Below are 57671 nucleotides of genomic sequence, written 5' to 3' on the forward strand. Positions count from 1 at the left end.
ACGCGCAAGACGTCGCCCGACTTCCTGATGGTGGTGAACCTCGTCTCGCCCGACAACTCGCTCGATCGCGGCTATATCTCCAACTACGCGCTGACGCAGGTCCGCGATCGCCTCAGCCGCATCGATGGCGTCGGCGACGTGCAGCTGTTCGGCGCACGCGATTATTCGATGCGCGTCTGGATCGATCCCGGCCGCGCCGCCGCGCTAGACCTCACCGCCGGCGAGATCGTCGCGGCGTTGCGTGCACAGAACGTCCAGGTCGCCGCCGGCACGCTCGGCCAGCCGCCCTATGACAAGGGCAACAGCGCGTTCCAGCTCAACGTCGAGACACAGGGTCGCCTGACCGATCCCAAGCAGTTCGCCGACGTAGTGATCCGCACCGACGCGCAAGGCCGTCAGGTCCGCGTTTCGGACGTCGCGCGCGTCGAGCTCGGCGCACAGGATTACGGCGCCAACACCTATCTCAGCGGCAAGCCCACGGTCATCGCCGCGGTCTTCCAGCGTCCCGGGTCGAACGCGCTTGGCGCGGCACAGGCCGTCACCGCCGAGATGGAGAGCATGTCGAAGCGCTTCCCCAAGGGCCTCGAATACAAGGTCATCTACAACCCGACCGAGTTCATCGCGCAATCGATCGACGCGGTGAAGCACACGCTCTTCGAGGCAATGGTTCTCGTCGTACTGGTGATCCTCGTCTTCCTGCAGAAGTGGCGCGCGGCGATCATCCCGATCGTGGCGATCCCGGTCTCGCTGATCGGTACCTTCGCGGTGCTCGCCGCCGCCGGGTACAGCCTCAACAATTTGTCGCTGTTCGGCCTCGTCCTCGCGATCGGCATCGTCGTCGATGACGCGATCGTCGTGGTCGAGAATGTCGAGCGCAACCTCGAGCACGGGCTCTCCCCACTCGAAGCGGCGCGCACGTCGATGGACGAAGTGTCGGGCGCACTCGTGGCGATCGTGCTCGTGCTGTGCGCGGTGTTCATCCCGACCGTGTTCCTCACCGGGCTGTCGGGTGCGTTCTACCGCCAGTTCGCGGTGACGATCTCGACCGCGACGATCATCTCGCTGCTCATCTCGCTGACACTGTCGCCAGCACTCGCCGCAATGCTCCTCAAGCCGACTGCCCCCGCCGACTCCGGCAACCGCCTGACCCGTACGGTGCGGCGTGCCGGCGATGCCTTCAACCGCGGGTTCGAGCGGATGAGCGAGAGCTATGCCCGCCTCACCGCGCGCCTAGTCACCGCGCCGCGCCGGATGATGATCGCCTATGCCGCGCTGATCGCGGTCACGGTCGGCGTGTTCACGATCACGCCGTCGGGCTTCGTCCCCGCGCAGGACCAGGGCTACTTCCTGACCGTCATCCAGCTTCCGCCCGGCTCGTCGGTCGAGCGCACCGACGCCGTCATGCAGAAGGTCGCGAAACGCATCCTGCCGCTCGCCGGCGTCAAGGGCGCGGTCATGCTCGCGGGCTTCGACGGCCCCTCGCAGACGCTCGCCCCCAACTCGGCCGCCGCCTACATCCCGCTGAAAAGCTTCGAGGAGCGCAAGAAGCTCGGCGTCACGCTCGCCAGCATCATGGCGGAATCGCAGAAGGCGACCGGCGACATCACCGAAGCGCGTCTGCTGATCGTCCCGCCACCGCTGATCCAGGGCATCGGCTCGGCCGGCGGCTATCGCCTGATGGTGCAGGACCAGGGCGGCCACGGTTACGCCGACCTCGGCAAGACGAGTTACGCGCTGATCGGCCAGGCGAACCAGACCAAGGGTCTCGCCCAGATCTACACGTTCTTCGATACCGCCACCCCGCGCATCTTCGCCGACGTCGACCGCGCCAAGGCCAACCTCTTGGGCGTCCCCCCGGAGCGCGTGTTCGAGGCGTTGCAGGTCTATCTCGGCTCGGCGTTCGTCAACGACTTCAACCTGTTGGGCCGCACCTACCGAGTCACAGCCCAAGCCGACGCACCGTTCCGCAACACCACCGCGGACATCGCCAACCTCAAGACGCGCTCCAACTCGGGCCAGATGGTCCCGGTCGGCTCGGTCTCGACGTTCAGGGACAAGACCGGCCCGTACCGCGTGGTCCGCTACAACCTCTTCCCCGCGGTCGAGGTCGATGGGGATACCGCCAAGGGCTATTCGTCCGGCCAGTCGCTGGTCGCGATGGAGAAGCTCGCCGATGCGTCGCTCCCGGCAGGCTACGCGCATGAATGGACCGGCATCGCCTACCAGCAAAAGGCCGCCGGCAGCACCGCCGCGCTCGTCTTCGGCATGGCGGTGGTGTTCGTCTTCCTCGTGCTCGCCGCCCAGTACGAGAGCCTGACGTTGCCGCTCGCGATCATCCTGATCGTGCCGATGTGCCTGTTGGCCGCGATGACCGGCGTGAACCTGCGAGGTATGGACAACAACGTCCTCACGCAGATCGGCCTGGTCGTGCTGATTGCGCTCGCCGCGAAGAACGCGATCCTGGTCGTGGAGTTCGCCAAACAGGCCGAGGAACAGGACGGCCTCACCCCCGTCGAGGCGGCGGTACGCGCGGCCAAGGACCGGTTGCGGCCGATCCTGATGACGAGCTTCGCCTTCATCCTCGGCGCGGTGCCGCTGGTGATCGCGACCGGTGCCGGTGCGGAACTCCGCCAGGCGCTCGGGACCGCGGTGTTCTTCGGGATGATCGGCGTGACCGGGTTCGGCCTGCTCTTCACCCCCACCTTCTATGTCGTCGCACGGGCGCTGGCGCTGCGGTTCGAACGCCGCAAGCCAACCGCTGCCGCCCCGACGCTCCAGCCAGCCGAATAGGACCAGCATCATGAAGTCCGCCCTCCTTGCGAGCCTCTCGGCGCTGACGCTCGCCGCCTGCGCCGCCGGCCCCGACTATGTCGCGCCGATCACCCCACCCAAGGCGGCGGCATCGTTCGTCACCGCGAATGCCGCCACCGTCACGACTGCGCCGGATAACGACTGGTGGCGGATGTACCGCGACCCGGTCCTCGACGGCCTCGTCGCGGATGCATTGGCGGCGAACACCGATCTCCGCGTCGCCGTCGCGCGGCTCGACAGCGCCCGGGCGTCCCTGCGCGGCGCCAAGACCGACCGCGAGCCACAAGTGAACGCCGGCGCGAGCGGCAATTACGCCCGCACCTCGCAACTCCAGAACCTCCCCGGTCTCGACCGCGAGCGCGCCACCTACGACGTAGGTCTCGACGTCAGCTACGAGGTCGATCTCGCCGGCCGGGTCCGCCGCAACGTCGAAGCCGCCCGCGGCGACGTCGGCGCGGCGCAGTCCGATGCGGACGCCGTCCGGGTCTCGATCGTCGCGGCAACAACCCGCGCCTATGTCGACGCAGCCTCATCCGCCGAACGCCTCGCGGTCGCGCGGCGCATCGTCGACCTGCTCGACAAGTCGAACACGCTGACCGGCAAGCGCGTCGACGCCGGTCGCGCAGCCCGCCTCGACCAAGTCCGGATCGCAGCCTTGCGCGATCAGCGCGCCGCCAACATCCCGCAGATCGAAGCCGAGCGCCAAGCCGCGCTCTTCCGCCTCGCCACGCTCACCGGCCGCACCCCGCAGGACCTGCCCGCAACCGCCGGCGCCCGCGTGACTACGCCGCGCCTCGACCAGCCGATCCCGATCGGCGACGGTGCCGCGTTGCTAGCCCGCCGCCCCGACGTCCACGCCGCCGAACGCAGGCTCGCTGCCGCCACCGCACGGATCGGCGTCCAGACCTCCCAGCTCTATCCGCAGATCTCGCTTGGCGGTTCGATCGGCTCGACCGCACTCAGCGTCGGCGACATCTTCACCGGCGGCCCGATCCGCTGGCTGCTCGGCCCGCTGCTGAACTGGTCGCTCAACCAGTCGGCGGCGCGCGCGCGGATCGCCGGCGCCGAGGCGGACTCGCGTGGCGCACTCGCCAATTTCGACGGCAGCGTCCTCACCGCACTCGAGGAAACCGAGACCGCGCTGTCGAACTACGCCCGCGAACTCGATCGTCGCACGCAGCTACAGTCCGCGCACGACAACGCCGCCACCGCCGCCCGCATCACCCGTGCCCGTCAACGCGAAGGCCAGATCGACTTCCTCGATGTCCTCGACGCCGAGCGGACTTTGGCGGATACGGACACGGACCTTGCGGCAGCCGACGCGCGGATCGCCGGGGCGCAGGTCGACCTGTTCCGCGCGCTGGGCGGCGGCTGGCAGGCACCGGCCCCGCGCCCCGTCTGATGCGCGTCGCACCGTGCCGCATTAAACCGGCGCGTTAACACTCTATAAAGCAACCGACAGCAAACCCGCGGTCGAAGCGGAGACATTATGACCGACGATCACGCGGCGACGCGCACGCAGGCATGGCAGGCGCAGGTTGCCTATCATCGCAGCCGTGCGGAGCAGGAACAGCGGCTGGCTAGCCGGTCGCGTACGGATGCCGGACGTGCGGCGCATCAGGCGCTCAGCGAGCGTCATCTGCAACTGGCGGCGTCCGCCGAGCTGGTAACGGATATGCCCGACCCGGAAATGCCGCGCAGCACGTCGCTGCACGATACCGGCAGGCTTATTCGCGAGAGTTACAGCGAGGCGGGCTAGGCGCCTCGGACGATGGCGGCGGCGATAGTGGTGGTGCGGCCCTCAAGCGATGTCGTCGATAGCGTCGATGTCGATCTTGCCGAGATTGATGCCGTCGTACAGCGCGAGCAGCGCGGTGACTTCCTCGACGACGGTTTCCTGTTCGGCGCGCCAGCGTGCGGTCGCGTCGTTCTGCGGCACGCCGTCCATCCCGTCGTGCAGCGTGAACCCCTGATCGATCAGCCAGATCGCATCCGACGCACGCGATCGCTGCCGTCGCAGGTGATACACCCATTGCTCGATGATCCCCGAAGGAACCAGTCTGTCCAGATCGCCCATCGGCTGGCGGTAGGACAACGCTATCAGCAATACCAGCCTGCCACGACACGGAATATCGCGCATTTCGGGGCGTTAACCGTCTTGGGACATTGGCCGGAAACATCGCGGGTGCAGCAGGGCGGCAATGGATCTTCTCCCGCATCCCTCGATCATCGAACGCCGCATGGACGACCAATCCGTCCTCGCCCGCCGCGCACCGAACACGCTGATCGCAGAGATGCACCGCGATCTTGCGAGGCTGTACCGCGAGCAGCTGGTTGCTCTGCTGACGATCTGATCCGCGCGGGCCGCGCGACGATCCGAAGCGACCCCACGGCAAAACCGCGATAGACGCTCGCCATGACCTTCGCTGAAGCTCGGCCCGAACCCTCTTCCACTGCCGCCTCCATATCGGGGCAGCTGTGGATCGGAACCTATGCGGGCGGCGGCGGCGCGGGCCTCTATCCGCTTTCGATCGAAGCCGATCGCCTCGTGATCGGTGCCGCGGATGCCGTAGCGCGCAACGCATCGTTCGGCGTCTATTCGTCGCGGTTCGATGCGCAGTATCTCGTCGACGAGCAGGACGACGGCGCGCTCGGGGTCTATCGCCGAGCATCCGACGGATGGAGCATGCTGGCCTCGTCGAGCAGCGGCGGCGCAGCACCGTGCCACGTCGCGCTCGACCGGACGCAATCCTGTATCGCCATCGCCAATTACGGCAGCGGCACCACGGCGCTGTACCGTCTCGACGCAGCAGGGCTACCGATCCTCCCGGCCGATATCCATAAAGCTGTCGGACACGGCCCGGATCGCGAACGCCAGACTTCGCCGCACGCGCATTGGGTCGGCTTCGGTCTCGACAACCGGTGTCTGTATGTCGCCGATCTCGGCGCGGACGTCGTGCGCGCGTTCGCCGTCGACGTTGAGCTGGGAAGGCTCGGACCACCGCACATCGCCTTAGTCGCGCCGCCCGGGTCAGGGCCGCGGCACATGCTGTTCACCGCTGCGCATCCGGGAACCGCGTATCTGATCTGCGAGCTGTCGAGCACGCTGATGATCCTCGATGTCGACGGAGCAGATCTGCACAATCGCACGACACTGTCGACGCTGCCCGCAGGCTGGCAGGGCGCGAACATCGTTGCGCATATCGACACGAATGCCGCGGGCGATCGCCTCTACGTGTCCAACCGCGGCCATGACAGCATCGCGGTCTTCGCGCTCGATCCGAACGGCGACGCATCACTCATCCAGCATGTCGCGAGCGGCGGCGCCTCACCGCGGTTCTTCACGATGATCGACGAGGGCCGGCGGATGGTCGTCGCGCACGAACGCGATCACCGCGTCACGATCCTCGACGTGCGGCCGGACGGGACCCTCGCCCCGACCGACCTCGCCGTCACCGTTCCCGGCGCGGCGTTCGCCTTTATCAGCTGACGCCTTTGTTAGCTGACGCTGGCGATCAGCATCGTCAGTTCGTTGCGGACCGGATCGATCCCGACCGCTGGCGTAGGCTTCGCGATCCGGCGCTTGCCGGGATAGGAAGCCTGCACCGCGTCGCACAGGTCGCGGACCGAGACGCGGACGCAGGCGCCCTCGTCGCAGACCAGTCGCGGCTTGCTCACGGTCGTCAGGCACACGCGCTCGCCGGCCAAAGCCGGTGCGCCGGTAAACAGCAGGCACGCAACAGCGAGCCGCGAAGCGGTTGATTTCATCGTCATTTGGTCTGGCCCCCCACAGGCGTTTCAGAAGTCGTGACTGTCTTATAGAACACACTCGTTTCGATTGTGTTTCGATCATGCTTAATATCGGTCGTCAGTCCGCCGCGATCGGCCCTTCCTGCGGGGTCGGACGGCGCGTGAACCAGACGATCGCGATCAGCGCCACGCACAGCCATGCCGAAACGCGGAAGATGTCGGTGGACGCCAGCAGATACGCCTGCCCGACCATCTGCCGGGTGATCGCCCCCGCCGCCTGGACATCGGTCAGCCCCATCCGCGTGAGTGCACCCCGCGCCAGCTGATAGGGCGATCCCGACCCGACCGCTTCGGACAAGTGCGCCTGGTGCAGCGTCTCGCGGCGGTCCCATGCGGTCGTGATCAGCGACGCGGCGAAGCTGCCCGCGGTAATCCGCGCGAAGTTCGAGATGCCGGTCGCCGACGGCAGCCGCTCGGCCGGGATCCGGTCGAACGAGATCGTCAGCATCGCGAGGAAGAACGTGCTCATCGCGATCCCCTGCACTAGCATCGGCAGCATCAGATCGTAGAAGCTCGCATAGGTCGTGTAGCCCGAGCGCAGGTAATAGGAATAGCCGAACGACGCGAACGCGACCGTCGCCAGGATGCGCGCGTCGATCTTGCCGCTGAGCCGCGCGACGAACGGCGTCAGGATCACCGCGACCGCCCCCGACGGTGCCGCCACCAGCCCCGCCCAGGTCGCGGTATAGCCGAGCTGCGTCTGCAACCAGAGCGGCAGCAGCAGCGTGTTGGCGAAGAATACCGCATAACCGAGGCAGAACGCGATCGTCCCGATCGCGAAATTGCGGCTCTTGAACAGCGTCAGGTTCACCGCCGGATTGGCGTCGGTCAGCTCCCAGATCAGCCAGCCGACGAACCCGATCGCGGCGACGAGCGCGGCGATCACGATGCGCTCAGAGGCGAACCAGTCGTCGTTCTTGCCGAGATCGAGCACGATCTGCAACGCGCCGACCCATACCACCAATATGATCAGCCCGACCTGGTCGATCGGCAGTTTCCGCGTCGGCGTGTCGCGTTTGCCGAGCTTGTTCCAGCAGACGAACGCGCAGAACATCCCGAACGGCACGTTGATCAGGAAAATCCAGCTCCAGTGATAATTGTCGGAGATATAGCCACCGAGGATCGGCCCCATGATCGGCGCGACCAGCGTCGTCATCGACCAGATGCCGAGCGCGGTGGATCGCTTGTGCGCGGGGAAGATCGCGATCAGCAGCGCCTGGCTACCGGGGATCATCGGCCCGGACACCGCGCCCTGAAGGATGCGGAAGCCGATCAGCGACGGCAGGTCCCATGCGATCCCGCACAGGAACGACGCGATCGTGAACAGGAACACCGAGACGCAGAACGTCCGCACCACGCCGAACCGGCCCATCAGCCACCCGGTCAGCGGCACCGCGACGCCGTTGGCGACCGCAAACGCGGTGACGATCCAGGTCGAATTGTCGCTGCTGACGCCGAGGTTGCCGGCGATCGTCGGCAGCGACACGTTGGCGATCGTGGTGTCGAGCACCTGCATGAACGTGCCGAGCGCGAGCGCGAACGCGGTGAGGGCGAGCGAACCACCGACTAGAGGGGCGGGACCGGGTCCGGAGGGGGCGGCCATCAGGTAGCGCTCCGGTGAGCAGAATACATCCCAACTAGGCCACCACCCCGGCGAAGGCCGGGGCCTAATTGGGGAACGCTCATGAAAGGGGACGGTGTTCGGTTACAGCCACCTTTCCAATTGGACCCCGGCCTCCGCCGGGGTGGTGCCCCCAACAAAGCGAACCGCCCGCTTCTTGTTCTCCCGCGAAGGCGGGAGCCCAGACTGGACTCTCGCCTTCGCGGGAGAACAAGAAGACGCGAGCTCATCTCGCAGTCCGAGGATAGAAGCCGCCCCAACATCACCGGTTAGCCGCAATGATCTGCCGGATCTTCGCCTCGACCGCGGGGTCGCCGCCGCCCGTCGCCAGCCCCTTGTAGGCCGCCGCCGCCGGCCGCCCGACCATCGTCCCCGACTTGTCCGCGGTCGATACGGTCGCGTTCACCGACAGCCCCACCCGTAGCGGATTGCGGCGCAGCTCGCCCTTGTCGAGCGCGATGCGGACCGGCACGCGCTGGGTGATCTTGATCCAGTTGCCGCTGGCATTCTGCGGCGGCAACAACGCGAACGCGTTGCCGCTGCCCGCGCCCAGCCCGACGACGTGCCCGTGATAGACCAGATCGTCGCCGTACATATCCGCCGTCACGGTCGCCGGCTGGCCGATCCGCAGATCGCGCAACTGCGTCTCGCGGAAGTTCGCGTCGACCCACACCCGGTCGAGCGGCACCACCGCCATCAGCGGCATCCCTGCCGACACCTGCTGCCCGAGCTGCACGGTCCGCTGCGCGACGACGCCGTCGATCGGCGCGACGACGTGCATGTGGCTGCGCGTGATCGCCGCCCGCCGATACGCCGCGATCGACGCCATCACGGCGGGGTTGGTCGACACGGTGGTGCCCGCAACACCGCTGCGCGATTGCACCTGCTGGCTGCGCGCGAGTTGCAGCGTCGCCGCCGCCACCTTCACCTGATCGGCGGCATGGCTCAATTCCTCACCCGAGATCGCGCCTTCCGCGGCGGCACCCCGACGCCGCACCAAGTCGTTCCGCGCGCGCGCCAGTTCGGCCTCAGCCTGGACCACCGCTGCGCCGGTTTCGTTGACCTTCGAGAAATCCGACCGGGTCGCACGCACCGCCCGCGCGAGCTCCGCTTCGGCGGATGCCAGCCCGACATCGGCGGTCGCCGCATCGAGGTCGATCAGCGGCTGCCCGGCCTTCACCATCTGCGTGTTGTCGGCGTGGATCGCGGTCACCTGCCCCGGATCGCGTGCGGTGATAGAGACGACATCGCCCGCGACATACGCATCGTCGGTTTCCTGCTCGGGCGCCGCGAGCAGGAAGTGGAACACCGCCCACACGATCACGCCGACCAGCACGATGATGCCGAGGATCGTCAGCCCGAGCTTGCGCCCCCGTGGATTGCCGGCAGGCGCAGTCGCGTGCGTTTCGGTATCGGTCATCGTGTCACTTCCTGAAAATCGAAACCGCCGCCCAAGGCCAGCACGAGTTGCACACGCTGTTGCGCCGAATTCGCGGCGAGGTCGGCATCGGCCTGTTCCGCGGCGAGCAAGCGCACATCGTTGTCAACGAGGTCGAGCCGATTATCGAGACCGCTGGAGACGCGGATCGCGTTCAGCCGCCCGGTCTCGGCATAGCCGCGCACCACCTCGCGTTGGCGCGCACGGTCGGCCTCCAGCGCGCCGATCCGCGCGACCGCATCGGCCGCTTCGCGCACCGCCCCGATCACGCGATCGTTATAGTCCGCAGTCGCCAGATCGAGCGCCGCGGTCGCCCCCGCCAGCCCCGCCTTCAGCCGACCATTGTCGAAGATCGGCAGATGGATCGCAGGACCGGCGCCCACCGTCCCGGCACCGAACGACACCAGATTGCCGAGCCCGACCGCCTGGAACCCCGCCATCGCGGCCAGGTTCACGTTCGGATAAAAAGCCCGCCGCGCAACCTGACGCCCCGCCGCCGCGGCGTCGATCCGCGCCTGAGCGGCAGCGATGTCGGCGCGCCGTGCGAGCAAATCCGCCGGCACCGTTTTCGGCAACGGCAGGACCGCATCGAGCTTCAATGCCGTCGCGCCGATCGTCGCGGGGTAATCGACACCGCGCCCGGCCAGCGCCGCCAGCGCGTTCTTGGCGAGAACCTGCGCCGCCTGCGCACGCAGCAACGCCTGCTGCGCCTGCGCCAGCAACGTCGTCGCCGCCTGCGCATCGAGCTTGCTGCCGAGCTTGTTGCGGATCCGCACATTGACCAGCCGCAGCGTATTCTGCCGCGTCGCGATCGTCCGCTGCGCGATCGCCGCCTGCGCTTCGGCGCGCTCGAGATCGACATACGTCTGCACCACCGCCCCCGACAGCGCCAACCGCGCCGCCGCGACGTCGAGCGCGGCGGCGCGTACCGACGCACGCGCGCCCGCGATCGCCGCCTTCTGACGCCCGAACAGATCGAGGTTCCAGCTGAGGTTCGCCGCGACCGTCCCGACGAACTGGGTCGTTCCCGCATACGGCGGCGGAATGGTGTAGCGGCCGCTCAGCCGCGCATATTGCTCCTGCGCGTCGAACGTCACCTCGGGGCCGTTGTCCGCGCGGTTGGTCGACAGTACCGCCTGCGCCTGCGTGACCCGCGCCAGCGCGGCGTCGAGCGTCGGATTGCCCGCCACCGCATCGTGCACCAGGCGATCGAGTTGCGGATCGCCGAATCCGCGCCACCAGTCCGCCGCGACGACCGGCGCCGGCTCGGCGGACAGACCAAGCGTCGAGGGTGCGATCGGCGCCACGACGGTCTCGGATGCAGGCACCGCGCATCCCGCGAGCATCCCCGTCAGCAGCGTGGTCGCAAAAATCCGGTTTCGAGCAGTCATGGTCGACGACCTTCCGTAAGAGCATCGTCCAGCGTCGTGCGGAGTTTCTGCAGGAGGCCGATCAAGGTGTCGATCTCGTCCGCTGCCCATCCCTGGGCGAGCAGGACGTTCCAATAGGCGACGATCCGGTCGCGACACCGGATCGCGATCGCTTCGCCGTCGGGGGTCAGTTCGAGATTGAGCACCCGCCGGTCGTCGTTCGCGCGCGACCGTGTCACCCATCCGCGCTGCTCCATCGTATCGACGAGCCGGGTGCTGGCGCCCTTGTCGTAGGACAGGTCGCGCGCAAGATCCGCGCAGGTCGACGACCGTCCGGCCAAAAGCGACATGAGCGCAGACCACTGCGTTCCGGACACGCCTTCGTCGACGAAGATCGGTTCGATCAAACTCTGTCCGATCTGGTGGACGCGCCGCGACAGATAGCCGAGCGAGCATTCCGGGCCGAATTCCGCGGGTGTGAAAAAGTCCATATGGCTGCCATGACAACCATTGCCTCGGCAGTCAATTGCGGACTGCAATCGAGGACGTCGGGCCGCCGACGGACCGCGGACTTACGCCGCGAGCGTGGCGATCCGTTCCTCTGCGCACAGCAGGCAATCGTCCAGCTTCGCGCCGAGCATGAATTCCTGCTCCGAGTCGGCGATGTCGCGCGACTCATTGATAAGGCGGCTGATAGCCGTCAGGCGTTCGATAGCTTGATCTGCGCTTCGCATCGGACTTCCCCCTATTCGCTTGCCTATGTCAGGAGTGCCGGACCGACACCCTTCGCTCGTTTAGCCGCCACGTCCCCTCGCAGGACTTGCTCAGCATCGCCACGTGCCGATCGGCAATGCCGAGGACGGTCGATCACGACATTATAGGACGCGAGTTAATGAAGCGGACGGGCCAAACCTTATCTTTGTCATAGTAATTGATCAAGATCTCAAAACAAGCCTGATAATTCCAAGACATCGACCAAGTATAATTGGGATTTTAGGCAGCCCAGCAACGGCTATCCCGCGAATAAACCATAATATTTGTTAGTTCTGAAAGAACTATCCAATATCAATATCATCCTTTCATCAGGCAACAATACGCCGCCGCATCGATGGTCGGACGAAAGATGCCGAACGTCTCGCTCGAGTCGGAATGCCACTTCGGGATCGGAACGCACAACGAAAAGGGCCATCCGCTACAGCGGACGGCCCTTTCCGGATCGGCGCCTATCGCCAAATCGAGGTGCCCTGTCAGAAGCGGATGCTGATCGATCCCTTGTAGGTCTGGTTCGACACGTCGCTGCGCTCGATCGTGGTATCGGCGCCGATCGAGACGTCGACTCGGTCACCGACCAGCGTCAGTCCGCCGCTGACTTCGCCCCAGTTCTTGTCCTGACCCGCGAGCGCGAACAGTGCGTTCGGACCGATCCCGCCGACGAAGTTCGCGCCAAACACACCCGGCGTCGAGTTGAAGTCGTGGACATAGTTGGCCGCGACATAGGGCTTGAGCGACGCGCCACCACTCAGGAACAGCCCGGCACGCCCCTGCACGCTGTCGAAGCTGTCGCGGTCGACGAACATCGCCGGGCCGCTCCCGTTCTGGCCGCCAGTCTCGATCGACTTGCCGAAGCCGATATGGCTGGCGCGGATCGACACGCGCGGGCCGACCTTCAGCATCGACAGGTCGAACGCCTTGCCGAGGCCGACCTCGCCGACCAGCGTCAGCGCGTTGTCGGTGCTGCGCAACCGGTAGCTGGTGCCGACGAAGCCGACGCTGCGATCGGTCTTGGCGACGAACGCACCCGCGCTGAGTTGCGTGTCGAGGATGATCCCCGACGCGGTCTCCAGCTTGCCGTAGACCGTCCCCTGGTACAGCGCGCCCTTCGCCCGCTGCGCGATCCCGCCGGTGGTGCCGTCGGTGTCGGTGTACGAGACCGACAGGCCGACCACCGCGCCCTCGCCGGCCTGCTTCTCCAGACCGCCAGCGATGAAATAGCCGTCGAACTTGTCGTGGCCGCCGAACGGGATCGCGGTCGGCATCGAGCGGCTGCGGCCGTCGATATAGCCGCCGGCGATGAAGCCACCCATGTCGTCGGGAAGCTTGCCCGACTGGACGACCGGACCGCCGGTGTCGCTCATCATGTCCTGCCCGCCCGGCAGGTCGCTCGCCATCAGCGAGGCCACCTGGAACGGCTTGCCGATCAGCGCGAGCGTACCCCCGAGCCCGTGGCGCGTATCGATCTGCGCGATGCGATCGCGGTAGAACCGCGACATCGTGTCGACCGACGCCACGCCGAGGCTAGATTTCAGCGTTTCCGCGCGGGGCGCGAGCCCCTCCAGCGTCGAGCGGATCGTCGCTGCGGTCTGCAGGTCGAGCGTGCCGTACAGCCCGCTCAGCGCCGCATAGTTTGACCGGTTGCGATCAAGCAGTCCGGCATACGCTGTCTGGATCGGCGTCGCGGCGACGACATTGCTGTATTGCCCCGCAGCAATTCGCACCTGCACCGCATTGGCGCTGTAAACATAATTCGGCGTCAGGATCGCGCTGAGCGGCGTCGCCGCATTGAACGCCCCGCTGACCCCACCCTGCGCGGTCACGATCGTGTAGATATCGTTCGATCGGATGGTCTGCCCCGCGACGGGCGCGAACCCGACGCTGCCGCCGAGATTGACGATCCCGTTGGTCGCCGCGCCACTGGCATTGAACGTGGTCGCCACGAAGGCAAGCTTGTCCGACGTGCCGTTGGCGCCGAGATCAACGAGCAGGTTGGTACCCGAGGCCAGGATGCCGTTGCCGGCAACGGTCAGCGTCCCGATCGTCCCCATCGTGCCCGGCGCGATCATGCCCGAGACGCTGGTGAAGAACGGCGTGTTGATCCGCCCCGATCCGGTCAGCAGGCCGGCGAGCATGAAATAATCGCCCGGAGTCGAGATCGTGCCGTCATTCTGCACCGTGCCGGTCACCTGGTTGATCGTCATCAGGCTGGTCAGCGACCCGGCCGACGTCACCGCCAGCTTGGCCGTGCTGCCCGCGACGGTGAACTTGTCGACCGTCACCGACGATGCGAGCGTCGTGGTGCCCGCCGCTGCCAGCGTGACATCGTAATAGCGCGCGCTACGCTGCGTAGCGCGATCGGGATCGATGTTGTTGGGGACGAAGTTGGTCGCGCCCGGCAGGCCGTTGGCGAGCGTCGGTGACAGCACCGCCAGCGCCGTCACGTCCTTACCGGCCTGCGCGACGTTCTCCGCGCTGGCCAGCAGCGACGCGTCGGCCTTGCCGCCCTGCGCCACGGTTTCCAGCATCATGCCGGCTGCGGCGACACCGCCCGTCGCGACCTTGGTCACGACTGCCGGCGAGGCGGCGGTCGTCGTCACCGGAACGCCGTCGACCGTCTGGACGCCCGTCTTCACGTCGACGCAATCGGTCTGGAAGCACACCTGGCCGAACTTGTTGCCATCGCCGGCAATACCAGCGCCGGTGCTGGTCGGGACGCCGTTGACCAGCTTGCCGTCGACGATGATCTGGTAGTTCGGGTCGAGCGCGGTCACCCAGTGCGATGCGTCGGTCCACTGACCGTCGCCCGCCTTGGTCTGCGCATAGCGATACGGATTGTTCGCGGTGATATAATCCGAGAACAGATAGAGCGGCTGATAGAAGCTGGCCGTACCATAGGCACCGAACGGCTGCGCGCCGTAGAACCGGTTACCGCCCGACAGGACGCCGATCACGACCTGCTTGGCGAAGGTGCGATCGAGGATCAGCGGACCGCCCGAATCGCCCCCCGCGGTCGTACCCTCGTTGGGCAGCGCGTCGTCCTTGAACAGATTGAAATCGTAGGGGCTGGCGGCGGCGGTACCGCGGCGGGGATCGTCGAAATCGAGCTGGTACAGGTTCTGCGGCAGCCCACTGGTCGATCCGAACAGGAACGCGTCGCGATCGTCGAACGAGCCGAGGATGCCGATCGTGTTCTCGGCGATGCGGCGGCGATAATCGATGCCGTTGGTATCGCCGACCAGCGTGCCGCCCTGCCCGCTGCGGCCGTAGCCGGTGATCGTCACGTGATAGCCGGTGCCCGTGGTCGCGCCGATCGTCGCGGGTGCCGGCAGCGCGGAGAGCAGCAGCGCCCAGGTCGGCACGTTGGCGGCGGGCGTATCGAGCGTCGCGATCGCGACATCGCCCTGGATGAAGTTCTGCGACAGACCGAGCTTCAGCGAGTCGGCATTATAGACGACCTGATTGACGTTATACAGGAAGTTGGCGGTGTTGGTCTTGTACTGCTGAGCATTGACCGCGCCGGTCGCGGTGGTCGGCAGGAACCAGTCGATTACCGCAGGGCGGTTGTTCTGTGCGAACCCGAACGCGATCGGGATGCCACCGCCCTTCGATCCATATTGCCACGGGTCCTGCGCACCGGTGCCGGCGCCGTTCTCGTTGACGCAATGCGCGGCGAAGATGACCGTGCGCGGGTTGATCAGCGACCCGGTGCAGATCCCGAGGCCTCCACCGCCCGCATCGATCGTCATCTGGCCGACACCGTTCACGCCACCCGCGACGTCCTGTGCGGTGGTCGGCGTACCCGGAGCGCTGATGACGATGCTCGGCTGGGTAACCAGATCGGCGGGGTTGAGCGTGCTGCCATACGCCATCACGTCGACGCTCGTCGGGCGCTCCTGCGCCGACGCCAGCGTTGGAACGGCGGCCGCGATCAGGATCGCAGTGGACGCGAGCAGGTTCAGCCGTGACCGACGCGTGAGACAGTTCGTTGCGCCCGCAGAAACGATCGTCATCTGTATAACCCCCTGTTCGTGCCGTCCATTTTCGGAAACGTGCACCATGAAGGGAAGCTATGCAGACCATTTTGCGAACGCAATCGATGATCCGTCGACTTTCACACCTTTGTAATTATTCGTAACAAACGCGTTAAATATGACACAGGCCGATCGACCGCCCTTACGGTGCTCTCGGGCTGATCCGACAGACCGCGGAGACCAAAATTTCTACGCGCGACCGCGAACGACCGGTAGCGCTACCGCGCATACCGCGATGACCGAATACCTTGCAGCGCGGCAACCCCACCCTTCCCCGATGCGCTCCCCCTTGCTAAGGCCCCTCCGGTAACAGCATTTTTCGCTCGGTCCCCGACGCGCCCGCGTGGCCTATACGGCTGCTTTCCCCTCGGCGCCCGGCGGCCCGACGCCCACGGGAAGGACCCCTATGACTGCCATCGGCCAGGACACCCTCAAGACCCGCACCAGCCTCTCCACCGGCGGCAAGTCGTACGACTATTACAGCCTCGCCAAGGCGTCGGAACAGCTCGGCGACATCAGCCGCCTGCCCTTCTCGATGAAGGTCCTTCTCGAGAACCTGCTCCGCTTCGAGGACGGCGTGACCGTCACGCGCGAGGATATCCAGGCGATCGTCGACTGGCAGAAGGAGCGTCGCAGCGACCGCGAGATCCAGTATCGCCCCGCCCGCGTGCTGATGCAGGACTTCACCGGCGTGCCCTGCGTGGTCGACCTCGCCGCAATGCGCGACGCGATGACCAAGCTCGGCGGCAACCCCGAGAAGATCAACCCGCAGGTCCCCGTCCACCTCGTCATCGATCACTCGGTGATGGTCGACGAGTTCGGCACCCCGCAGGCGTTCCACGACAACGTCGACCTCGAATACGAGCGCAACATCGAGCGCTACGAGTTCCTGAAGTGGGGCAGCAAGGCACTCGACAATTTCCAGGTCGTTCCCCCCGGCACCGGCATCTGCCATCAGGTGAACCTTGAATATATCGGCCAGGCCGTCTGGTCGTCGGCGTCGTCGGGTGACCACGGCGACGGCACGATGATCGCGTATCCGGACACGCTGGTCGGCACCGACAGCCACACCACGATGATCAACGGTCTCGGCGTGCTCGGCTGGGGCGTCGGCGGGATCGAGGCCGAGGCCGCGATGCTCGGCCAGCCCGTCTCGATGCTGATTCCCGAAGTCGTCGGCTTCAAGCTGCTCGGCAAGCTGAACGAAGGCATCACTGCCACCGATCTCGTGCTCACCGTCACGCAGATGCTGCGCGCCAAGGGCGTGGTCGGCCGCTTCGTCGAGTTCTTCGGCCCCGGCCTGTCGTCGATGACGCTCGCCGATCGCGCGACGATCGCCAACATGGCGCCCGAATATGGCGCGACCTGCGGCTTCTTCCCGATCGACGACAAGACGCTCGATTACATGCGCCTCACGGCTCGGTCCGATGAAAATGTCGAGCTGGTCGAGGCCTATGCCAAGGCCAACGGCTTCTGGCGCGACGAGAACGCCGAGGATCCCGTCTTCACCGACACGCTCGAGCTCGACATGGGCACCGTCGTCGCGTCGCTTGCCGGCCCGAAGCGCCCGCAGGACCGCGTCAGCCTCAACAAGGTCGACGAGGTGTTCAACAGCGACCTCCACAAGCTGTACCACAAGGAGCAGCCCGCGCGCGTCGCGGTCGAGGGTCGCGAGCATGACATCGGCGACGGCGACGTCGTCATCGCCGCGATCACCAGCTGCACCAACACCTCGAACCCGTCGGTGCTGGTCGCCGCCGGTCTCGTCGCGCGCAAGGCCAACGCACTTGGCCTCAAGTCGAAGCCTTGGGTTAAGACCTCGCTCGCCCCCGGTTCGCAGGTCGTCACCGACTATCTCGACAAGGCCGGGCTCACCGCCGACCTGAACGCGCTCGGCTTCAACCTCGTCGGTTACGGCTGCACCACCTGCATCGGTAACTCGGGGCCGCTGGCCCCTGCGATCTCGGCCGCGATCAACGAGAACGACCTCGTCGCCGCGTCGGTGCTCTCGGGCAACCGCAACTTCGAGGGCCGCGTCTCGCCCGACGTCCGCGCCAACTTCCTCGCCTCGCCGCCGCTGGTCGTTGCCTATGCGATCAAGGGCACCGTCACGACCGACATGATCGAGACGCCGCTGGGTCAGGGTTCGGATGGCCAGGACGTGTATCTGCGCGATATCTGGCCGACCAACGAGGAAGTCCGCACGACGATGGACGCCAACATCGACGCCGGCATGTTCGGTGCGCGCTACGGCGACGTCTATGCGGGCGACGCCAAGTGGCGCGAGATCGACGTCACGGGCTCGGACACCTACGCATGGCGCGCAGGGTCGACCTATGTCGCCAACCCACCGTACTTCGAGGGCCTCAGCATGACGCCGTCGCCGGTGCAGGACATCATCGACGCCAAGCCGCTTGCGATCCTCGGCGATTCGATCACCACCGATCACATCTCGCCGGCCGGTTCGATCAAGGCCGACAGCCCCGCTGGTCGCTTCCTGCAGGAGCATCAGGTCAGCAAGGCGGACTTCAACAGCTATGGCGCACGCCGCGGCAACCACGACGTGATGATGCGCGGCACCTTCGCCAACATCCGCATCAAGAACGAGATGGTCCCCGGCATCGAGGGCGGCATGTCGAAGTACGACGGCGAAGTCATGGCGATCTACGACGCCGCGATGCGCTTCAAGCAGGACGGCACGCCACTCGTGATCGTCGCCGGCAAGGAATACGGCACCGGCTCGTCGCGCGACTGGGCGGCGAAGGGCACCAACCTGCTCGGCGTCCGCGCCGTGATCACCGAGAGCTTCGAGCGCATCCACCGCTCGAACCTGGTCGGCATGGGCGTGCTGCCGTTGCAGTTCGCCGAAGGCACCGATCGCAAGACGCTCGGCCTCGACGGCTCGGAGACGTTCACGATCCTCGACGTCGCGAGCATCCGCCCGCGCCAGGACGTCACGGTCAAGATGACCCGCGCCGACGGCAGCAGCGAAACGTTCCAGACCAAGTGCCGGATCGATACCGTCAACGAGCTGGAATATTTCCTCAACGGCGGCATCCTCCACTACGTCCTGCGCAAGCTGGCCGCGTAAGACTGCCCTACGATCCTCCCCCGCAAGGGGGAGGTGGCGCCGTAGGCGACGGAGGGGGAGGACGTCGGAACAGAGGTTTCCCTTACCTCCCCCTCCGTCAGGCAAGCGCCTGCCACCTCCCCCTGGCGGGGAAGGATCGATAGAGTCCCAAAATCTCAGGTTATTGCCGGGCGTCTAGCGCCGAGATCCCGCGTGTTCCCGAACACAAAAAGGCGGGGCGACCGTGAAGGTCGCCCCGTAGTTCAGGGAGAAGACCGGGACAGGGGGGACCCGGTCAAAGTCGCCGTCCACAGGGGGAGAGGGAGCGGCGACGCTCTCCCTTTCGCGCCGATATGTTGCAGGGATATGTCGGTCGCGTGTTCGAGCGACATTTTTACAATTAATACGCGCTTCGGCATGAATTTCATGCCCGCCTACCCTGGGCGCCGCCTCAGCCGATCATCATCAGGCTTGCATTGCCCCCTGCGGCAGTCGTGTTGATCGAGGTCGATACCTCCTCCAGCAGCCAGTCGGGCGTGTAGGCGAGCGGCGCGCCAAGCTTGGCCGCATGGACGAGGACGATCGGCCCGGGCATCGCCGCCACCCGTTCGACCATCTGCGTCACCACCGCCGCATCGCCCTCGACCAGCACCGCGGCGAACGGCGCATCGCCGTCCTCTGCAAACACCGAAGCGACCGCAGCAGGGATCCCCTCGGGTAACGCCATGCCCTCGACCTGCGCACGATTGCCCGTCGCCAGCACGACCGCCATCTGCTCCAGCAACCCCGCTGGCGTGGCGGGCTTCAACAGCACACGCCCGCGCGGATGCAGCGCATAGACGTTGCGCTCGCCGACCGGGCCCGGCAGCAGCGTCTCGACACCCAGCGCCGACTCGTCGCGATAAAGACGCGCGGCGGTGGCGGTTGCGCGATGGCCACGTTGCCCCAGCCACGCGATGAACGAGTCGAGCAGCGGCATCGCCGTGCCGGACCCGATCTGCGCGTTCGCGGCCTCGGTCACGAGCCGCCCGAGATACAGCGGACCGCCCGCCTTGGGACCAGTCCCCGACAGCCCACGCCCGCCGAACGGCTGCACGCCAACGATCGCGCCGATGACGTTGCGATTGACGTAGATGTTGCCCGCCTTCACCCCCGCGGTGATGTCCGCGACGGTCCCGTCGAGCCGCGTGTGCAGCCCGAAGGTCAGCCCATACCCGGTCGCATTGATCGCATCGATCAGCGCGTCGAGCTTATCGCGCTTGAACCGGATGACGTGGAGCACCGGCCCGAACACCTCGCGCTCGACGTCGCCGATGTGACCGATCTCGATGATCGTCGGCGCGACGAACGTGCCGTGCGCGCATTCGGCCGGCAGGTCCTGCTGGTCGACCCGGTGCCCCGCCGCGCGCATCCGCGCGACATGCCAATCGATCCCCGCCTTCGCCTCGGCGGTGATGACCGGACCGATATCGATCGCGAGCCGGTCGGTACGGCCGATCCGCAACTCCTGCAGCGCACCCTTTAGCATCGCCAGCGTGCGATCGGCGACCTCCTCCTGCAGGCACAGGATGCGCAGCGCAGAGCACCGCTGTCCCGCACTATCGAACGCCGACGCCAACACGTCCGCGACGACCTGTTCCGCCAGCGCCGAGGAATCGACGATCATCGCGTTCTGCCCCCCGGTCTCGGCGATCAGCGGGATCGGCGCGCCGGTGGCGGACAGCCGCGTCGCCAACTGGCGCTGGATCAGCCGAGCTACGTCGGTCGACCCCGTGAACATCACCGCGGCCGTCTCGGGCGCACCGACCAGCGCCGCACCGATCGCGCCGTCGCCGGGAACGAGATGCAACGCATCTGCCGGGATCCCCGCCTCATGCAGCAACCGCACCGCTTCGGCGGCGATCAACGGGGTTTCCTCGGCAGGCTTGGCGAGCACCGGATTGCCCGCGACCAGCGCGGCGGCCACCTGCCCCGCAAAGATCGCGAGCGGGAAATTCCACGGGCTGATGCACACCACCGGCCCGAGCGCGATCTGCGCTGGCCCCATCGTCGTCCGCGCCTGCTGTGCATAATAGCGCAGGAAGTCGATCGCCTCGCGGACCTCACCGATCGCGTTGGCCGCCGACTTGCCCGCCTCGCGGATCACGAGACCGATCAGGATCGGCATCCGCGCCTGCATCGCGTCCGCCGCACGATCGAGCGCGGCCGCGCGATCGGCCGCCGGCGTCGCGGACCAGGTGCTCGCAGCCGCCAGCGCCACGGCAGCGCGCGCCTCCTCGACGGAGACCTCGGCAACGTGACCGACGACGTCGCGGTGATCGGCAGGATTAAGCACCGGACGCGTCTCACTGACGTCCTTAGAACCGGCATACCACGCGATCGCCGCGCTTTCTCGCAGAGCGTCGCCCAACGCCGCCAGCGCAGTCTCGTCGCTGAGATCGATGCCGTCCGAGTTGCGGCGATCGGGGAACAACCCGCCCGGCAGCGCGATCTCGTCATGGCGCGCGCCGGGGTTCGGCATCGCCGACACGATATCGACGGGGTCGGCGATCATCGCGTCGATCGAAATTGCGGGATCGGCGATCCGGTTGACGAACGACGAGTTCGCGCCATTCTCGAGCAGCCGCCGAACGAGATACGCGAGCAGCGTCTCGTGCGTGCCGACCGGCGCGTAGATCCGGCACGGCCGGTCGAGCTTATCCTTGCCGACCACCTGTTGATACAGCGGCTCGCCCATCCCGTGCAGACACTGGAACTCGTATTGGCCGATCGCGAAATCGGGTCCGGCAAGCTGATAGATCGTCGCCAGTGTCTGCGCATTATGCGTCGCGAACTGCGGGAACACCGCGGCGGGCGCGGCCAGCAGTTTCCGCGCGCACGCAATGTAGGCGATGTCGGTATGGAGCTTGCGCGTATAGACCGGGAAGTCGGCAAGGCCATCGACCTGCGCGCGCTTGATCTCGGCATCCCAATACGCGCCCTTGACCAGCCGGACCATGATCCGCCGCTCCGATCGCCGCGCGAGATCGACGATCCAGTCGATCACGAACGGACACCGCTTGCCATAGCCCTGGACGACGAACCCGAGCCCGTTCCAGCCGGCCAGATCGGGATCGAGCGCCAGACTCTCGAGCAGGTCGAGCGACAGTTCGAGCCGGTCGGCCTCCTCCGCGTCGATGTTGAAGCCGATGTCGTAGCGCTTCGACAGCACGGCGAGACGCGCCACCATCGGCAGCAATTCGTCCATCACGCGCGCCGCCTGCCCGCGGACGTAGCGCGGGTGCAGGGCCGACAGCTTGATCGAAATGCCCGGCCCCGCATACACGCCGCGCCCCGCCGACGCCTTGCCGATCGCGTGGATCGCGGTCTCGTAATCGGCATAATAGCGCGCGGCGTCGGCGGCGGTCGTCGCCGCCTCGCCGAGCATGTCGTAACTGTAGCCGAAGCCCTTGGCCTCAAGCTCGCGTGCGCGCTTCAGCGCCTGCTTGATCGTCTCGCCGGTGACGAATTGTTCGCCCATCATCCGCATCGCCAGATCGACGCCGCGGCGGATGACCGGCTCGCCGACCCGCGCGACCAGCCGCGACAACGCCGCGCCGAGCCCGCGATCGTCGACGCTGCCGACCAGCTTGCCGGTCACCACCAGCCCCCAGGTCGCGGCGTTGACGAACAGCGACTTGCCACCGCCGAGATGCGCGGTCCAGTCGCCGCCGGCGATCTTGTCGCGGATCAACGCATCGCGCGTCGCATCGTCGGGGATCCGCAGCAGCGCCTCGGCGAGACACATCAGCGCGATGCCCTCCTGGCTCGACAACGAATATTCCTGCACCAGCCCCTCGACGCCGGTACCGCGATGTTCGGCGCGCATCCGCGTCACCAGATCGCGCGCCGTCTCGCGCACCGCGGCGTGCGTTTCGGGGTCGAGCGTCGCGGACTTGATCAACGGTGCGAGCGCCTCGGCCTCGTCCAGCCGGTAGGCGGCGGTAATCGCCGATCGCAACGGGGAAGCCTCACGGATAGCGGGGGCGAAGGCGGCGAAGGGCTGACTGGTCATGCCACCGCCATAGATCGCTTCCAAAAGTCGATCCGACTTATGTATCGGCATCGGGCGGGCTATATCGCTTTTGTACGCGCCATCCACAGATCGATCGGAGTGATTTGATGCCCGCAACAGTCGAAATGGATGGCTTCGACCACAAGCTCGTCGCTGCGCTGCTCGAGGACGGCCGGATGTCGGTCACCGATCTCGCGGCCGCTGTCGGGCTTTCGAAGACGCCCTGCCAAGTTCGCTTGCGCAAACTGATCGCAAGCGGCGTGATCCGCGGCTTTTGCGCGATCGTCGATGCCGAGAAGATGGGTCTCGATCACGTCGCGTTCGCCGAGGTGAAGCTCGACGACACGCGCGAGCAGGCGCTGAAGGCGTTCAACGCCGCGGTCCGTCGCATTCCCGAAGTCGAGGAATGCCACATGATCGCGAGCAGCTTCGATTATCTGCTAAAGGTCCGCACCGCCGACATCCGCCGCTACCGCGCGGTGCTCGGCGAGAAGATCTCGAGCCTGCCGCACGTCGCGAGCACGTCGACCTTCGTGGCGATGGAAACCGTCAAGGACCGGACCCGCTGATTCACGGGCCCGGCGGGTCCGTGACTAGCGCTTGATCGGCGCGAACGAGAACAGTCCGCTGCGATAGTTCATGACGACGTGCGTGGTGGTGATGCCGTCATGGACGACGACCTTGGCCTGATCGGCATGCGGCTTGGAATGGCCCAGCTTGGGGTTGCTGGCGAAGCCGATCCCGTCGTGGAGCAGGCTGAAGCCGTGGCCGCCATCGCGCGCATGGACGACGCTGAGCGCGTAGGTGCCCGGTGCGGGCACGCGCAGGCAGAGCGACACCACGCCGGTCGCGGGCACGGTGATCACCGACCGCCGGAAGGTCTTGCCGGTGCCGATCAGGACGTTGTCGTCGGCGAGGAAGTCGCCGTCGCGCGCGGGGTAGAGTTCGGCGCGGAGCACGCCGACCCGGTCCTTCAGCCCATCGACGTCGACGATCAGCGCAGGCCCCGGTTCGTTAGGTCGGCAGCGCGCCTCGACGGTGCCCAGCCTGGGCGTCGAGGGAATAGGCGTAGCGGCGAGCGCCAATATCGAAAACAGGATCACTTGTTACGCTCCATGGTGGCGAGTTCGACCGCGGTCAGCGCCGCGCCGAGCAGAAGATGCGTGACCAGCCACAGCCCGGCGATCATCGTCAGCACCGCGGTTACTTCGGAGGTCCGCCCGACGGTGAACGCGACCAGCCCGGCAAACACGATGTCCTTGTTCGGCAACAGCGGCAGGCGTGACACGAGCATCCGCAACGTCGCCAGCGCGAGCCACCAGGCGAGCGGTGCGGCGGGCATCACGGCTGCCCACAGCAACGCGGCCAACACGGTGGTGGCGACGATCCGCAGGAAATGGATGACCGCGATCCGGGTCAGTTCCGGGCGCGGCAACGTCAGCAGGCGCTTGCGCAGCACCAGCGTGACGAGCGACGGGATCGCCATGCTCGCCGCGGACACGATCATGACCTTCGCGCTGGTACCTAGGTGCAGCGCGGCGAGTGCGTGCCAGCTCGCCGCTGCCAGCGCGAGCGTGCAGACGTTGGCGACCACCGCGGACAGGATCGCGACGTCCTTGATCGCGCCGAACGGCGTGCCGACCATCGTCGCGTGCTTGCGCGCCCAGCCGTAGAAATACAGTTCGCCCGAATAGCCGAGGATGATCTCGTTGCTGATCCGCTTGCGCAGCAACGCGAGAATGCCGCTCGGTGGCAATCGCCAGAGCCGCCGGTAGATGATCCATTCGCTGAACGGCGTGACCAGATAGCCCAGCGCGAAGATCGCCCAGAACAGCGGCGACATCGGCACCATGCGCAGAATGCCGGGCACGTCGAGGCTGCGCAGTTGCCACAGCGCGCCGATCAGGATCGCGGCGGACAACAGCGGCGCGAGCCAGCGGCCGACGAAGCCCTTGCGGACGACGGTCGGGGTAAGGGCGGGAAAAACCTGCGCGCGCGTCAGCGTCAGCGGCATCTCTGTCATGCGACATTGCTCCGGTAGAAACAGGATCGGGCCAGCGGCGGGCGGCAGAGGCGTGTGGTGCCAAGCGACGCCGAAGCGAGTGATCCGGATCGGGTCATGCCCACAGGACGCCGCCAGCAACGCCGAGCCGCAGCGATGCCCGTCCCATCAGTGAAATAATTTGCCGGTAGAGATCGGCGCGGACTGCGGAAGCATCGAGGCGGCGCCGTCCCGTCATCAGTGCGCGACGTATGAAGGCGAGACCATGGCGACATTCGACCGGAGCGGGGGCGACCAGAGCGAGAACGGGGGCGACCAGAGCGGGGGGCAGCGTCTTTCAGCGTCCGGCGCCAAGCCGATGGCACGCAAATCGGCGGCGCAACGGCGTCTGGTCGTCTCGATCCACGACGTCTCGCCCGCCTTCGTCGCGCCGATCGACCTGCTCGCCGAACGGATCGACGCGATCCTCGGCGGACCGAAGTTCGCGATGCTGGTGGTCCCCGATCACTGGGGCGCCGCGCGGCTCGATCGTGCCCCGGCGTTCGAGCGGCGGCTGCGCGCATGGTCCGATGCCGGCGTCGAGATGTTCCTGCACGGCTGGTTCCACCGCGACGCAAGCGATCACCGCAATGCGGCCACTGCGCTCAAGGCACGCTACATGACCGCCGGCGAAGGCGAGTTCCTCGGGCTCGACGCGGTCGAAGCCGAACACCGAATGCGTGCGGGTCGCGACATGGTCGAGCACGCGATCGGCCGCTCGGTCGCGGGCTTCATCGCGCCGGCCTGGCTCTACGGACCGGGCGCGCATGCCGCGCTGAAGGCGTGCGACTTCGCGCTGGCCGAGGATCATTTCCGCGTCTGGCAGCCTGCCACCGGCGCGATCGTCTCGCGCGGCCCGGTCGTGACCTGGGCCAGCCGGACGCGCGCACGGACCGCCAGTTCGCTCGCGGTCGCGGCGGCGGCGCGCGTCATGCCCGACTGGATGCCGACGATGCGAGTCGCAGTCCACCCCGGCGACGTGACCAAAGAATCGCTGCTGACCAGCATCGACCGCACGCTGCGCACGCTCGCCGAGCGCCGCACGGTATCGCGCTACGCCGACCTGGTCGCCGACCAGATGTCAGCTGCACCGGTTGAGAGGATCGCAGCATGAAGATCGTCGACGTCTGCGCATTCTACACGCCGACCGGCGGCGGCGTCCGGACCTATATCGACCGCAAGCTCGTCGCGCTCGCCGCGCGCGGGCACGAGGTCGTCGTCATCGCCCCCGGCGAGGAGGATCGTGAAGAACAGCGTGGCCCCAACGCCCGCGTGCGCTGGCTTAAATCGCCACGCTTCCCGCTCGACCGCTCCTATCGCTACTTCGCCGACCGCGCCGCCTTGCATGCGATGCTCGACGAGGAGGACGCCGACGTGGTCGAGGTGTCGTCGCCGTGGCGCAGCGCATCGATGGTCGCCGACTGGCGGACGCAGTCGGGGTCGCGCGCGCGGCTGTCGCTGATCGCACATGCCGATCCGCTGTCCGCCTACGCCTATCGCTGGTTCGGCAACGTCGCCTCGACCCAGGCGATCGATCGCGCGTTCGACTGGTATTGGCGGCATCTGCGCCGGCTCGACGCGCAGTTCGACCATATCGTCAGCGCCAGCGATAGCCTGACGCAGCGGTTGCGCGAAGGCGGCCTCAACAAGGTGACGACCGATCCGATGGGCGTCGATCCGGGCCAGTTCTCGCCGCGCTTGCGCGACGCCGACCTGCGGCGCGAGATGCTGGCACTGTGCGGGCTGGGCGAGGATGCGCTGTTGCTGATCGGCGTCGGTCGCCATGCGCCGGAGAAGCGCTGGGACATGGTCGCGCAGGCCGCGACGGTCGCGGGCACGCATACCCCGGTCGGGCTGTTGATCATCGGCGGCGGTTCGCGGCAACGGCGCGTGATCGACGCGATCGGCGACAACCCGCATGTCCGCCTGCTCGAACCGATCCGCGACCGGACCGCGATCGCCCGGCTGATGGCGAGTGCCGATGCGCTGGTCCACGGCTGCGAGGCGGAGACCTTCTGCTTCGTCGCGGCCGAGGCGATCGCGTCGGGGCTGACCCTGATCGCACCCGATCGCGGCGGCGCCGCCGATCTGGCGCAGGCCAATGACGGCGTACTCTATCGATCCGGCGATACGCAGGCGGTCGCCGATGCGATCCTGGCGTTTGCTGGAACGCGGCTGGCCTCGGCGGCGGGTCCCCTCGACCGGCCGGTCCGGACGATGGACGATCATTTCGACGCGCTGCTCGCCTTGTACGAGGACAATATGGTTGCGCAGCCCGAACGCCGGCTGGACGTGGCATGATGACCGCCATGGCTCTGATCTCGATGCCGGACACCAGCGAGGACGATCTGCCGAGCGCGACCACCGTGGCGCGACCACCCATCCGCGACGACCTGACCCGATCGCCACCGGTCGCCGCGACGCCGTGGCGGGCGCCGCTCTTCTACCTCGCCCCGATCGCCGCGGTCTTCCTGCTGATCGCGGTCGCGATCGTGCTGCTGTGGCGGGTCGTCACGCGGTCCCGCAGCCTGTGAAACGCCCCACCGTCCTTCGGTAGCGACAGACGCCGCGAGACGCGGTATCGGTCTCGGTTCCTGAAGTTCGGAGCAATGCCGTAGCCGACGCGGAAAGTTTTCAGCCTGCCGGGCTTTCGGCAGTGCTTGCGGCGCACCGCCCGCAGCTCGTCCGGTTCTTCACCGGGCGGACGGGGAGTGCTGCGGAAGCCGAAGACGTGGTGCAGGAGATCTGGCTGCGCACCGCCGAACCCGCCGCCGGGCCGATCGCCAACCCGCTCGCCTATCTCCACCGGATCGGCCTGAACATCGTCCTCGACCGGGTGCGCGCGACCGGACGGCGGGCGCGCCGCGATACCGGCTATGCGGAGAGCATGACGACCATCATGGGCGACGAAGCGGTCGATGATACGCCCTCCGCCTTCGACGCGGTCGCGGGGCGGCAGCGGATCGCGCAACTGGCGACCGCGCTCGCCGGCCCCCCCGAGGGGGCGATGCGGGTATTCCGGCGCCACAAGATCGATGGCCTGTCGCATGCCGAGGTCGCCGCGGAATTCGGCATCACGCGCAGTGCGGTCGAAAAGCACATCGCCGTCGCGCTCAGGCACCTCAGAAAGGCGCTCGATGATCGAATCGACGATTGATCGTCACGCCCGACTGCGGTGCGAGATGAACGGTGGCGTCTATGGCACGAGCGGGGGGCATCCGCTTGGAACGAGGGCACCTTGATGGATGCGACGACCCAAGACCCGATCGACGCAGCGGCAGCCTGGCACGCCCGGATCGATGCGCCCGACATGGATTGGGTGGGGTTCGGCGACTGGCTCGCTCTCGATGACACGCACCGCGCCGCCTATGATTCGATCGCGCTGCTCGATGCCGAGATCGGCGAGGCCGCCCCGTCGATCGCCGCGCTGTTACCGGCAAACGACGACGCGGTGGTCGAAGCGCAACCGCTCGCCCTGCCCCCTCGGACGTCGCGCTGGCGCTGGGCGGCGACCGGCACCGGCGGCGCGCTCGCGGCCGGGCTGGCGCTGCTGTTCGTCGCGCCGCAGCTCGGCGGCGACGGTGCGCAGGTCTATGCGACGAACGCCGGCGATACGCGCGCGCTGACGCTGGCGGATGGCAGTGCGATGCGGATCGATCGCGGATCGCGCGTTTCGGTCGCTGGTGGTACGACCCCTCTGATCACGCTGGCGAACGGCGCGGCGAGCTTTACCGTCCGTCACGATCCGTCGCGAACGCTGATCGTCCGCGCCGGCGACTACGATATCCGCGACGTCGGCACGCGGTTCTCGGTCGTCAACGCCGGTCGAACGCTGTCGGTCGCCGTCGCCGAAGGCGAAGTCAGCGTCGCGCCGCACACCGCCGACGGGTCGGTTCCTGCGACGGTGAGTGCGGGGCAGCGGCTCGACATCGACACCACGACCGGGATCGCTGAGCGGCGGTCGGTCTCGCCCGCCTCGGTCGCCGATTGGACAGACGGCCGCCTCAACTACGACGGTGCGCCGTTACCGCTGGTTGTCGCGGACATATCGCGGTATGCGACCGCCCCGCTGGTGGTCGATCCGTCCGCCGCTGGGCTGCGCTTTTCCGGGGTTTTGACGATTGGCGATGGATCGCGGCTCCTCGATCAGCTTCGCGCGGTTCTGCCTGTACGGTTGCGTCGCGCTGACGGCGTCGTCCATATCGAGCGCGCCGGCCTACGCGGATAAACCGACTCAGGGCGGGATCAGCATCGCCCAGGGTTCGCTGCGCACCGCCCTCGATTCGCTCGCGCGGCAGACGGGCATTTCGATCGGCATGGCCGGGTCGCTGCCCGCCGTGCAGGTCAAACGCATCGACCATGTGTCGGATATCGCCAAGGCGCTGCGCAAGCTGCTCGCCGGGACGCATCTGCGCGCGGTCCGCGTCGACGCGACGACCTGGCGGATCGAACCCGCACCGCACCGCGACCCGGTCGAACGAAACCGCGAGGTCGCGCCACCGGCCGACGCCGGTGGCGATATCATCGTCACCGCCAGCAAACGCGACGAGCGCCTGTCCGACCTCCCCGCCTCGATCGGTATCTTCGGTGCGCCCGCGCTGGACCGCCTGAGCGGCAAGCGCGGGCTGGTCGATCTCCTCGCCGCCACCGACGGCGCGTTCTCGACCAATCTCGGGCCGGGCCGGGACCGGGTGTTCCTGCGCGGCGTCGCCGACAGCGCGTTCAACGGCACCAGCCAGTCGCTCGTCAGCCTGTATCTCGACGACGCGCGGATCGGCTATTCCTCCCCCGATCCCGACCTCAGGATGGTCGATATCGACCATATCGAGATCCTCCGCGGGCCTCAGGGAACGCTGTACGGCACCGGCGCGCTCGGCGGTGTGGTCCGGATCGTCACCACCCGGCCCGATCTCAACACCGTGTCCCAGACGCTCTCGACCGAGGTCACCGGGATCAAGGACGGCGCGCTGGGCGGCGCGCTCGATGCGACCGTCAACCTGCCGATCGTCACAGGCAGCGTCGCGCTGCGCGCGTCGGCCTGGGCGGAGACGATGCCCGGCTGGATCGACGACAGCGGACGCGGCAAACGCAACGTCAACCGCACCGGGCGAACCGGCGCCCGCGCGGCACTGCGCTGGGCGATCGGCAACGGCTGGACCGCGACCGCGAGCGGCGTCGGCCAGTGGATCGACACCCGCGACAGCCAATACGCCACGCGCGGCCTGACGCGCGCGACCTCGATTGCCGAGCCGCAGGACAATGATTTCGTAACGGGATCGCTCGACATCCGCGGGTCGATCGGCCGGCTCGACGTACAGTCGACCAGTTCGGTAGTATCGCACGATTTCACCAGCACCTACGACGCGAGCAGCAGGGCGAGCCTGCTCGATACCGCCACGCCGCTCGCCTATGACGAGAGTCGCGAGATTCGCCTGCTGACTCAGGAGTTTCGCGTCAGCGATCCGTCCGCGCGCCATCCCTGGATCATCGGTGCGTCGCTGCTGAAGGGCACCACCCGGCTGAAGGGCAGCTTCGTCGCGGCCGGCGACGCGATCGAAGCCCGCGACGACAAGGAGGCGGTCTTCGAGGCAGCGCTGTTCGCCGAAGGCACCGAGCGTCTGTCCTCCGCGCTCGACTTCAAGCTCGGCCTGCGCGGCTTCGTCACGACCAACGACATCGAACAACAGGGCCCGCAGGAGCAGAGCGCGACCAAGCTCGGAATCACCCCCAGCGCGACGCTCAGTTGGCACCGCGACGAGACCGGTCTGGTCTGGCTGCGCTACGCCAGCGCGATCCGGCCCGCTGCGGTCTCGCGCGATCTGCCCGGTAAAGACCAGAAAATTCCAGGCGACGAACTGCAAAGCCTCGAACTCGGCTGGCGGGTCCGCGCGTTCGACGACCGGGTCAGCCTTACCGGCGCGGTCTTCGGATCGGTCTGGAAGCATCTGCGCAGCGATGTGGTCGATTCGGATGGACTGTTCGGAACGATCGACGTCGGCAACGCCACCAATTACGGCATCGAGTTCGGCGCGCGGATGGACGCGCGACCGCTGACGATCGATGTCGGTACCACCATCCAGCGTGCACGACTGACCTCCCCCAGCGAATACCAGCGTGGCAACGACGACGACCGCCGCCTGCCGGTGGTCCCCGACTTTTCCGCACGGTTCGGCCTGACGCGGAAATTCTCGCTGATCGCGCTGCCCGCCAGCGCCTATCTGACCGCGCGCTATATCGGCCAGACCAGGCTGAGCTTCGACCCGACGCTCGATCGTCGGGCGGGCAATTATGCGACGGTCGCTGCCGGCGCGACGGTCGACGACGGTCCGCGCCACTGGTCGCTCGCGGTCGACAATCTCCTGAACGGACGGGGCAACAGTTTCGGCTTCGGCAACCCGTTCACGCTCGCGTCGATCAAGCAGACCGTCCCGGTCCGACCGCGCGCGATCACGCTGAGCCTGTCGATCGGCTTCTGAGCAACGCCACCCCCGCGCGGCAACGCCCGCCACCGCACGACCAATTCGTTTGCATGCTACCGCGCCGCACCGGTACGAAGAGGCCATAAGGTACCGATACCAAATCGCGTGCCATCTCGGGGGGACTATGATGTCGGCAGGCTTTTCCACGGTCACGATCGCGCTGCTGCTGCAATCGGCAGCAACGTCGATACCAGCCCCGACTACCACACCGACCGCCACCCTGTCCGCGGTCGCGCACCCGGAGATCTGGCCGACCGCGAATGCCCGCCCCTCGCGCGATCCGAAGGCCGAGGCACGGATCGACGCGATCCTGAAACGCATGTCCGTGGAGGACAAGATCGGCCAGCTGATCCAGGTCGACATCGCCAGCATCGAGCCGTCGGACCTGCGCACCTACAAGCTCGGCTCGATCCTCAACGGCGGCAACGCGGGGCCGCACGGCAACGATCTCGCGCCGCCGGTCGAGTGGCTGAAGCTCGCCGACGACTTCTACGACGCGTCGATGGCACGCAGCGACGGCCGCCCCGCGATTCCCGTGATCTGGGGCACCGACGCGGTCCACGGCAACAACAACATTCCCGGCGCCACGCTCTTCCCACACAACATCGGGCTCGGTGCAGCGCGCGACCGCGACCTGATGCGCGAGATCGGCCACGTCACCGCGATCGAGACCGCCGCCGCGGGCATCGACTGGACCTTCGCACCGACGCTCGCCGTCGTCCGCGACGACCGCTGGGGCCGGACATACGAGAGCTATTCCGAAGAGCCACAGATCCAGGCTGATTACGCGGGTGCGGTGATCGAAGGCGTCCAGGGCAAGGTCGGCACCAAGGAGTTCCTCGCCCCCGATCACGTCATCGCGACGACGAAGCACTTCCTCGGCGATGGTGGCACCGGTGGACGCGACCAGGGTGATGCGCGCATCCCAGAGACCGTGCTGCGTGATATCCACCTCGGCGGCTATCCGGCAGCGATCGAGGCGGGTACGCAGTCGGTGATGGCCAGCTTCTCGAGCTGGAACGGCGCCAAGATGCACGGCAACAAGAGTTTGCTGACCGGCGTGCTCAAGGATCGCCTCCACTTCGACGGCTTCGTGGTCGGCGACTGGAACGGCCATGGCCAGGTCGACGGCTGCTCGAACGAGAGCTGCGCCGCGGCGATCAATGCCGGGCTCGACATGTTCATGTATTCGGGCAGCGGGTGGAAGACGCTCTACGCCAACACGCTCAAGCAGGCGCAATCCGGAGAGATCCCCGCCCCCCGCCTCGACGACGCGGTCCGCCGCATCCTCCGCGTGAAAATCCGTGCCGGTACGTTCGATCGCGGTCGCCCGTCGTCGCGCGCGCTCGCCGGCAAGATGAACCTCATCGGTGCCGCCGACCACCGCGCGATCGCCCGCCGTGCCGCGCGTGAATCGATGGTGCTGCTCAAGAACGAAGGCGGACTCCTCCCGCTCAAGCCCTCCGCCAACATCCTCGTCGCAGGCGGCGGTGCGGACAACATCCCGCAACAGGCCGGTGGCTGGTCGCTGACGTGGCAGGGCGGCGGCACCACCAACGCGAACTTCCCCAACGCCGAGACGATCTGGTCGGGGATCAGCACCGCGGTCAAGGACGCTGGCGGCACCGTGACGCTGTCGGCGGATGGCAGCTTCGCGAAGAAGCCCGACGCGGCGATCGTCGTGTTCGGCGAACAACCCTATGCCGAGTTCAAGGGTGATCGCCCGAACCTCGAATTCAGCCCCGAGGACAAGTCCGACCTCGAACTGTTGCGCAAGCTGAAGGCTGCGGGTGTCCCCGTCGTCGCGGTATTCCTGTCGGGTCGCCCACTCTGGGTGAATGCCGAACTCAACGCCTCCGATGCGTTCGTCGCGGCGTTCCTGCCGGGTAGCGAAGGCGGCGGCGTCGCCGATGTGCTGTTCCGCAAGAAGGACGGCAGCGTCGCCAACGACTTCCGCGGCAAACTGAGCTTCTCCTGGCCGAAGCGCCCCGATCAATATGTGCTCAATCGCTCGGACCCCGGCTACGACCCGTTGTTCGCGTTCGGCTACGGCCTGAGTTACGCCAAGCCCGGCACCGTCCCCAAGCTCGACGAAACCCGCCCCGCCGGCATGGCCGCATCGTCGAACGGCACGATCTTCGGCAAGGGCCGCGTTCCCGAGGGCTGGTCGCTTGCGCTGGTCGAGCAAGGCCAGTCGAAGGTCCGCCTGCTCGGCGTCAACGCGACGACCGCGACCAAGCGCCTTACCGCCTCCGCGGTCGACCGCCGCCGCCAGGAAGACGCGCGCGCGTTCGTCTGGACCGGCGGCCCCGCCGAAACGCGGGTCGAGGCGTCCGGCCCGCTTGATCTCACGCGCGAGAGCAACGGCGAACTCAGCCTCGTCGTCGACGTCCGCGTCGATCGCGCTGGCAGCGCACCGATCGGTCTCGGCATGGTCAGCAACGACGGCAAGGCGGTCACCGTCCCGATCACCAAAACGCTCGCGGCCGGCAAGCCGGGCGACTGGCAGCAGGTGATCGTTCCAGTGCAATGCTTTGCCAAGCGCGGCATCGATATGGCGCACGTCACCGCACCATTCGTGATCGCCACCGACGGCAAGCTTGGCCTCTCGATCTCCGACGTCAAGATCGACTCCGCGCCCGTGCCGATGACGAAGTGCGGCGATTGATCGGGCCGAGCGGGCGGTCGCACCGCCCGCTCGGCTGACGTCGAATTTCCTCATGAGACCTAATTCGCCAAATCAATTGGCTTTCTCAGTCGGTCATGCTCTGATGGATTGATAGCGCAGCCCGGCCACAGATCCGGCTGCCGATATGGGGGATGACTGATGACCGACCGTTCTGCCACCGGGCTTGGCGTTTCCCTGTTTGGGCTGATGCTCGCATCGACCGCGTCGGCGCAGACGCTGGCGGGACCCGCGGCACTGCCCGCCGGCTATGCCGATCGCGGCACGGTGAAGTCCGAATGGCCGGTCCAGGTGCGCCAGATGGCCGGACAGGTCACCCCCCAGGATCCCGCAACCATCCCCCGGACCCGCGCGCCGTTGCCCAAGCCCGTCGCCAAGCCGATCCCGCGGGGTCCCGCACTCGCCAGACGCGCCCCCGGCCTGTGGACCGTCGCCGGCTGGCGTCTCGCCGAAGCCCCCAAGGTTCAAGCGGATGGTGCCGCCCTGTCGCGCGTGGGCTATGACGCGAAATCCTGGTATGTCGCCACCGTTCCCGGCACCGTCCTGACGACGCTGGTCGATCGCGGCGTCTATGCCGATCCCGCGTTCGGGCTGAACAACCTGACGATCCCCGAAAGCCTGGCGCGGCAGGATTACTGGTATCGCACCGAGATCGATGTTCCCGCCGAAACGACCGGCAAGCATCTCGAACTGAACTTCAAGGGTGTGAACTACGCTGCCGAGATCTGGCTGAACGGCGCGCGTCTCGGCACGATGAAGGGCGCGTTCATCCGCGGTCGGTTCGACGTCACCGGCAAGCTTGCAGCGGGCCGCAACGTCATCGCGGTCAAGGTGTCGCCGCCTCCCCATCCCGGCGTCGCGCACGAGGAGTCGATGACCGCGGGCGTCGGCGAGAATGGCGGGATGCAGATGCTCGACGGCCCGACCTTCGTCGCGAGCGAGGGCTGGGACTGGATCCCGTCGATCCGCGACCGCAACACCGGGCTCTGGCAGGGCGTCGACTTGATCGCGACCGGTGATACCGCGCTCGGCGATGCACACGTGGTGACGACCTTGCCGAACGCCGACAACAGCGTCGCGAACGTCGAGATCACCGTCCCCGTCCGCAACCTGACCGACCAGCCGACCACCGCCATGGTCACCGCGAAGTTCGACGCCGTCACGGTCAGCAAGTCGGTGCCGCTCGCGCCCCATGCGAGCGCCGACGTGACGATGACGCCTGCCGAGTTTCCCGCGCTTGCGGTCCACAATCCGAAGCTCTGGTGGCCCAACGGCTACGGCGCGCCCGCGCTGCACGACCTGACGCTGACGACTGCCGCCAACAACGCCGTCTCCGACACCAAGACCCTGCGTTTCGGCATGCGGCAGGTGACGTACGAGATCTCGCTGATGGACAAGACCGATACGCTGCGCCGCGTCGGCATCGACCTGTCCAAGGCGCGCGCGCTCCACACGCAGATCGTCGACGGCACGCACCAGGGTATCCGCAAGACCGACAATGGCTGGGCCGCCTCGCTCGTCCCTCGTGCGGAAAGCTCGCCGGCAGTGACGCCGATCGCGGGCGACGCCGGGCTGGCGCCGTATTTGCTGATCAAGGTGAACGGCGTGCGGATCGCCGCGCGCGGCGGCAATATTGGCATGGACGATTTCATGAAGCGGACCGAGCGCGAGCGCTTGCTGCCTTTCTTCCGGCTGCATCAGGATGCGAACCTCAACATCATCCGCAACTGGGTCGGGCAGAATACCGAGGAGAATTTCTACGATCTCGCCGACGAGCACGGTCTGATGATCCTCAACGATTTCTGGGAATCGACTCAGGACTACAACATCGAGGCGCAGGACGTGCCGCTGTTCACCGCCAATGCCGAGGATGTGGTGAAGCGGTTCCGCAACCATCCCTCGATCGTCGTCTGGTTCGGGCGCAACGAAGGCGTGCCGCAGCCAATCCTCAACGAGGCGCTGCAGGGGATCATCAACCGCGACGACGGCACGCGCCTCTACATGGGCTCGTCGAACCGCGTGAACCTGCAGAACAGCGGCCCGTACAACTGGCGCCCGGAATCGACCTATTTCATCGAACACGCCAAGGGCTTCTCGGTCGAACTCGGCACGCCCAGTTTCCCGACGCTGGAGGCGTGGACGCGCGCGCTGCCCAAGGCCGATCTCTGGCCGATCGGCGATGCCTGGGCGTATCACGACTGGCACCAGACCGGGAACGGCGCGGTCAAGACGTACATGGATGCGCTAGCGACTCGCTATGGTGCGGGCACCAGCCTGCCCGACTTCGAACGCAAGGCGCAGATGATGGAGTACGACTCCTATCGCGCGATCTTCGAAGGGTTTAACGCCGGGCTCTGGACCACCAACTCCGCACGGATGCTGTGGATGACGCAGCCCGCTTGGCCGTCCTCGGCGTGGCAGATCTTATCGTCCGACTATGACACGCACGCAGCGTTCTACGGCACCAAGAAGGCGTCGGAGCCGGTCCACGTCCAGATGAACCTGCCCGATCACAAGGTGGTGCTGGTCAACAACGGCCCGGCGCTGGCGGGTGCGGTCGTCCATGCCAAGGTAACGTCGCTAGACAACCGCGTGCTCGCCGAACAGCGCGCGACGGTCAGCGCAGGCGCCGGCCTCGTCGCGGATGCCTTCACGCTCGATCTCGCACCGCTGCTGACGCAGGGCATGGTGCTGGTGTCGCTCGACGTGACCGACGCCGCGGGGAAAATCGTCTCGCAGAATGTCTATTGGCAGGGTGCCGACGACGCCGCCTATCGCGGCATGACGACGATGGCGAAGGTCCGCCTGACCTCGACCGCGACCAGCCGCCGCGATGGCGACGAGATCGCGACCACGCTCGACCTGTCCAATCCCGACAGCGTCGCCGCGCTGGCGACCAAGCTGACGGTGATGAACAGCGACGGGACGCAGGTCCTGCCCGCCTATTTCACCGACAATTACGTCTCGCTGCTGCCCGGTGCCAGGCGTCGGATCGAGATCCGCTACCCCGCCGCCGCGACCAAGGGCAGGACGACGGTCGCGCTGCGCGGCTGGAACGTGACGCCGACCGCCGTCAAGGTCCGCTGAACCGATGAAGATCCTCGCCGCCCTCGCCTTGCTTGCAGCCCAAGCAGCGGCGGCGGCGCAGGATCGACCGATGCCGATCCGATAACCGCCGATCCGATAGGATGACCCGATGAAGCCGACCCACCTGTTGCTCGCCGCGCTCGCCGTCGCGGTGGCGTTCCCCGTCTTCGCCGCCGACCCGACGCCCGAGCAGAAATCAGCGAAGGAAGCCGAGGACCGGCTGCACACCGACTGGGCCTGGGTCGGCCGTTACCGCGACGCGAACGCCGCGCTTCCGGCCCCCGTCGCCGGGCAACCCCGCATCGTCCTGATCGGCGACTCGATCACGCAGGGCTGGTTCGATCACGTCCCGGCGTTCTTCACGCCCGGCCGGATCGGCCGCGGGATCGGCGGGCAGACCACGCCGCAGATGCTGGTCCGCTTCCCCGCCGACGTCATCGCGCTCAAGCCCGCGGTCGTGCAGATCATGGCCGGGACCAACGACATCGCGTTCAATACCGGACCGATGACGCCCGACGAGAGCAAGGCCAACATCCGCGCGATGACCGAACTTGCGCAGGCCAACGGCATCCGCGTAATCCTCGCCTCGATCCCGCCCGCGGATCGCTATCCGTGGCGGCCGGGCCTCGATACCGGCAGCAAGATCGTCGCGATGAACGCGTGGCTCAAATCCTATGCGGCGGCGACCGGCTCGACCTATGCCGATTACTGGTCCGCGCTGGTCGCGCCCGGCACGCTGGGGATGCGCGAGGGGCTGTCCTCTGATCACGTCCACCCGACGGTGGCCGGGTATGCGGTGATGGCGCCCGTCGCGGAGCGCGCGTTCAAGGCGGCGCTGTCGCACCCCGCCCCGACCCGCGCGGTGATCGCCCGCTGATGCTGCTCGCCGCGCTAGCCCTGTCGACCGCCCTGTCGACCGCCATCGTCTCCACCGATCACGGTCCGGTGCGCGGCGAAGTCACCGCGGACGATCGCCGGCTCTTCCGCGGCATCCCCTACGCAGCGGCACCGACGGGGCCGCTCCGCTGGAAGCCACCGCAGCCGGTCCGCGCCTGGCAGACCACCCGCGACGCCACCGCGTCCGCGCCTTCCTGCCCGCAGGTCGATCGCGGCTGGAACACCAAGGCGGCCAGTTTCGCGAGCGAGGACTGCCTCTATCTCGAAGTCGCGACCCTCGATCCCAAACCCGCCAGGCTGCTGCCGGTGATGGTCTGGATTCACGGCGGTTCGAACTACGCCGGCGGCGGCGCGGGCACGATCGAGTCGGGCATGGTCCGCAAAGGCGTCGTGCTCGTCAGCATCCAGTACCGGCTCGGTGCGCTCGGCTTTATGTCGCATCCTGCGCTCACCCGCGAGGGCGGCGGCGCCTCGGGCAATTACGGGCTGATGGACCAGCAGGCAGCACTCCGCTGGGTCCGCGCCAACATCGCCGCATTCGGCGGCGATCCCGCCAACGTCACGCTGTTCGGGGAAAGCGCCGGCGCGATGGACGTCGGGCTGCATTTGCTCAGCCCCGGCTCGCGCGGACTGTTCGCCAAGGCGATCGAGGAAAGCGGCACGCCCGGCTTCGGCACGCCGCCGCGCAGCCTTGCCGACAACGAACGCCTTGGCACGATGATCGTGGCAAAGGCCGGCGTCGCGCAGACCGCCGCCACGCTCCGCAGGCTCCCCGTCGCGCGCCTGATCGCAGCGACCGAGGCGGTCGACGTTCCCGGTTTCGCTGACAAGAGCTTCATCTGGCTCCAGGCGATCGTCGACGGCCGCGTTCTTACCGAAACCCCGACCGAGACCCTGGCGAAAGGCGGCAACCCCGCCCCGCTGATCGTCGGCAACAACGCGCGCGAACTGACTCTCCACGGCGGCGTATCGCGCGCCAGCGAGGCGATCGCGGACGCGTTCGGGCGCAACGCCGGCCTCGCGCAGAAAGCATATGGCGTGGACTCGATCCCCGTCGCCGACCCGCGGATGGGCGATCTCGACCTGATCCTGTCGAACGACATCACCTTCCGCTGCCCGGTGACGACCGTCGCCGCCGCGCGAACCCGCGCTGGCCAGCCCGTCTGGCAGTACCAGTTCGACTATACCGCCCCCGACGCCAAGCCGGTGACGCATGGCAGCGAGATCCGCTACGTAATGGCGGGCAGCGACGAACTCGAACCGGGCGCGCCGCCGATGCAGGCCTATTGGCTCGCCTTCGCGCGCACCGGCACCCCGAACGCAGCCGGACTGCCGACCTGGGAACGCTACGATCTGGCGAGCAAGACGTATCTCGGTTTCGTCAACGGCGGTCCGCAGCCCGGCAACGATCTGCGCGGCGCCATCTGCGGACTGCGCGCCGCGCCCTGACGTCGAACGGCGTCAGGCTGGCCAGAGCCGCGCGGCGCCGCGGACCCCGCTGCTGTCGCCCCACACCGCCTGGACGATCTTCGCGTCCCAGCCATCCGAGAACGTGTGGCTGCGGACCACCGCGGGAAGCCGTTCGTAGATCTCCACGACGTTCGACATGCCGCCGCCCAGCACGAAGCAATCCGGATCGATCAGGTTCGCGATCAGCGCGAGCGCGCGACCCAGGCGGTCGATGTAGCGATCGAGCGTCGCGGTCGCGTCCACGTCGCCGGCGCGCGCCGCAGCCATGATCGCCGCGCCGTCGAGTGCCTGCCCCGTGACGCTCTCGTGATCGCGACGGAACCCCGTCCCCGACACCCAGCTTTCCAGGCAGCCATGCAGGCCGCACCAGCACGCCGGTCCCGGCACCTCGACGCCCGTCGGCCACGGCAGCGGGACATGGCCCCATTCGCCGGCAATCCCGTTCGCGCCCTCGACGATCCGCCCGTCGATCACCAGTCCGCCGCCGCAGCCGGTCCCGACGATGATCGCGAACGCCGATCGCGCCCCCGCTGCGGCACCATCGACCGCCTCGGATAGCGCGAGACAATTGGCATCGTTCGCCATCCGCACCGGCCGCGCCATCGCGGTCTCCAGGTCTTCGCGGAACGTGCGGCCGTTGAGATAGAGCGAATTGGCGTTGCGCATCAGGCCGGTACGCGGCGAGATCGATCCGGGCGTGCCGATCCCGATCGTGCCTAACGCGCCGGCTTCCGCCTCGACTGCGAGAACGAGGTCGCGGACGTCGCGCACCGCGCGATCGTAATCGCCCGGGTTGGGCACGCGAAGACGGCTGAGGAACTGGCCGCCCTCGTCGAGCGCCGCGGCCTCGATCTTCGTCCCGCCAAAATCAATACCAATCTGAACCATCGATCGCCTCTCCCTTCGAACGCCGTCGGCGACGTCGAAACCGGAGGGGGGAGTGCAGCGTCTCTCGGTAAAAGAGGCACAGGGGCTTCACTGCGATCAGAACCGCCGATGCCAATCGCTCCCACCGTCGCCCAGTCGCAGCGGCACGTGTGAGACCAATCTAGCCAAGCACCAGGGAATTAAAAAGTTAAATTGCGTTAATCGGTCAGCCGGAGCGACCCGCCTGCATCAAGATGGCGTCCGACGGAAGGATATGGTGGAGGAACGGCAGGATCGCCGCGCCGATCGCGGGCGCATCGTCCGACATCGCGGCGCGCATCACCCGCGCGGCCGACGGTAGCGCCAAATCCACCAGCATCGCATTGAGCCGCTCGACCAGCGCGTCGACCAGAGGCCCGGGCAACCGTCCCCCAATCAGGACCGCACCGGGATCGACCAAACAGCTCACCGCGATCAGCGGTGCGATCAGCGATTGCGCCGCATCCTCGACCCAGTCCCGGACGATCGCAGACACCGCCGGGTCATCGCCGGTCAGCGCGCCGACCCCCGCAATATCGCAGCCCCCCGCCTCCAGCCGGTCGTAGAGCGCGGAAAGCGATACGGTCTCCTGCACCGTACGGCCTTGGGCACGCTTGGTCATGTCGGGCATGAAACCGATCTCGCCGCTGCGCGCCCCGGCGCCACGAAAGTAATTCCCGTCGATCACCAATCCGCCGCCGAGACCTGCGCTGACCAGGACGTAGAAGAAGCTCGGCAGCACCATCCCCGATCCGAATTGCGCCTCGCCGATCGCCGCCGCCGCAGCGTCGTTGTCGACATAGACCGGCCACGGCACGATCGCCCCGACGAGCGCGACGACGTCGACGTCGTTCCAGTGCTCGTACGCCGCCGGGCGATGCGGAAACGGCACCCGTCCGAGGTCGTCGGGCATCGCCACGCCGACCCCCAGCAGCCGCGCCTCGTCGATCAGATCGGACGATCGGATCGCGGCGATCTCGTCGCGTAGCCAGGCCGAGACCGCGTCGGGCATCGCGAACGCGATTTCACGCGTCGCGCGCGTCAGGACGGTGCCCGCGAGGTCGAGCGACACGATCGTGATGTGGTCGCGGTCGATATTGATCCCGACCGAGAAGCCGCCCGCCGGATTGATCACGAGCTGCGCCGCCGGCTGACCGCGCGCGCCCTGCCGCCGCCCTGCATCGCTGATCAGCCCCTCCTCGAGCAGCCGCCGCGTGATGTTGGCGATCGTCGGCGCGGTCAGCCCGGTGATCGTCGCGAGATCGGTCCGGCTCGCCTCGCCGCTCACGCGGATCGCCTGCAGCACGGTCCGCTGGTTGTAGTCGCCCGCGCGTTCGAGGTTGGTGCCGGACAGGCTGATGCCGAGCCGCGCACCGCGATCGCCAAGCCGCGCGCTGCGATCGATCCCTACAGACTTTCCCGGCGCGCCCGAGCCCAGTTCCTTGTTCTTCGTCACATGCTTCGCCCGTTCCGGTCGGTTGCGCGGAGAATCGATCCCCGGACCATACCGATCGCAGCCTGACGCCCAAATCGCAGCGGGTCAAAGCCGGCTATCGTCGGTTTCGCCGTCGATCGGGACTGGCGTTTCGCTGCCGTCGACTCAATCGGTTGAGGCGTCACAGTTTTCTCGCACGACCCGTCCTATCTGCTGTCCTGCACCCGGTATTTTGTGCCACATCGGGCGAATGCAGGATCGTTTTTCCGCGCCGTGCCGCAGCGCGCGCCTATCACCACCTACGTCGAGGCTCTCCCACCATGAATAGCGACGTCCTGATCGTCGGCTCGGGCGCCGCCGGGCTCACCGCGGCGCTCAACCTGGCGGAGCGCTTCAAGGTCACCGTTCTCGCGAAAGGCGCCCTCAACGAAGGCTCGACCGCCTGGGCGCAGGGAGGGATCGCCGCGGTGCTCGAACCCGGCGACACGTTCGAGAACCATGTCGAGGACACGATGGTCGCCGGCGCAGGCCTCAACGACCGCGCGATCGTCGAGATGGTCGTCGAAGGCGCCCCCGCCGCGATCGAACGCCTCACGCATCTCGGCGTCCCGTTCGAGACCGAAGGCAACGCGTTGCACCTCACTCGCGAAGGTGGCCACTCGCACCGCCGCATCGTCCACGTCGCCGACGCGACCGGCTGGGCGGTTCAGGAAGCGTTGCAGAAGGCCGCCGAGGCGCATCCGAACATTACGCTAGTGCCCGACCAGATCGCGATCGACCTCGCGACCGGCCGCCACGAGGAACGCTATTCGGGCTCGGGCAACGTCTGGGGCGTCTACGCGGTCGACCGCAAGACCGAGCGCGTCGCGCTCTACACCGCGCGCGCGACGATCCTCGCGACCGGCGGCGCGGGCCGCACGTACCTGTTCTCGACCGCCCCGCGCGGCGCGACCGGCGACGGCATCGCGATGGCATGGCGCGCGGGCGCCCGCGTCTCCAACATGGAGATGATGCAGTTCCACCCAACCTGCCTCTACAATTTGGAGGTCAAGAACTTCCTGATCACCGAGGCGGTCCGCGGCGAAGGCGGGCGGTTGATCAACCCGTCGACCGGCAAGCGCTTCATGACGTACTACGACCCTACGCGGATGGAGCTCGCCCCCCGCGATATCGTCGCGCGCGCGATCGACGCCGAGATCAAGCGCTACGGCCTCGACTATGTCCATCTCGACATCAGCCACATGCCCGCCGAGTTCATCCGCCATCACTTCCCGAATATCCACGAGAAGCTGCTCGGTCTCGGCATCGACATGACCACGCAGCCGGTTCCGGTCGTGCCTGCGCAGCATTACACATGCGGCGGCATCGTCATCGACGAACACGGCAAGACCGATCTTCCCGGGCTGTATGCGGCCGGAGAATGCACCGAGTCCGGCCTGCACGGTGCCAACCGCCTCGCCTCCAATTCGCTGCTCGAATGCTTCGTGTTCGGCGAAGCCGCGGCGGACAGCATCGCAGCCGCGTGGGACTCGCTGCCCCCGCCCCCGCCGATCCGCCCGTGGGACGAAAGCCGCGTCACCGATTCCGACGAAGAGGTGGTGATCAAGCAGACCTGGACCGAGATCCGCCGCTTCATGTGGAACTACGTCGGCATCGTCCGCACCACGAAGCGGCTCGAACGCGCCAAGCACCGCATCGAACTGCTCAACGACGAGGTCGCGGAATATTACCAGCACTTTCGCGTCACGCCCGACCTGATCGAGCTGCGCAACCTGCTCCAGACCGCCGAACTGATCGTCCGATCCGCGCTGCACCGGCACGAAAGCCGCGGGCTGCATTTCACGCTCGATTACCCCGAGACGCTGCCAGAGGCGGTCGATACCGTTCTCGTTCCCTGATCCCTGCGCGACTGGCCGTGTCGTCGGCGCGCTTCGTCGCAGCGGCACGTGCGTCCTGTTTCGCACAGCGGATCAACGGATAAGGGTCGGTGCTTCAGTGCAGGGCGTTCCATCATGACATCGGCGAGTGCGTTCAAGCGTCTTCTGGTAACCTCGCTGTTCGGCGCGGCGCTCGCCGGTTGCGGATCGGCCTCGCGGCCAAGCCCTCCCGCGGTCGGACCGATGCACCAGTCCGAAGGGTTCGTCTCGATCCCGGTTCCGCCACCGCTGCCCCGCGCCCTGCGCCCCGCCCCGCTCAGCCTCGTCAACGCGATCTCCGAACTGCACAGCGGCTTTCAGGGTAAGGCGGGCATCGCCATCCGCGCGGTCGACGATGGCTGGACCGTCGAAGCCGGCGGGCGCCAGCTCCTGCCCCAGCAATCGGTCAGCAAGCTCTGGGTCGCGATGACGGTGATGGACCTGCGCGATCAGGGCAGGATCCGCCTCGACGAACCGATCGTCGTGCGGCCCCAGGACCTCACGCTGTTCCATCAGCCGATCGCGATGCTCGTCAAGGGCGACGGCTATCGCACCACTGTCGGCGAATTGCTCACCCGGGCTCTGACGCATAGCGACAATACGGCGAACGACCGGTTGCTCACGCGGGTCGGCGGGCCGTCCGCGGTACGGTCGATGATCGCGCGGAAACAGCTTGGCGCGATCCGGTTCGGGCCGGGCGAACGGCTGTTGCAGAGTGGCACGGCGGGGCTGGTCTGGCAGCCTTCCTATGCAGTCAATGGCGGCTTCATGACCGCACGCAACCGGTTGTCCCCAGCCGTGCGCGAGGCTGCGCTGAACGCGTATGTCCGCAATCCGCCCGATGGCGCCGCACCGATCGCGATCGCCGACGCGATCGCGCGGCTGGCGAAGGGGGATATCCTGTCCGAGACATCGACCAAGATCCTGCTCGATACGATGGGGCGTTCGGTCACCGGTCGCGCCCGTCTGCGCGCGGCGCTCCCCGGCGGCTGGGAGATCGCGCACAAGACCGGTACGGGCCAGGACCTCGGCCGCCGCAACGCCGGCTTCAATGATGTCGGTCTGCTGACCGCGCCGGACGGACGCCGCTATGCGATCGCGGTGATGATCGGGGACACGATCCGGCCAATGCCCGAACGCCAGCGCCTGATCCAACAGGCTGCAGCGGCAGTCGCCCACTACGCCGGAACCACCCGCCCGCTGCACTGAAACTCCCGTCCCGCAACCCCCCGTCATCCTGACGAAAGTCAGGACCCAGATCCAGATACGGCATCGCTGGTAACCCTGGATCCTGACTTTCGTCAGGATGACGGAGCGGGGGGACGCCGCGGAATGGGGGGATGCGGCGAGCCCTCAGCCGAACCCGTTCGCTAGGAACCGCTCCGCCACCGCGCAGTGCATCGCGATCCCGTGCGCCATCACGCGCTCGTCGATCGTCATCTTGGTATTATGCAACGGCGGGTTGGTACGCGGATCGCTACCCTCGGGCGCAGCACCGATGAACGCCATCGCCCCGGGCAGCTTCTGGAGGACGTACGAAAAGTCCTCCGCGCCCATCATCGGCGGCATCACCTGATACGCGCCCTCGCCACCGATGGCGGTCGCGCACGCCTTCATCAGATCGGTCGCCCGCTCGTCATTGACCGTGACCGGATAGCCCTCCTCGATCGTCGGCGTACCGACCGCACCGTGCGCCGCGGCGATCCCCTCGACCATGCGGATGAACGCCGCGCGGACCTGTTCGCGGGTGCGTTCGGAGAGCGTACGCATCGTCCCGAGCATCTCGACGCTCGACGGGATGACGTTGTGTGCGCTCCCTGCGTTGAGCTTGGTAATCGACAGCACCGCGGGATCGGTGACCGCGACCTGCCGCGCGACATAGGTCTGCAACGCCGTGACGATCTCGCAGGCGATCGGCAGCGGATCGAGGCAGTCGTGCGGCATCGCGGCATGGCCACCGCGCCCGGTGATCGTCGCACGCAGCGTATCGGTCGACGCCATCAGCGTCCCCGCGCGGCTGACGACATGACCCATCGGCATGTTCGGCGAGATGTGTAGCGCGAAACCCGCCTCGGGCAGCGGCGAATCGAGCAGGCGGTCGGCGATCATGTGGCGAGCGCCGTGATGCCCCTCCTCACCCGGCTGGAACATGAACACGACCGTGCCGGGCAGTTCGTCACGCCGTGCGCACAACGCCTTGGCGGCGCCGACCAACATCGCGGTGTGCGAATCGTGGCCGCAGGCGTGCATCGCGCCGTCGATCTTGGAGGCGAACGGCAGGCCGGTCTCCTCCTGCATCGGGAGGGCGTCCATGTCGCCGCGGAGCAGCACCGTGCGGCCGTTGCCGCCGGCATTGCCACCGCGACCGCCGCGCAGGATCGCGACGAAGCCAGTGGTCGAGGTCCCCCCGCGGATTTCGAGCGGAAGACCGGCAAGCGCGGCCTTCACCTTGTCCGAAGTGCGCGGGCAATGCAGTCCGACCTCGGGATCGGCATGGATCGCGCGACGCAGTGTGATCGCATCGTCGAGGCTGTCCTCGCCGACGGCGGTCCAGTCGGTCGGGGCCCAGTCGGTGGTGGATTCGAAATCGAGGGACATATCTGACTCCTTGAAAACTGGCTTCCACCCCGGCGAACGCCGGGGCCCAATTGGAAAGGTCGATGTAACGAAGCGCCGTCCGACGTTACCTCCGTTCCCCAATTGGGCCCCGGCCTCCGCCGGGGTGCTGTTTGGTTGGGGGCAGCTCTCCCCCGATCATGCGGGCAGTCTACCCCCGGAACAGGCCGCCTAACACCCCGCGCAGGACTGTACCTACCAGGCCACCGCTGGAGGACGAGCGGCGGGACTTCGTTCCGAACACCTGCTTTGTAAGTTCGTTAGTGACTTGGCGGGTCAGCGACGTAGCCGCCGTACGAGTCACCGACTTGACGATCGTATTTCCAAGCGAGTTTTGCTCCTTACGGTCGGCTTCACGCTGTTGGCGATCCGCCTCGCGCTGGTCTGCGATGCGCGCGCGTTCCGCCTCTTTTGCCGCCTTTGCATCAAGCTTCGCCTGCGCCGCCGCGGCTTTTTCCGCCTCGGTCGTCGCCTTGGCCTCGGCCGCCGCAGCGCTAGCCTCCTGCGTCTTCGCCGCCAGCAATTCCTCCGCCGACTCGCGATCGACCAGCGTGTCGTACTTCGCACCGATCGCGTCGGTCTCGATCATCACCTTCCGCTCGGCCGGCGTGATCGGGCCCACGCGCGACGCAGGCGGCTTGATCAGCGTGCGCTCGACCGGCGTCGGCGCGCCGTCCGCCTGGAGCAGCGAGACCAGCGCCTCGCCGACCTTCAACTCGGTGATGATCGTCGCGACGTCAACGCCCGGGTTCGCCCGGAACGTCTCCGCCGCGGAGCGCACCGCGGCTTGGTCCCGCGGCGTAAATGCGTGCAACGCGTGCTGGACGCGGTTGCCGAGCTGTCCCGCGACGGTGTCGGGAACGTCGATCGGGTTCTGCGTGATGAAATACACGCCGACCCCCTTCGAGCGGATCAGCCGGACAACCTGCTCGATCTTCTCCAGCAGCGCCTTGGGCGCCTCGTCGAACAGCAGATGCGCCTCGTCGAAGAAGAAGCACAGCACCGGCTTGTCGGGATCGCCGATCTCGGGGAGATGCTCGAACAGTTCGCTCATCAGCCACAGCAGGAACGTCGCATACAGCTTGGGCGAGGCCATCAGCTTGTCGGCGGCGAGGATGTTGACGATCCCCCGCCCCTTGTCGTCGACGCCGATGAAGTCGTTCATCTCGAGCGCGGGCTCGCCGAAGAAATTCTCCGCGCCCTGCGTGCGCAACTGGAGCAGCGAGCGCTGGATCGCGCCGATCGACTGCTTCGAGACGTTGCCGTACGTCACCGTCAGTTCGTCCGCCCGCCCCGCGCATTCGGTCAACATCGCCTGCAGATCATCGAGGTCGATCAGCAGCAGCCCTTCCTTGTCGGCGACGTGGAAAGCGATCGTCAGTACGCCTTCCTGGACCTCGTTCAGGTCCATCAGCCGCGACAGCAGCAGCGGCCCCATCTCGCTGATCGTGGTCCGGATCGGATGCCCCTGTTCGCCGAACAGATCCCAGAACTGCACCGGGTTGTCGGCATAGGCCCAGCCATCGTCGCCGATCGCTTTCGCGCGCTCGGCAAAGCTCGCATGCGTCTTCGCGGTCGGTGACCCCGCCATCGCGAGGCCGGACAGGTCGCCCTTCACGTCGGCGACGAAGCACGGCACGCCGTTCGCCGAGAAGCCCTCGATGATCCCCTGCAACGTCACCGTCTTGCCGGTGCCGGTCGCGCCTGCGATCAGGCCGTGACGGTTGGCGCGCTTCAGTTCGAGCGTCTGCGGTTTGCCGTCCACGCTCGCGCCGATGAAGATGCCGTCGGTCATGCGTCTCGTCCTCTGTATCCAGCGCCGACCCTAACCTCGCGCGCCGCAAAGAAAAAGGACCGCCGCTCGGGGGAGCGGCGGTCCTTTCGTGTCGATCGTATCGGTCGTGGATTACTTGATCTTGACCGGCAGGAACGTGGCCGGGCTACGGCCGCGCTTGACCTGCAACAGGACCTGCGGGCGGCCGGCGGACTTGGCCGTATTGACAGCGTTCTGGACGTCGACCGCGGTGCGAACGGGCGTGCCGTTGACCGAGATGATGACGTCGCCGCGCTTGAGCTTGCCATACGCGTCGCTGGTCTGCGCGACCACGGCGATAACGACGCCCTGCGTGCTGGCTTCGACGCCGACCGCCTGCGCGATCGCCGGGGTCAGCGGCTGGACGCCGATGCCAAGCGCTGCGCCTGCCACCGGTGCGGCGGGCGTGGCCGAGTCATCGCCGTCGTCACCGTCGTCTGAGCCGAAGCCTTGCGCATCGCCGCCGACCACAGCCGCCAGCTTGTCCGCGCTTGGACGCGGCACCACGACGACGTTCGCCGAAGTCGGCTTGCCGTTGCGCAGGATGTCGAGACGCGCGGTCTGACCGGGCTTCACGTTCGAGACCAGATAGGACAGCGACTGGTCGACCGTCACCGGCTGGCCGTTGACCTTGGTCACGACGTCGCCCGCACGCACGCCGGCCTTTGCCGCCGGGCCGCCCGCGGTCACGTCGTTGATCAGCTCGCCCTGGTTTTTGGGGATGCCGAGTGCCGCGGCGGTATCCTCGTTGATCGTGCCGCCCGGCTGCAGCTGAACGCCGATATAGCCGCGCTCGATCGTGCCGCCCTTCATGAAGGTCGCGATGATCGGCTTGGCGACCGCTGCGGGGATCGCGAAGCCGATACCGATGTTACCACCCGACTGGCTGAAGATCTGCGAGTTCACGCCGATCACGTTGCCGTTGAGGTCGAACATCGGACCACCGGAGTTGCCCTGGTTGATCGACGCATCCGTCTGGATGAAGCGGTCATAAGCACCGCCCTGGCCGGTGACGCGGTTGATCGCCGAGACGATGCCCGCGGTGACGGTACCGCCAAGGCCGAACGGCTCGCCGATCGCGACGACCCAGTCGCCGACGCGCGCGCCGTTGGAATCGCCGAACTTCACGAACGGCAGGTTCTTTGCATCGATCTTGAGCAGCGCGAGATCGGATTCCTGATCCTTGCCGATGACCTTGGCGACATATTCCTTTTTGTCGCTGAGCGTCACGGTGATCGAATCGACCGTCGCACCCTGTGCACCCGGCGAAATCACGTGGTTGTTCGTGACGACATAGCCATCGGGCGAAATCAGGAAGCCCGAGCCGAGCGAGGCGCCTTCGCGCTTCACCGGCGCGCCACCCTGACCACCGCCGCCCATGCCGCCGAACAGGTCGCCGAACGGCGTGCCCGCGAACGGATTGGCCTGCTGCTTCTGGACGATCGTCTGCTTGGTCGAGATGTTGACGACCGCAGGCTGGAGCCGTGCGACCATGTCGGCGAAGCTCATCGGCGCGCCGGGCTTAGGCGAGACCGCCTGGATCGCACCGGGTTCGTTCTGCGCGACCTGCGCGCCGCTCGGCTGAAGCGCGAGCGTCGCGGTCGCGCCGCCGAGGAGAAGAGCACTGGTAATGGCGTAGGCGTAACGCACTAGATGTTGTCCTCTCGTTTCATCAATCGAAACAGGTATCCCGTAGGGACACCGTCCTGAATGATGCTTGAATATGAACGGGCGTTCAAAGGTTCCGCAGGCTCAACGCCCGCGGCCCTCGAATTCCCGCAAATAGCTGTTGTTCGGCGAAAGAATGATCGAGGTCGATCCCTCGGGTGCCGGACCGCCATCCGCGCCGAATGTGTGGCGATACGACTGCATCGCGCGGTAGAAGTCGTAGAAGTCCGCGTCCTTGCCAAAGCTTTCGGCATAGATCTTCGCGGAATCCGCATCCGCCTGCGCACGAACGATCTGCGCCTGCTTCTGACCTTCGGCACGGATCGTGATCGCCTCCTGCTGGCGCGCACTCGACATGCGCTTGAGCGCGCTTTCGAGCGGCAGACCGACGGGCAGGTTCGCCTGCTTGATACGGACGTCGACGATCTCGACGCCGTACTGGCTGGCGACGCGCTGGAGACCCTTCTGGATGTTGTCCATCAGCTCAGACCGCTCGGGGCTCAGGAGTTCGACGAAGCGCCGCTTGCCGAGTTCGTTCCGCAACGCAGAACCGAGGATCGGGCGAAGCTGATCGGGGATCCGGTCCTCGCTACCAACCGCATTACGCATCTTGCGCGGATCGACGATCCGGTAGCGCGCATACGCATCGACCTCGAGGCGGAGCTGATCGGTCGACAGCACCAGCGTGTTGTCGAGCTCCAGGTCCTGCACGCGCTTGTCGATCCAGACGATCCGGTCGACGAACGGAATGCGCGCGATCAGGCCGGCGCCGGTCTGGCCGAACGGGGTGTTTGGCTGCCACGCGTTGACGGTACGGATCGGCTGACCGAAGCGCAGGATCACCGCCTGCTTGGTCTCGGGGACGATCGCGAAGGTCGATGCAGCGAGGATCACCAGCAGCAGCGCGACGATACCCGCGACGATCGGATTGCGGAAACTCACGGCGTTCACTGGGCAGCTCCAGGCTGAGCTTGAGGTGCCGCGGCGGCAGCGGCGGGCGCTGGCGTGACTACCTCGGGATTCGGTAGGCGCTTGGCGTTCGACAGCGGCAGATACGGCACCACCCCGCCCGGCGTCTCGACGATCGTCTTGTCGCTCTTGGCGAGCACCGCCTCCATCGTCTCATAATACATACGACGGCGCGTCACTTCTGGCGCGAGCTTGTACTGCTCGTAGACCTTGTCGAACGACGCGGCCTCGCCCTGCGCGCGCGCCACGACCTGCTGCGCGTACGAGCGCGACTGGTTGAGGTTGGCGATCGCCTCCTGCTGCGCGGCGGTAACCGCGTTGAAGTCCTCGACGATCCTTGCCGGCGCGGCAGCCTGCTTGATCGCGACGCCCTGGATACGGACGCCCGACTTGTAGTCGTTGAGGATCTGCTGGGTCAGGTCGGCGACACGCTGCTCGATCACGGTACGACCGGTGCCGATCGCCTGGTCGAGTGTCGTCGTCGCGACCACTGCGCGCATCGCGCTCTCGGCGGCAGCGCGGACGGTCTCGTTCGGCTCCGCGAGCTGGAACACGTAATCGCGTGGATCGGAAATATCCCAGCGCACCGAATATGCGAGATCGATGATGTTCTGGTCGCCTGTCAGCGTCAAATTCTCGCCGTCCCCGGTCGGGAAATTGTCGGTGCGGATCTTCTGTACGTCGACCACCGTCACGTCGGAAATCGGCGCGGGCATCGTCAGGCGAACGCCCGGATCGAGCGTGCCGGCGTATTTGCCGAAATAGGTGACGACGCCGCGCTGCTGCGGACCGATCTGGTGGACCGAGGTGAACAGGATCCACACGACCGCGATGATCGCAACGCCGATCGCCCACAGCGCGCGGGCGTTAGCGCCCGAGGGCAGGCCGCCGAAGCCTCCAGTGCCGCCACCGCCGCCGCCAGAGCCGCGCGCTTTACGCAGGAACTCGTCGAGCGCGGTTGGCTTGGCGGCTGGCTTGCGACCACCAGGCGGTTGCGCCCAAGGATTGCGCGGGCCGGAATTACCGTCGTCGCCCGAGCCGCCCCAAGGGCCCTTCGGAGTTTCGGTGGCGAGGATATCGGGGCGCTGGAACCAGCGCGAGAAGATCGTCATACCAACCTTTATAGGTGTGCGCTGGCGGAAAAACAGTGCCAAGCGGCCTTCGCGGCCCTATCTGGCGCGGATGATCGACATCGAAGCGGTAAAGGCGGCGGTTGCCGTAGTGGCGGGCAAGCGGGCGACCGTCCGGCTCGAAGGGACGCGAGCAGGCATCATCATCGATGCGACCGGGCTCGACCCGCAGGCGCGCGATGCGCTGGAGGCGACCGTCCGGATGGCCGCGACGCAGCCCGGCGTGACCGAAGTGCGGATCGCCGTCACTGCGGAACGCTCGACCCGCCGGCTGATCGCGGTGGCCAGCGGCAAGGGCGGCGTCGGCAAATCCACGCTCGCGGCCAACCTCGCCATCGCGATGTCGCGTGCGGGGCGCCGCGTCGGGCTGGTCGACGCCGATATCTACGGTCCGTCGCAGCCCCGGCTGATGAACGTCGAGGGCACGCGACCGACCGCGAAGGACAAGGTGCTCGACCCCGTCCCCACCCCGTATGGCGTGCCATTGCTTTCGATGGGCCAGCTCGTCGAGCCGGGCAAGGCGATCGCGTGGCGCGGGCCAATGGCGGCGGGGGCGCTCGGCCAACTGGTCGAGGCCGACTGGGGCGTCACCGATACGCTGGTGCTCGACCTCCCACCTGGTACCGGCGATGTGCAGCTGACGATGGTCCAGAAATATCGGCCGGCGGGGGCGGTGATCGTCTCGACCCCGCAGGATCTCGCGCTGATCGATGCGCGCCGCGCGATCGATCTGTTCGAGAAGGCCGGCATCCCGATCATCGGACTGGTCGAGAACATGGCGGGCTATATCTGCCCGCATTGCGGCGAGGCATCGGACCCGTTTGGCAATGGCGGCGCGGAAGCAGCGGCGCGTGAACTCGGCATCCCGTTTCTCGGCCGCGTCCCGCTGACGATCTCGATCCGCACCGCCTCCGATGCGGGCACGCCGCCGGCGTCGGATCCGGGCGATACGGTGTTCATGCCGATTGCGGCTCAGGTCGTCGCATGGCTCGGGAAACTGTGAAACCCACGGGCCTGATCCACGTTGTCTGATTACCGGTCGTACCCGACGTGTTGAGTTGCGGTACGAGCGGACCAGGTTTCCCGACGGCCCCTTTTTTGGCCCGTTCTTTGGAGAGCATCGATGCCGTTGACCGCCGATGCCGACATCAAGGCTTTGCTCGAAGGCGCACGAACGATCGCGTTGATCGGCGCCTCCGACCGCCCCGATCGCCCCTCCTACGGCGTGATGGCCAAGCTCCAGGCGCACGGCTACCGGGTGATCCCGATAAACCCGCAGATCACCGGTGAGCATGTCCACGGCGAGTTCGTCTTTCGCGACCTGTCGCAACTCGGCGATCCGATCGACATCGTCGACATCTTCCGCAACTCGGCGGCTGCCGGTGAGGCCGTCGACCAGGCCATCGCGGCGGGGGCAAAAGCGGTGTGGATGCAGCTTGGCGTCATCAACGAAGACGCTGCCGCACGTGCCGAAACCGCGGGACTGAAGGTGGTGATGGATCGGTGTCCGGCAATCGACATTCCCCGGCTTGGTGTCGCCAAGATTGACGCAACCACCAGCGAATGACGCTTGCTACCCCGGCCGATCGCAGTCAGGCTGCGGATCTGGCTGGAGGCGCTCATGCTCGCGATGCTGCTGTCGTTACTGATCGAGGACCCGCTGATCGCCACCGCAAAGGCGCGCATGGCCGCCGAGAAACCCTGTATCCAGAGCGCTGACGAGACCGATATCACGGTCTGTGGGATGCGACATGCCGACCGGTTCCGTGTGCCGCTTGCTACGCGTGTCGTCGAACGTCGGGATATGGTAACCGAACAGCGGTCAGCTTTGGTCCATGCGCGTACGCCGATGGAAGATATGGGGCCATTTCTGGTAGGCGGGGGTAGCGCTGGCGTGCGGGCAACCGTTGGCTTCGGTCCCGGCGAGGGCTCCGGGGACGTTAAAGCCGGCGGGATGCGTCCGACAGCACCGTGACGGCCCGATGATCATAACCGTCCTGCTCTCGATGCTCGCGCAAGCCGCACCAACGGCTGCGTCTACGCAAACACCCCTGCCCGAGCGCTTTTCGATTTTGGTCGATCCATGTGCGGCGGCGTCGAAGGACGGCAGTGAGATCATCGTCTGCGGTGGCCCCGCGGCGAACAGCCCGCGCCTGCCGCTGCCGGACGAACGCGGCCCGCCCGACCGTGCGGTCGCGTCCAATCCCGAACTCAGCGCCGTCCGTGCGCTGCAACTGGAGGGCACGCCCTGCGCGGCCAGCCAGCGCGGATGCCAGGTTGGCTTTGGCCCACCGATCGCCCCGATCGCAAAGGCGGCAGTCGGACTGATCAAGAGCGCATTGGCGAAGAAACCAGACAAGCGTGGTCGCGTGCCGATCGACCTCGACGGCCCCGTCGGCACCGTCAACTAAGGCTTTGGAGACGCTGTGATCCTGCTGCCGATCCTGCTGCAAACCGCCGTGCCTGCCATCCCGATCGTCGCTCCCCCGCCGCAGCGCTGGTCGATCCTGAACCCGCCGGCCTGTCCCGGTTCGAGCCCGACCGAAATCATCGTCTGCGGCGGCAAGGGGACGGCCGAGCAACGCCTTCCGCTACCCAAAGAACGCCCGCCGCAGGATCGACCGCGCCAGCCGACCGGCGATCCGCGTGCTGCGCTCGACAATGCGGGCCCGGTGTGTCCGCCGGGTGGGTGCACCGGGGTCGATCTGCTGACGGTGCCGGTGGTGCTGATCCGCGGCATCGGCGCGCTGATCGATCCGCATAGCTGCTGCGAGAATGGCGAGGGGAAGGATGCCATGGCGCTGGTGCGCGATGTCGGACGGAAGTTCCGCAAGAAGCCGGACACGTCGAACCGCATGCCGATCGTGCTGAATGATCCGGTGAGGTAGACGCGCCTCCGCTGACAAAGGCAGAATGTTGCCCCGCGAAGGCGGGGACCCAGTCTGGATTCCCGCCGTCGCGGGAGAACAAGGAGGAGGTTGCCTAGCTGTCCTCCACTCCGGCTAAGGCCGGGGCCCGATTGGGGGACGTTAGTAACGAGGCGCATGGCCGCTACTGCGACCTTTCCGATTGGGCCCCGGCCTCCGCCGGGGTGGTAGCCTTTAGGCGGGCGTGGCGGTCATTACCGCCCTCCCCTCAATCCAGAATATGCATCCACATCGGCTGGCCCACTAGGCTCTGCGACCCGCGCAGTTTCTCCAGCGCCTGCGCGATCGAGCGTTCCGGGCTCTCGTGCGTCACGATCGCTACCAAAACGCTGCCATCGGCGATCGCGCCGCGCTGGATCAGGCTCTCGATCGAGACACCCGCGTCGCGCATCGCCGCTGCGATCTCGGCCAGCACGCCAACCCGGTCCGCGACGGTGAACCGCAAATACGCACGCCCCCTCCGCTCGCCGCTGTCCGCCTTGGGAGCGGCGGTCAGCGACACCACCGGCATCGCGAACGGCGGACCGAACTCGCCACGCGCGATGTCGATCAGGTCGGCCACTACCGCACTCGCGGTCGGGCCATCGCCCGCGCCAGCGCCCTGGAACAGCAACCGGCCGACGAAATTGCCCTCCGCCACGACCGCGTTCAGCGACCCGGTGACGTGCGCCAGCGGATGATCGATCGGCACCAGATGCGGATGGACACGCTGGAACAGTCCGTCCGCGCCCGCTTCCGCCAGCCCGAGCAGTCGCACGCGATACCCCAACGCCGCCGCCTCGGCGATATCCGCGCCGAGCAGATGCCGGATGCCGCTGATCGCAACGTCGTCGAACGCCGGCTGCGTCCCGAACGCGACCGCCGCAAGGATCGACAGCTTGTGCGCCGCATCCACGCCGTCGATGTCAAAGCTCGGATCGGATTCGGCGAACCCCAGCGCCTGTGCTTCGGCGAGCACCTCGGCAAAGTCGCGGCCTTCCGATTCCATCTTCGACAGGATGAAATTGCAGGTGCCGTTGAGGATGCCGTACACGCGAGCGATCTCGTTGGCCGCAGCGCCCTCCCGCAGCCCCTTGATGACCGGGATGCCGCCTGCGACCGCCGCTTCGAATTTAAGCGCGACCCCGGCCGTCTCCGCCGCCTGCGCGAGTTCGAGCCCGTGATGCGCGATCATCGCCTTGTTCGCGGTGACGAAGTTGCGCCCCGCCGCCAGCGTGCTGCGCGCGAGCGTCAGCGCAGGTCCGTCGGAACCACCGATCAGTTCGACCACGACATCAGCCCCCGGCTGTTTCGCCAGCGCCGTCGTGTCATCGACCCACGCAAACCGCGACAGATCGACGCCGCGATCCTTGCCGCGGTCGCGCGCGGAGACCGCGACGATCTCGATCTCGCGACCAGCCCGCCGCGCAATCAACTCGCGGTTGGCATCCAGCAATCGGATCACACCGCCGCCAACGGTTCCCAGACCCGCAAGGGCCACGCGCAATGGTTCGCTCATTTTCGTCCTCCACTCGCGCGTCCGGTTACGTTTCGCGGACGTTTTGCGCAATCCTGATGACGCACGCGCGCGGCGCCCCTATCTGGGCGTCATGTCCGGCCGCTTCGATCACCTCCCCAACCGTCGCACGATCATAGATCGCCGCGCCGTCGCCGAAACGATTGCCGCCTTGGAAGGCGTCGATCCCACCGCGCTTCGCCGCGACGCAACTGCCCTGCTGAAAGCCGCGCTGGAGAAGGGCCGGGTCGAGGTCGAACGTCGTCTGGTCGAACACCCCTCGCGGGGATTGGAAGCATCGAGTGCGCAGGCATATCTCATCGACGCGCTGCTCCGCATCCTGTTCGATTTCACTACACAGCGGCTCTATCCGCTCCCCAACCCGACGAGCGGCGAGCGCCTGACGCTGATCGCAGTCGGCGGCTATGGCCGCGCGGAGATGGCACCGCATTCTGACGTCGATATCGGCTTCCTCACCCCCGGCAAACAGACGCCCTGGGCGGAGCGCGTGATCGAATCGATGCTCTACGCGCTATGGGATCTCGGACTGAAGCTCGGCCAATCGAGCCGATCGCTCGACGAGATGGTCCGCCAGGCCAAGAGCGACGTCACCGTCCGCACCGCGCTTCTCGAAGCACGCTACGTCTGCGGCGACACCGAACTGTATGAACAGGCGTCGCACCGCTTCAAGACCGAGGTCCAGGCCGACACCGCGCGCACCTTCATCGCCGACAAGCTCGCCGAGCGCGACGCGCGCCACCGGAAGATGGGCGACACGCGCTATGTCGTCGAACCCAACGTCAAGGAGGGCAAGGGCGGCCTGCGCGATCTTCACGCATTGTTTTGGATCGGCAAATACATCTACGACGTCCAGCGCGCCGCCGAACTGGTCGGGGTCGGACTGTTCACCAAGGCCGAATATCGGCTGTTCCACCGTGCCGACAATTTCTTCCAGGCGGTACGCTGCCACCTGCACAGCATCACTGGGCGCGCCGAGGACCGGCTGACGTTCGACCTGCAACGCGAGATCGCCGACCGGATGCGGTTCTCCGACCGACCGGGAAAGTCGAAGGTCGAGCGGTTCATGCAGTTCTACTTCCTGCAGGCAAAGACCGTCGGTACGCTCAGCGGCGTCTTCCTCGCGCATCTCGACGAAA

Annotated in this window: 44 protein-coding genes (2 of these 44 cut by a window edge); 25 read left to right on the forward strand and 19 right to left on the reverse strand. The window is 67.0% G+C overall.

Going from position 1 to position 57671, the window contains the following annotated elements; all coding sequences use genetic code 11:
• The 3 genes from ASG20_RS09725 to ASG20_RS09735 form a co-directional block, all read left to right on the forward strand.
• On the forward strand, positions 1 to 2790 hold the 3' portion of the coding sequence (locus ASG20_RS09725; protein ID WP_056051480.1) for an efflux RND transporter permease subunit. 390 nt of this gene lie to the left of the window's left edge; the window shows 2790 of its 3180 coding nt (coding positions 391–3180); the start codon falls outside the window, past its left edge; it ends in the stop codon at positions 2788 to 2790.
• 10 nt (positions 2791 to 2800) lie between these two features.
• On the forward strand, positions 2801 to 4213 hold the full coding sequence (locus tag ASG20_RS09730) for an efflux transporter outer membrane subunit (protein ID WP_156364200.1): 1413 nt from the start codon (positions 2801 to 2803) through the stop codon (positions 4211 to 4213).
• A gap of 87 nt (positions 4214 to 4300) precedes the next feature.
• Positions 4301 to 4570: a hypothetical protein gene (locus ASG20_RS09735; protein ID WP_056051483.1), complete on the forward strand. Its 270-nt coding sequence runs from the start codon at positions 4301 to 4303 to the stop codon at positions 4568 to 4570.
• Between the two features lie 42 nt (positions 4571 to 4612).
• Here the strand turns inward: ASG20_RS09735 and ASG20_RS09740 are convergent, their stop codons facing one another.
• Entirely contained in the window at positions 4613 to 4951 is a 339-nt protein-coding gene (locus ASG20_RS09740) for a hypothetical protein (RefSeq protein ID WP_231420252.1), read from the reverse strand.
• Positions 4952 to 5012: 61 nt separating this feature from the next.
• On the opposite strand from ASG20_RS09740, the gene ASG20_RS19665 reads away from it, so the two are divergent.
• Positions 5013 to 5165: a hypothetical protein gene (locus ASG20_RS19665; protein ID WP_168371620.1), complete on the forward strand. Its 153-nt coding sequence runs from the start codon at positions 5013 to 5015 to the stop codon at positions 5163 to 5165.
• A 62-nt stretch (positions 5166 to 5227) separates the two neighbouring features.
• Positions 5228 to 6301 carry a lactonase family protein gene (locus tag ASG20_RS09745; RefSeq protein ID WP_082470876.1) on the forward strand — a complete coding sequence of 358 codons (1074 nt, stop codon included), beginning with the start codon at positions 5228 to 5230 and terminating at the stop codon, positions 6299 to 6301.
• 8 nt (positions 6302 to 6309) lie between these two features.
• Here ASG20_RS09745 and ASG20_RS09750 read toward each other — a convergent pair whose 3' ends face one another.
• The 7 genes from ASG20_RS09750 to ASG20_RS09775 form a co-directional block, all read right to left on the reverse strand.
• Positions 6310 to 6585, reverse strand: coding sequence for a hypothetical protein (locus ASG20_RS09750; RefSeq protein ID WP_056051485.1), 276 nt, complete (start codon positions 6583 to 6585; stop codon positions 6310 to 6312).
• A 94-nt stretch (positions 6586 to 6679) separates the two neighbouring features.
• Entirely contained in the window at positions 6680 to 8224 is a 1545-nt protein-coding gene (locus ASG20_RS09755) for a DHA2 family efflux MFS transporter permease subunit (RefSeq protein WP_056051487.1), read from the reverse strand.
• Positions 8225 to 8504: 280 nt separating this feature from the next.
• Positions 8505 to 9662, reverse strand: a complete 1158-nt coding sequence (locus tag ASG20_RS09760) for an efflux RND transporter periplasmic adaptor subunit (RefSeq protein WP_056051489.1) — start codon at positions 9660 to 9662, stop codon at positions 8505 to 8507.
• Complete coding sequence (locus tag ASG20_RS09765) at positions 9659 to 11071, reverse strand: efflux transporter outer membrane subunit (RefSeq protein WP_056051490.1); 1413 nt, start codon at positions 11069 to 11071, stop codon at positions 9659 to 9661. Before ASG20_RS09765 ends, ASG20_RS09760 begins: the two co-directional genes overlap by 4 nt.
• Positions 11068 to 11541: a MarR family winged helix-turn-helix transcriptional regulator gene (locus ASG20_RS09770; RefSeq protein WP_056051492.1), complete on the reverse strand. Its 474-nt coding sequence runs from the start codon at positions 11539 to 11541 to the stop codon at positions 11068 to 11070. Before ASG20_RS09770 ends, ASG20_RS09765 begins: the two co-directional genes overlap by 4 nt.
• Positions 11542 to 11622: 81 nt before the next feature.
• A complete protein-coding gene (locus tag ASG20_RS19375; protein ID WP_156359358.1) occupies positions 11623 to 11784 on the reverse strand; it encodes a hypothetical protein in 162 nt (53 codons plus the stop codon).
• 513 nt (positions 11785 to 12297) lie between these two features.
• Positions 12298 to 15834 carry an autotransporter domain-containing protein gene (locus tag ASG20_RS09775; protein ID WP_056051494.1) on the reverse strand — a complete coding sequence of 1179 codons (3537 nt, stop codon included), beginning with the start codon at positions 15832 to 15834 and terminating at the stop codon, positions 12298 to 12300.
• Between the two features lie 427 nt (positions 15835 to 16261).
• Between ASG20_RS09775 and acnA the strand changes: the two genes are divergently transcribed.
• A complete protein-coding gene (acnA, locus tag ASG20_RS09780) occupies positions 16262 to 18946 on the forward strand; it encodes an aconitate hydratase AcnA (protein WP_056051495.1) in 2685 nt (894 codons plus the stop codon).
• A gap of 430 nt (positions 18947 to 19376) precedes the next feature.
• Here acnA and putA read toward each other — a convergent pair whose 3' ends face one another.
• Positions 19377 to 22979 carry a trifunctional transcriptional regulator/proline dehydrogenase/L-glutamate gamma-semialdehyde dehydrogenase gene (gene putA / locus ASG20_RS09785; RefSeq protein ID WP_056052977.1) on the reverse strand — a complete coding sequence of 1201 codons (3603 nt, stop codon included), beginning with the start codon at positions 22977 to 22979 and terminating at the stop codon, positions 19377 to 19379.
• Positions 22980 to 23086: 107 nt separating this feature from the next.
• On the opposite strand from putA, the gene ASG20_RS09790 reads away from it, so the two are divergent.
• Positions 23087 to 23548, forward strand: a complete 462-nt coding sequence (locus tag ASG20_RS09790; protein WP_056051497.1) for an Lrp/AsnC family transcriptional regulator — start codon at positions 23087 to 23089, stop codon at positions 23546 to 23548.
• 24 nt (positions 23549 to 23572) lie between these two features.
• On the opposite strand, the gene ASG20_RS09795 is transcribed toward ASG20_RS09790, so the two are convergent.
• Positions 23573 to 24082 (reverse strand): DUF2141 domain-containing protein, encoded by a 510-nt coding sequence (locus ASG20_RS09795; RefSeq protein ID WP_056051499.1) that lies wholly within the window; start codon positions 24080 to 24082, stop codon positions 23573 to 23575.
• Complete coding sequence (locus ASG20_RS09800) at positions 24079 to 25002, reverse strand: hypothetical protein (protein WP_156364202.1); 924 nt, start codon at positions 25000 to 25002, stop codon at positions 24079 to 24081. The genes ASG20_RS09795 and ASG20_RS09800 overlap by 4 nt, the downstream gene beginning before the upstream one ends.
• Positions 25003 to 25339: 337 nt before the next feature.
• On the opposite strand from ASG20_RS09800, the gene ASG20_RS09805 reads away from it, so the two are divergent.
• The 10 genes from ASG20_RS09805 (at position 25340) to ASG20_RS09850 (ending at position 39618) form a co-directional block, all read left to right on the forward strand.
• Positions 25340 to 26134: a DUF2334 domain-containing protein gene (locus ASG20_RS09805; protein ID WP_056052978.1), complete on the forward strand. Its 795-nt coding sequence runs from the start codon at positions 25340 to 25342 to the stop codon at positions 26132 to 26134.
• Positions 26131 to 27321, forward strand: a complete 1191-nt coding sequence (locus ASG20_RS09810) for a glycosyltransferase (protein ID WP_056051503.1) — start codon at positions 26131 to 26133, stop codon at positions 27319 to 27321. The genes ASG20_RS09805 and ASG20_RS09810 overlap by 4 nt, the downstream gene beginning before the upstream one ends.
• On the forward strand, positions 27321 to 27554 hold the full coding sequence (locus ASG20_RS09815; protein WP_156364204.1) for a hypothetical protein: 234 nt from the start codon (positions 27321 to 27323) through the stop codon (positions 27552 to 27554). The genes ASG20_RS09810 and ASG20_RS09815 overlap by 1 nt, the downstream gene beginning before the upstream one ends.
• Positions 27555 to 27676: 122 nt before the next feature.
• A complete protein-coding gene (locus ASG20_RS09820; protein ID WP_056051506.1) occupies positions 27677 to 28177 on the forward strand; it encodes an RNA polymerase sigma factor in 501 nt (166 codons plus the stop codon).
• 84 nt (positions 28178 to 28261) lie between these two features.
• Positions 28262 to 29248 (forward strand): FecR family protein, encoded by a 987-nt coding sequence (locus ASG20_RS09825; RefSeq protein ID WP_056051508.1) that lies wholly within the window; start codon positions 28262 to 28264, stop codon positions 29246 to 29248.
• The gene (locus tag ASG20_RS09830) at positions 29148 to 31496 is read left to right on the forward strand and encodes a TonB-dependent receptor (RefSeq protein WP_082470877.1); all 2349 of its coding nucleotides are present in this window, start codon (positions 29148 to 29150) and stop codon (positions 31494 to 31496) included. The genes ASG20_RS09825 and ASG20_RS09830 overlap by 101 nt, the downstream gene beginning before the upstream one ends.
• Positions 31497 to 31626: 130 nt before the next feature.
• Positions 31627 to 34167, forward strand: coding sequence for a glycoside hydrolase family 3 protein (locus ASG20_RS09835; RefSeq protein WP_056052983.1), 2541 nt, complete (start codon positions 31627 to 31629; stop codon positions 34165 to 34167).
• 159 nt (positions 34168 to 34326) lie between these two features.
• On the forward strand, positions 34327 to 37272 hold the full coding sequence (locus ASG20_RS09840) for a glycoside hydrolase family 2 protein (RefSeq protein ID WP_082470878.1): 2946 nt from the start codon (positions 34327 to 34329) through the stop codon (positions 37270 to 37272).
• 109 nt (positions 37273 to 37381) lie between these two features.
• Complete coding sequence (locus ASG20_RS09845) at positions 37382 to 38149, forward strand: GDSL-type esterase/lipase family protein (protein ID WP_056051512.1); 768 nt, start codon at positions 37382 to 37384, stop codon at positions 38147 to 38149.
• Positions 38149 to 39618: a carboxylesterase/lipase family protein gene (locus ASG20_RS09850; protein ID WP_056051514.1), complete on the forward strand. Its 1470-nt coding sequence runs from the start codon at positions 38149 to 38151 to the stop codon at positions 39616 to 39618. The genes ASG20_RS09845 and ASG20_RS09850 overlap by 1 nt, the downstream gene beginning before the upstream one ends.
• A gap of 12 nt (positions 39619 to 39630) precedes the next feature.
• On the opposite strand, the gene ASG20_RS09855 is transcribed toward ASG20_RS09850, so the two are convergent.
• Entirely contained in the window at positions 39631 to 40527 is an 897-nt protein-coding gene (locus ASG20_RS09855; protein WP_056051516.1) for an ROK family protein, read from the reverse strand.
• 205 nt (positions 40528 to 40732) lie between these two features.
• Positions 40733 to 42001 carry an ROK family transcriptional regulator gene (locus tag ASG20_RS09860; protein ID WP_231420250.1) on the reverse strand — a complete coding sequence of 423 codons (1269 nt, stop codon included), beginning with the start codon at positions 41999 to 42001 and terminating at the stop codon, positions 40733 to 40735.
• A gap of 299 nt (positions 42002 to 42300) precedes the next feature.
• Here ASG20_RS09860 and nadB point away from each other — a divergent pair, with 299 nt between their 5' ends.
• Together nadB and ASG20_RS09870 are read left to right on the forward strand one after the other, a co-directional pair.
• On the forward strand, positions 42301 to 43878 hold the full coding sequence (gene nadB / locus ASG20_RS09865) for an L-aspartate oxidase (RefSeq protein ID WP_056051518.1): 1578 nt from the start codon (positions 42301 to 42303) through the stop codon (positions 43876 to 43878).
• Positions 43879 to 43992: 114 nt separating this feature from the next.
• Positions 43993 to 45105 (forward strand): serine hydrolase, encoded by a 1113-nt coding sequence (locus tag ASG20_RS09870; protein WP_156364206.1) that lies wholly within the window; start codon positions 43993 to 43995, stop codon positions 45103 to 45105.
• Between the two features lie 144 nt (positions 45106 to 45249).
• Here the strand turns inward: ASG20_RS09870 and ASG20_RS09875 are convergent, their stop codons facing one another.
• The 5 genes from ASG20_RS09875 to hflK all read right to left on the reverse strand — a co-directional run bounded on the left by ASG20_RS09875 (position 45250) and on the right by hflK (position 52074).
• Positions 45250 to 46494 carry a M20 metallopeptidase family protein gene (locus ASG20_RS09875; RefSeq protein ID WP_056051520.1) on the reverse strand — a complete coding sequence of 415 codons (1245 nt, stop codon included), beginning with the start codon at positions 46492 to 46494 and terminating at the stop codon, positions 45250 to 45252.
• Between the two features lie 169 nt (positions 46495 to 46663).
• Positions 46664 to 48307 (reverse strand): helicase HerA-like domain-containing protein, encoded by a 1644-nt coding sequence (locus tag ASG20_RS09880; protein WP_056051521.1) that lies wholly within the window; start codon positions 48305 to 48307, stop codon positions 46664 to 46666.
• Positions 48308 to 48418: 111 nt separating this feature from the next.
• Positions 48419 to 49975 (reverse strand): Do family serine endopeptidase, encoded by a 1557-nt coding sequence (locus tag ASG20_RS09885; protein ID WP_056051523.1) that lies wholly within the window; start codon positions 49973 to 49975, stop codon positions 48419 to 48421.
• Between the two features lie 102 nt (positions 49976 to 50077).
• Positions 50078 to 50944 (reverse strand): protease modulator HflC, encoded by an 867-nt coding sequence (gene hflC, locus ASG20_RS09890; RefSeq protein ID WP_231420249.1) that lies wholly within the window; start codon positions 50942 to 50944, stop codon positions 50078 to 50080.
• Positions 50941 to 52074 (reverse strand): protease modulator HflK, encoded by a 1134-nt coding sequence (hflK, locus tag ASG20_RS09895; RefSeq protein WP_056051525.1) that lies wholly within the window; start codon positions 52072 to 52074, stop codon positions 50941 to 50943. The genes hflC and hflK overlap by 4 nt, the downstream gene beginning before the upstream one ends.
• 70 nt (positions 52075 to 52144) lie before the next feature.
• Here hflK and ASG20_RS09900 point away from each other — a divergent pair, with 70 nt between their 5' ends.
• The 5 genes from ASG20_RS09900 to ASG20_RS09920 all read left to right on the forward strand — a co-directional run bounded on the left by ASG20_RS09900 (position 52145) and on the right by ASG20_RS09920 (position 54980).
• Positions 52145 to 53095 (forward strand): Mrp/NBP35 family ATP-binding protein, encoded by a 951-nt coding sequence (locus tag ASG20_RS09900; RefSeq protein ID WP_056052998.1) that lies wholly within the window; start codon positions 52145 to 52147, stop codon positions 53093 to 53095.
• A gap of 120 nt (positions 53096 to 53215) precedes the next feature.
• The gene (locus ASG20_RS09905) at positions 53216 to 53659 is read left to right on the forward strand and encodes a CoA-binding protein (protein ID WP_056051527.1); all 444 of its coding nucleotides are present in this window, start codon (positions 53216 to 53218) and stop codon (positions 53657 to 53659) included.
• A 54-nt stretch (positions 53660 to 53713) separates the two neighbouring features.
• Complete coding sequence (locus ASG20_RS09910) at positions 53714 to 54067, forward strand: hypothetical protein (protein WP_156364208.1); 354 nt, start codon at positions 53714 to 53716, stop codon at positions 54065 to 54067.
• Positions 54068 to 54074: 7 nt separating this feature from the next.
• Complete coding sequence (locus ASG20_RS09915) at positions 54075 to 54503, forward strand: hypothetical protein (protein ID WP_056051531.1); 429 nt, start codon at positions 54075 to 54077, stop codon at positions 54501 to 54503.
• A 15-nt stretch (positions 54504 to 54518) separates the two neighbouring features.
• A complete protein-coding gene (locus tag ASG20_RS09920) occupies positions 54519 to 54980 on the forward strand; it encodes a hypothetical protein (RefSeq protein WP_056051532.1) in 462 nt (153 codons plus the stop codon).
• A 247-nt stretch (positions 54981 to 55227) separates the two neighbouring features.
• On the opposite strand, the gene ASG20_RS09925 is transcribed toward ASG20_RS09920, so the two are convergent.
• Positions 55228 to 56517: a homoserine dehydrogenase gene (locus tag ASG20_RS09925; RefSeq protein WP_056051534.1), complete on the reverse strand. Its 1290-nt coding sequence runs from the start codon at positions 56515 to 56517 to the stop codon at positions 55228 to 55230.
• A gap of 91 nt (positions 56518 to 56608) precedes the next feature.
• Between ASG20_RS09925 and ASG20_RS09930 the strand changes: the two genes are divergently transcribed.
• Positions 56609 to 57671: the start of a [protein-PII] uridylyltransferase gene (locus tag ASG20_RS09930; protein WP_056053000.1), read on the forward strand. Its footprint extends 1685 nt past the window's final position; the window shows 1063 of its 2748 coding nt (coding positions 1–1063); it begins with the start codon at positions 56609 to 56611; the stop codon falls past the right edge of the window.

The sequence above is a fragment of the Sphingomonas sp. Leaf198 genome (assembly GCF_001424005.1).
Taxonomy (GTDB): Bacteria; Pseudomonadota; Alphaproteobacteria; order Sphingomonadales; family Sphingomonadaceae; genus Sphingomonas.

Excerpts from the sequence above, each read along its gene's own strand:
- ASG20_RS09840 (WP_082470878.1), top strand. The coding sequence starts at position 34,327 with ATGACCGACCGTTCTGCCACCGGGCTTGGCGTTTCCCTGTTTGGGCTG.
- hflK (WP_056051525.1), bottom strand. The coding sequence starts at position 52,074 with ATGACGATCTTCTCGCGCTGGTTCCAGCGCCCCGATATCCTCGCCACC.
- nadB (WP_056051518.1), top strand. The coding sequence starts at position 42,301 with ATGAATAGCGACGTCCTGATCGTCGGCTCGGGCGCCGCCGGGCTCACC.
- ASG20_RS09755 (WP_056051487.1), bottom strand. The coding sequence starts at position 8,224 with ATGGCCGCCCCCTCCGGACCCGGTCCCGCCCCTCTAGTCGGTGGTTCG.
- ASG20_RS09880 (WP_056051521.1), bottom strand. The coding sequence starts at position 48,307 with ATGACCGACGGCATCTTCATCGGCGCGAGCGTGGACGGCAAACCGCAG.
- ASG20_RS09825 (WP_056051508.1), top strand. The coding sequence starts at position 28,262 with ATGGATGCGACGACCCAAGACCCGATCGACGCAGCGGCAGCCTGGCAC.
- acnA (WP_056051495.1), top strand. The coding sequence starts at position 16,262 with ATGACTGCCATCGGCCAGGACACCCTCAAGACCCGCACCAGCCTCTCC.
- ASG20_RS09875 (WP_056051520.1), bottom strand. The coding sequence starts at position 46,494 with ATGTCCCTCGATTTCGAATCCACCACCGACTGGGCCCCGACCGACTGG.
- ASG20_RS09770 (WP_056051492.1), bottom strand. The coding sequence starts at position 11,541 with ATGGACTTTTTCACACCCGCGGAATTCGGCCCGGAATGCTCGCTCGGC.
- ASG20_RS09870 (WP_156364206.1), top strand. The coding sequence starts at position 43,993 with ATGACATCGGCGAGTGCGTTCAAGCGTCTTCTGGTAACCTCGCTGTTC.
- ASG20_RS09925 (WP_056051534.1), bottom strand. The coding sequence starts at position 56,517 with ATGAGCGAACCATTGCGCGTGGCCCTTGCGGGTCTGGGAACCGTTGGC.
- ASG20_RS09850 (WP_056051514.1), top strand. The coding sequence starts at position 38,149 with ATGCTGCTCGCCGCGCTAGCCCTGTCGACCGCCCTGTCGACCGCCATC.
- ASG20_RS09815 (WP_156364204.1), top strand. The coding sequence starts at position 27,321 with ATGACCGCCATGGCTCTGATCTCGATGCCGGACACCAGCGAGGACGAT.
- ASG20_RS09730 (WP_156364200.1), top strand. The coding sequence starts at position 2,801 with ATGAAGTCCGCCCTCCTTGCGAGCCTCTCGGCGCTGACGCTCGCCGCC.
- ASG20_RS09905 (WP_056051527.1), top strand. The coding sequence starts at position 53,216 with ATGCCGTTGACCGCCGATGCCGACATCAAGGCTTTGCTCGAAGGCGCA.
- ASG20_RS09800 (WP_156364202.1), bottom strand. The coding sequence starts at position 25,002 with ATGACAGAGATGCCGCTGACGCTGACGCGCGCGCAGGTTTTTCCCGCC.
- ASG20_RS19665 (WP_168371620.1), top strand. The coding sequence starts at position 5,013 with ATGGATCTTCTCCCGCATCCCTCGATCATCGAACGCCGCATGGACGAC.
- ASG20_RS09735 (WP_056051483.1), top strand. The coding sequence starts at position 4,301 with ATGACCGACGATCACGCGGCGACGCGCACGCAGGCATGGCAGGCGCAG.
- ASG20_RS09805 (WP_056052978.1), top strand. The coding sequence starts at position 25,340 with ATGGCACGCAAATCGGCGGCGCAACGGCGTCTGGTCGTCTCGATCCAC.
- ASG20_RS09910 (WP_156364208.1), top strand. The coding sequence starts at position 53,714 with ATGCTCGCGATGCTGCTGTCGTTACTGATCGAGGACCCGCTGATCGCC.
- ASG20_RS09760 (WP_056051489.1), bottom strand. The coding sequence starts at position 9,662 with ATGACCGATACCGAAACGCACGCGACTGCGCCTGCCGGCAATCCACGG.
- ASG20_RS09775 (WP_056051494.1), bottom strand. The coding sequence starts at position 15,834 with ATGACGATCGTTTCTGCGGGCGCAACGAACTGTCTCACGCGTCGGTCA.
- ASG20_RS09830 (WP_082470877.1), top strand. The coding sequence starts at position 29,148 with ATGGATCGCGGCTCCTCGATCAGCTTCGCGCGGTTCTGCCTGTACGGT.
- ASG20_RS19375 (WP_156359358.1), bottom strand. The coding sequence starts at position 11,784 with ATGCGAAGCGCAGATCAAGCTATCGAACGCCTGACGGCTATCAGCCGC.
- ASG20_RS09765 (WP_056051490.1), bottom strand. The coding sequence starts at position 11,071 with ATGACTGCTCGAAACCGGATTTTTGCGACCACGCTGCTGACGGGGATG.
- ASG20_RS09810 (WP_056051503.1), top strand. The coding sequence starts at position 26,131 with ATGAAGATCGTCGACGTCTGCGCATTCTACACGCCGACCGGCGGCGGC.
- ASG20_RS09745 (WP_082470876.1), top strand. The coding sequence starts at position 5,228 with ATGACCTTCGCTGAAGCTCGGCCCGAACCCTCTTCCACTGCCGCCTCC.
- ASG20_RS09915 (WP_056051531.1), top strand. The coding sequence starts at position 54,075 with ATGATCATAACCGTCCTGCTCTCGATGCTCGCGCAAGCCGCACCAACG.
- ASG20_RS09740 (WP_231420252.1), bottom strand. The coding sequence starts at position 4,951 with ATGCGCGATATTCCGTGTCGTGGCAGGCTGGTATTGCTGATAGCGTTG.
- ASG20_RS09790 (WP_056051497.1), top strand. The coding sequence starts at position 23,087 with ATGCCCGCAACAGTCGAAATGGATGGCTTCGACCACAAGCTCGTCGCT.
- ASG20_RS09900 (WP_056052998.1), top strand. The coding sequence starts at position 52,145 with ATGATCGACATCGAAGCGGTAAAGGCGGCGGTTGCCGTAGTGGCGGGC.
- ASG20_RS09835 (WP_056052983.1), top strand. The coding sequence starts at position 31,627 with ATGTCGGCAGGCTTTTCCACGGTCACGATCGCGCTGCTGCTGCAATCG.
- ASG20_RS09750 (WP_056051485.1), bottom strand. The coding sequence starts at position 6,585 with ATGACGATGAAATCAACCGCTTCGCGGCTCGCTGTTGCGTGCCTGCTG.
- ASG20_RS09845 (WP_056051512.1), top strand. The coding sequence starts at position 37,382 with ATGAAGCCGACCCACCTGTTGCTCGCCGCGCTCGCCGTCGCGGTGGCG.
- putA (WP_056052977.1), bottom strand. The coding sequence starts at position 22,979 with ATGACCAGTCAGCCCTTCGCCGCCTTCGCCCCCGCTATCCGTGAGGCT.
- ASG20_RS09855 (WP_056051516.1), bottom strand. The coding sequence starts at position 40,527 with ATGGTTCAGATTGGTATTGATTTTGGCGGGACGAAGATCGAGGCCGCG.